45 protein-coding genes and 1 pseudogene (2 of these 46 cut by a window edge) are annotated in these 57,671 nt (G+C 49.8%); 19 read left to right on the plus strand and 27 right to left on the minus strand.

From position 1 onward, the window contains the following. Positions 1–1,021: the 3' end of a hypothetical protein gene (locus JHJ32_RS08710; protein WP_200120732.1), read on the plus strand. 1,319 nt of this gene lie to the left of the window's left edge; only the last 1,021 of its 2,340 coding nucleotides appear in the window; the start codon falls outside the window, past its left edge; its stop codon occupies positions 1,019–1,021. Here the strand turns inward: JHJ32_RS08710 and JHJ32_RS08715 are convergent. After that, a complete protein-coding gene (locus tag JHJ32_RS08715) occupies positions 1,018–1,944 on the minus strand; it encodes a phosphatase PAP2 family protein (RefSeq protein ID WP_079715192.1) in 927 nt (308 codons plus the stop codon). The genes JHJ32_RS08710 and JHJ32_RS08715 overlap by 4 nt on opposite strands. A gap of 1 nt (position 1,945) precedes the next feature. Continuing rightward, positions 1,946–3,595, minus strand: a complete 1,650-nt coding sequence (gene pgi / locus JHJ32_RS08720) for a glucose-6-phosphate isomerase (protein WP_079715193.1) — start codon at positions 3,593–3,595, stop codon at positions 1,946–1,948. A gap of 85 nt (positions 3,596–3,680) precedes the next feature. On the opposite strand from pgi, the gene prfB reads away from it, so the two are divergent. Further along, a protein-coding gene (gene prfB / locus JHJ32_RS08725) for a peptide chain release factor 2 (protein WP_200120733.1) occupies positions 3,681–4,767 on the plus strand; the annotation gives its coding sequence in 2 pieces (ribosomal slippage) (positions 3,681–3,740 and positions 3,742–4,767; 1,086 coding nt in all). Here prfB and dcd read toward each other — a convergent pair. Then, positions 4,764–5,300, minus strand: a complete 537-nt coding sequence (gene dcd / locus JHJ32_RS08730; RefSeq protein WP_079715194.1) for a dCTP deaminase — start codon at positions 5,298–5,300, stop codon at positions 4,764–4,766. The two genes, prfB and dcd, sit on opposite strands and share 4 nt — an antisense overlap. Before the next feature lie 141 nt (positions 5,301–5,441). Between dcd and JHJ32_RS08735 the strand changes: the two genes are divergently transcribed. Beyond that, positions 5,442–6,080, plus strand: coding sequence for a 4'-phosphopantetheinyl transferase superfamily protein (locus JHJ32_RS08735; protein WP_079715195.1), 639 nt, complete (start codon positions 5,442–5,444; stop codon positions 6,078–6,080). A gap of 31 nt (positions 6,081–6,111) precedes the next feature. Here JHJ32_RS08735 and bcp read toward each other — a convergent pair whose 3' ends face one another. From bcp to JHJ32_RS08750, 3 genes are read right to left on the minus strand one after another with little or no spacing between them, the layout of a single operon-like run. After that, on the minus strand, positions 6,112–6,573 hold the full coding sequence (bcp, locus tag JHJ32_RS08740; protein ID WP_200120734.1) for a thioredoxin-dependent thiol peroxidase: 462 nt from the start codon (positions 6,571–6,573) through the stop codon (positions 6,112–6,114). Positions 6,574–6,590: 17 nt separating this feature from the next. Then, positions 6,591–8,291, minus strand: a complete 1,701-nt coding sequence (locus JHJ32_RS08745) for a M23 family metallopeptidase (RefSeq protein WP_200120735.1) — start codon at positions 8,289–8,291, stop codon at positions 6,591–6,593. 8 nt (positions 8,292–8,299) lie between these two features. Beyond that, positions 8,300–8,911 carry a fumarylacetoacetate hydrolase family protein gene (locus JHJ32_RS08750; protein ID WP_079715198.1) on the minus strand — a complete coding sequence of 204 codons (612 nt, stop codon included), beginning with the start codon at positions 8,909–8,911 and terminating at the stop codon, positions 8,300–8,302. A 237-nt stretch (positions 8,912–9,148) separates the two neighbouring features. Here JHJ32_RS08750 and JHJ32_RS08755 point away from each other — a divergent pair, with 237 nt between their 5' ends. From JHJ32_RS08755 to JHJ32_RS08770, 4 genes are all read left to right on the plus strand, one after another. Further along, on the plus strand, positions 9,149–9,829 hold the full coding sequence (locus JHJ32_RS08755) for a hypothetical protein (protein ID WP_370584492.1): 681 nt from the start codon (positions 9,149–9,151) through the stop codon (positions 9,827–9,829). 418 nt (positions 9,830–10,247) lie between these two features. Then, the gene (locus tag JHJ32_RS08760) at positions 10,248–13,304 is read left to right on the plus strand and encodes a SusC/RagA family TonB-linked outer membrane protein (protein WP_233632567.1); all 3,057 of its coding nucleotides are present in this window, start codon (positions 10,248–10,250) and stop codon (positions 13,302–13,304) included. A 13-nt stretch (positions 13,305–13,317) separates the two neighbouring features. Beyond that, positions 13,318–14,946: a RagB/SusD family nutrient uptake outer membrane protein gene (locus tag JHJ32_RS08765; protein WP_200120737.1), complete on the plus strand. Its 1,629-nt coding sequence runs from the start codon at positions 13,318–13,320 to the stop codon at positions 14,944–14,946. Between the two features lie 137 nt (positions 14,947–15,083). Beyond that, positions 15,084–16,529 (plus strand): Gfo/Idh/MocA family protein, encoded by a 1,446-nt coding sequence (locus JHJ32_RS08770; RefSeq protein ID WP_079715203.1) that lies wholly within the window; start codon positions 15,084–15,086, stop codon positions 16,527–16,529. A gap of 57 nt (positions 16,530–16,586) precedes the next feature. Here the strand turns inward: JHJ32_RS08770 and nrdF are convergent, their stop codons facing one another. The 20 genes from nrdF to JHJ32_RS08870 form a co-directional block, all read right to left on the minus strand. Further along, positions 16,587–17,570: a class 1b ribonucleoside-diphosphate reductase subunit beta gene (gene nrdF / locus JHJ32_RS08775; protein ID WP_079715204.1), complete on the minus strand. Its 984-nt coding sequence runs from the start codon at positions 17,568–17,570 to the stop codon at positions 16,587–16,589. A 132-nt stretch (positions 17,571–17,702) separates the two neighbouring features. Further along, on the minus strand, positions 17,703–19,808 hold the full coding sequence (gene nrdE, locus JHJ32_RS08780) for a class 1b ribonucleoside-diphosphate reductase subunit alpha (RefSeq protein ID WP_200120738.1): 2,106 nt from the start codon (positions 19,806–19,808) through the stop codon (positions 17,703–17,705). Continuing rightward, complete coding sequence (gene nrdI, locus JHJ32_RS08785; protein WP_200120739.1) at positions 19,765–20,178, minus strand: class Ib ribonucleoside-diphosphate reductase assembly flavoprotein NrdI; 414 nt, start codon at positions 20,176–20,178, stop codon at positions 19,765–19,767. Before nrdI ends, nrdE begins: the two co-directional genes overlap by 44 nt. 97 nt (positions 20,179–20,275) lie before the next feature. Then, entirely contained in the window at positions 20,276–20,512 is a 237-nt protein-coding gene (locus JHJ32_RS08790) for a glutaredoxin family protein (protein WP_079715207.1), read from the minus strand. Between the two features lie 322 nt (positions 20,513–20,834). Further along, a complete protein-coding gene (gene ilvA, locus JHJ32_RS08795; RefSeq protein WP_079715208.1) occupies positions 20,835–22,067 on the minus strand; it encodes a threonine ammonia-lyase IlvA in 1,233 nt (410 codons plus the stop codon). Beyond that, positions 22,064–23,158 (minus strand): 3-isopropylmalate dehydrogenase, encoded by a 1,095-nt coding sequence (leuB, locus tag JHJ32_RS08800; RefSeq protein ID WP_079715399.1) that lies wholly within the window; start codon positions 23,156–23,158, stop codon positions 22,064–22,066. The genes ilvA and leuB overlap by 4 nt, the downstream gene beginning before the upstream one ends. An 82-nt stretch (positions 23,159–23,240) precedes the next feature. Beyond that, positions 23,241–24,791, minus strand: coding sequence for an alpha-isopropylmalate synthase regulatory domain-containing protein (locus tag JHJ32_RS08805; protein WP_079715209.1), 1,551 nt, complete (start codon positions 24,789–24,791; stop codon positions 23,241–23,243). Positions 24,792–24,793: 2 nt separating this feature from the next. Next, on the minus strand, positions 24,794–25,390 hold the full coding sequence (gene leuD, locus JHJ32_RS08810) for a 3-isopropylmalate dehydratase small subunit (RefSeq protein ID WP_079715210.1): 597 nt from the start codon (positions 25,388–25,390) through the stop codon (positions 24,794–24,796). 5 nt (positions 25,391–25,395) lie between these two features. Next, positions 25,396–26,793, minus strand: coding sequence for a 3-isopropylmalate dehydratase large subunit (gene leuC, locus JHJ32_RS08815; RefSeq protein ID WP_200120740.1), 1,398 nt, complete (start codon positions 26,791–26,793; stop codon positions 25,396–25,398). A gap of 97 nt (positions 26,794–26,890) precedes the next feature. Beyond that, positions 26,891–28,399 (minus strand): 2-isopropylmalate synthase, encoded by a 1,509-nt coding sequence (locus JHJ32_RS08820; protein ID WP_200120741.1) that lies wholly within the window; start codon positions 28,397–28,399, stop codon positions 26,891–26,893. Between the two features lie 68 nt (positions 28,400–28,467). Then, the gene (gene ilvC, locus JHJ32_RS08825; RefSeq protein ID WP_079715213.1) at positions 28,468–29,526 is read right to left on the minus strand and encodes a ketol-acid reductoisomerase; all 1,059 of its coding nucleotides are present in this window, start codon (positions 29,524–29,526) and stop codon (positions 28,468–28,470) included. 73 nt (positions 29,527–29,599) lie between these two features. Continuing rightward, positions 29,600–30,088 (minus strand): DinB family protein, encoded by a 489-nt coding sequence (locus tag JHJ32_RS08830; RefSeq protein WP_200120742.1) that lies wholly within the window; start codon positions 30,086–30,088, stop codon positions 29,600–29,602. 25 nt (positions 30,089–30,113) lie between these two features. Continuing rightward, complete coding sequence (ilvN, locus tag JHJ32_RS08835; RefSeq protein ID WP_079715214.1) at positions 30,114–30,704, minus strand: acetolactate synthase small subunit; 591 nt, start codon at positions 30,702–30,704, stop codon at positions 30,114–30,116. 88 nt (positions 30,705–30,792) lie between these two features. After that, positions 30,793–32,541, minus strand: coding sequence for a biosynthetic-type acetolactate synthase large subunit (gene ilvB / locus JHJ32_RS08840; RefSeq protein WP_200120743.1), 1,749 nt, complete (start codon positions 32,539–32,541; stop codon positions 30,793–30,795). An 83-nt stretch (positions 32,542–32,624) separates the two neighbouring features. Further along, the gene (gene ilvD / locus JHJ32_RS08845; protein ID WP_200120744.1) at positions 32,625–34,322 is read right to left on the minus strand and encodes a dihydroxy-acid dehydratase; all 1,698 of its coding nucleotides are present in this window, start codon (positions 34,320–34,322) and stop codon (positions 32,625–32,627) included. A gap of 2 nt (positions 34,323–34,324) precedes the next feature. Continuing rightward, positions 34,325–35,254: a branched-chain-amino-acid transaminase gene (gene ilvE, locus JHJ32_RS08850; protein WP_233632568.1), complete on the minus strand. Its 930-nt coding sequence runs from the start codon at positions 35,252–35,254 to the stop codon at positions 34,325–34,327. Between the two features lie 355 nt (positions 35,255–35,609). After that, the gene (gene atpC, locus JHJ32_RS08855; protein ID WP_079715217.1) at positions 35,610–35,858 is read right to left on the minus strand and encodes an ATP synthase F1 subunit epsilon; all 249 of its coding nucleotides are present in this window, start codon (positions 35,856–35,858) and stop codon (positions 35,610–35,612) included. Continuing rightward, positions 35,858–37,360, minus strand: a complete 1,503-nt coding sequence (gene atpD / locus JHJ32_RS08860) for a F0F1 ATP synthase subunit beta (protein ID WP_079715218.1) — start codon at positions 37,358–37,360, stop codon at positions 35,858–35,860. Before atpD ends, atpC begins: the two co-directional genes overlap by 1 nt. A gap of 615 nt (positions 37,361–37,975) precedes the next feature. Further along, positions 37,976–39,094, minus strand: coding sequence for a redoxin family protein (locus tag JHJ32_RS08865; protein ID WP_200120745.1), 1,119 nt, complete (start codon positions 39,092–39,094; stop codon positions 37,976–37,978). Between the two features lie 289 nt (positions 39,095–39,383). Next, positions 39,384–39,992 carry a hypothetical protein gene (locus JHJ32_RS08870; RefSeq protein ID WP_079715220.1) on the minus strand — a complete coding sequence of 203 codons (609 nt, stop codon included), beginning with the start codon at positions 39,990–39,992 and terminating at the stop codon, positions 39,384–39,386. Positions 39,993–40,180: 188 nt separating this feature from the next. On the opposite strand from JHJ32_RS08870, the gene rhaT reads away from it, so the two are divergent. From rhaT to JHJ32_RS08910, 8 genes and pseudogenes are all read left to right on the plus strand, one after another. After that, positions 40,181–41,263, plus strand: coding sequence for an L-rhamnose/proton symporter RhaT (rhaT, locus tag JHJ32_RS08875; RefSeq protein WP_200120746.1), 1,083 nt, complete (start codon positions 40,181–40,183; stop codon positions 41,261–41,263). A 91-nt stretch (positions 41,264–41,354) separates the two neighbouring features. Next, positions 41,355–43,481, plus strand: a complete 2,127-nt coding sequence (locus JHJ32_RS08880) for a bifunctional aldolase/short-chain dehydrogenase (RefSeq protein ID WP_079715222.1) — start codon at positions 41,355–41,357, stop codon at positions 43,479–43,481. Between the two features lie 90 nt (positions 43,482–43,571). After that, positions 43,572–44,846: a sugar isomerase gene (locus JHJ32_RS08885; RefSeq protein ID WP_079715223.1), complete on the plus strand. Its 1,275-nt coding sequence runs from the start codon at positions 43,572–43,574 to the stop codon at positions 44,844–44,846. 10 nt (positions 44,847–44,856) lie between these two features. Continuing rightward, on the plus strand, positions 44,857–46,251 hold the full coding sequence (locus JHJ32_RS08890) for an FGGY-family carbohydrate kinase (RefSeq protein WP_079715224.1): 1,395 nt from the start codon (positions 44,857–44,859) through the stop codon (positions 46,249–46,251). After that, positions 46,241–47,401, plus strand: a complete 1,161-nt coding sequence (locus JHJ32_RS08895; RefSeq protein WP_200120747.1) for an alpha-hydroxy acid oxidase — start codon at positions 46,241–46,243, stop codon at positions 47,399–47,401. Before JHJ32_RS08890 ends, JHJ32_RS08895 begins: the two co-directional genes overlap by 11 nt. A 15-nt stretch (positions 47,402–47,416) precedes the next feature. Beyond that, positions 47,417–47,641 (plus strand): annotated as a pseudogene (locus tag JHJ32_RS08900) (alpha-L-rhamnosidase C-terminal domain-containing protein); the annotation flags it as partial. Between the two features lie 34 nt (positions 47,642–47,675). Continuing rightward, positions 47,676–48,758, plus strand: coding sequence for a DNA alkylation repair protein (locus JHJ32_RS08905; RefSeq protein ID WP_176146064.1), 1,083 nt, complete (start codon positions 47,676–47,678; stop codon positions 48,756–48,758). Positions 48,759–48,817: 59 nt separating this feature from the next. Next, positions 48,818–49,933 (plus strand): NAD(P)-binding domain-containing protein, encoded by a 1,116-nt coding sequence (locus tag JHJ32_RS08910; RefSeq protein WP_079715228.1) that lies wholly within the window; start codon positions 48,818–48,820, stop codon positions 49,931–49,933. A gap of 14 nt (positions 49,934–49,947) precedes the next feature. Here JHJ32_RS08910 and JHJ32_RS08915 read toward each other — a convergent pair whose 3' ends face one another. Then, positions 49,948–50,970 (minus strand): GntR family transcriptional regulator, encoded by a 1,023-nt coding sequence (locus tag JHJ32_RS08915; RefSeq protein ID WP_079715229.1) that lies wholly within the window; start codon positions 50,968–50,970, stop codon positions 49,948–49,950. 208 nt (positions 50,971–51,178) lie between these two features. Here JHJ32_RS08915 and JHJ32_RS08920 point away from each other — a divergent pair, with 208 nt between their 5' ends. The 4 genes in view from JHJ32_RS08920 to JHJ32_RS08935 are tightly spaced (at most 33 nt apart) and all read left to right on the plus strand, a layout consistent with a single transcriptional unit that may run on beyond the window. Continuing rightward, positions 51,179–54,193, plus strand: coding sequence for a TonB-dependent receptor (locus tag JHJ32_RS08920; protein ID WP_200120748.1), 3,015 nt, complete (start codon positions 51,179–51,181; stop codon positions 54,191–54,193). 33 nt (positions 54,194–54,226) lie between these two features. Then, entirely contained in the window at positions 54,227–55,720 is a 1,494-nt protein-coding gene (locus JHJ32_RS08925; RefSeq protein ID WP_233632569.1) for a RagB/SusD family nutrient uptake outer membrane protein, read from the plus strand. Beyond that, on the plus strand, positions 55,711–56,679 hold the full coding sequence (locus tag JHJ32_RS08930) for a hypothetical protein (RefSeq protein ID WP_200120750.1): 969 nt from the start codon (positions 55,711–55,713) through the stop codon (positions 56,677–56,679). The genes JHJ32_RS08925 and JHJ32_RS08930 overlap by 10 nt, the downstream gene beginning before the upstream one ends. Beyond that, on the plus strand, positions 56,676–57,671 hold the 5' portion of the coding sequence (locus tag JHJ32_RS08935; protein ID WP_200120751.1) for an FAD-dependent oxidoreductase. Its footprint extends 804 nt past the window's final position; 996 of the gene's 1,800 nt are visible here — the first part of the coding sequence; it begins with the start codon at positions 56,676–56,678; its stop codon lies beyond the right edge, outside the window. Before JHJ32_RS08930 ends, JHJ32_RS08935 begins: the two co-directional genes overlap by 4 nt.

Here is a 57,671-nt window from a genome sequence, read left to right on the forward strand (position 1 = left end):
CGACTACGGCCCAACAAGCAGCATGCCTTTCGGCCATGTTGAGATACGTTTCAATCGTGTATATCCGATATATGGGGCAGTGGATATTCGCAACAGCACGTTGAAGCGTAATTATGCCCTTCTTGCTGACCTCATGTGGCAGATGGACGCCTTGGGGACCGCCTTACTGCGTCTGGAAGCGATTCATCCGCTTCCCCATTCGCTAATGGCAACGTTCAGCCGCTTGAAAGCCGGGCTTAACGATAGCCAACTGGATTATAGCCAGGTGGCGATATCGGATTTTCAGAACGGAGACATCAAGACGGTGTTCGACGAGCTGAAACAGAAAGATGGAAGGCTTGCCGAAATTATTTCGGACTACGAGTACCAAATGAACCCCGCTGTCGGATTAGCACATCAGCATCGGCGTGCATTTGAGGCGGCCGTAAAAACAATCAATCAGGAAATCAATCAGCACCTCGAGGCTTTCAACAACAGGCTGCAAACCATTTATCCCAGCTATTTCGAAAAATTCAGGACGGATGGCATCGAGTTCGACTGTTACATCGGCCAGTCAATCGCGCCTCATATTCCCTTTCAAGAAGAAAAATTGTCGGCGATAAAGTATTTGCAATTGGAGACGATGGCGGCCATTGCACAGGGAACTCACCGGCTGGCAGGAGCACGGCCTATAGCATTGGAAACTACCCAGCTTATCTTTATCAATAATGCAGCGATCGATATTAGTTTCCGCGAGGATGAACGCCGATTTGATGTGGAAGGAGCCTATAACATCAGGTACCATGTTGTCAAAAAACGGATTGATAAAGCATTGGTAAAGGGCACGTCCGAGCGCGTGACGCAGCCGGGGAAAATCACATTGATTTACTGGCATGAAGAATCACTGCACGACTACCTCCATCATATCGAAACATTGCAGCAAAACGGACTACTGGGCAGGACGATCGAATACTTGGAGCTCGACGAATTGCAGGGCGTCAACGGACTCCATGCAATAAGGCTGCCCGTTGTGCTTCGCTAGAGTGTGCCAACGAGTGCAAAGCCATTGAACGTGGGCGTAAAGTTCCATGTGATTTCCTTTTTCTTCCGCCTGAACATGTGATCGCCAGATTTGGTCTGTTCCATCCGTTTAAGCACGGCCTTGGCACTGAAATAAGAAATGGCTCCCCCAAAGGCAAGGTCCGAAAGCCAATGGGAGTCCGAATACATCCGGCTGATAAGTGTCACGCCGGCGGTAGAATAAAAGACGCCTTTCAGCCAGGGCTGTTCGACGCGCTCTGCTAGTACAACAGCACTGACCATCGCGATTTGGATGTGCCCTGATGGGAATGAATGATAAGCTGCTTCAGGCGACCAGGGCTTGAACGCCCATGGACCTACTTCGGTGGCCGGTCTTGCCCGCCCAAAGGCGGTTTTCATGAAGGACTGAACAGCGCCGCTGGTGAGGTATGCAGCACCCAGGACCATGGCCGTCTCCCGGGCCCACTCACTTTTGATGGCCAGCCCGGTCAGGTAGAAGCCTCCCATCAGGTAAAATGCGGCGTACGGTTTCCCGTAGTGGAAGCCCGCACGTTCGATGCCATCGAGTAGTTTGGAGTCTTGATCCAGCCAAAAGTTTCTGACAGGCTTGTCCGCCAACGTCGTTAACGCCGTACCCGCAATTACCCCGCCAACTTTCAGCCAATCGTTGCCCCTCCATTTTACCGGAGATGCCAACGTATAAAGGAATCCGTCCCCAAATCGTAAAAAATCTTGAGCGACTCCGGCGAGGAACGTGGCGGTATCACGGTGTACCGAATCCGTGCGGTGCGCGTGTCGGCCGGCAACGGGCGAAGCGTCGGCAGGTGTACTCGAAACAACCACAATCGCGGCGAGGCCAAGCCATATACGGATAGCCACTGGCCCTCGGATGCTAAGCCTCCGGATAACGGATAGTCGCCTCATGCTACGCTTTCCACTTTTTATACTGATTGATCAGTCCGTTGGTAGAAGCGTCGTGCGTAGCGATAGCGTCGGCAGTCCGCAATTCGGGAAGGATTTTTCCAGCCAATTGCTTGCCAAGTTCGACTCCCCACTGGTCGAAGCTGAAGATGTTCCAGATAACCCCTTGCACGAATATTTTATGCTCATAGAGTGCAATGAGTGATCCGAGCGTATACGGTGTGATTTTCTTGATCAGGAAGGAATTGCTTGGCCGGTTGCCTTCAAATACTTTGAAAGCCTTCAGCCGTTCAATGGCCGAGTCGGATGTGCCGGAAGCTTTCAGCTCAGCCACTACAGCTTGTTCGTCTTTTCCATTCATGAGCGCTTCAGTCTGCGCAAAGAAATTAGACAATAACAACGTGTGGTGTTCGCCGATAGGATTATGGGTTTGTGCCGGGGCGATAAAATCGCAGGGAATAAGCTTGGTTCCTTGATGGATGAGTTGATAGAATGCATGTTGGCCATTCGTGCCCGGTTCGCCCCAGATGATGGGCCCCGTTTGGTAAGCTACCGCATTTCCGTTGCGATCTACGTATTTGCCGTTGCTTTCCATGTCGCCCTGTTGAAAATAGGCAGCAAACCGGTGCAGGTATTGGTCATAGGGCAGGATGGCTTGTGTCTCCGCATCGAAGAAATTATTATACCAAATGCCGAGCAATGCCATGATGACGGGGATGTTTTCTTCCAGCGGTGTGCGGCGGAAATGTTCATCGGTGGCATAGGCGCCCCCAAGGAGCTGTTCAAAATGCTCGAAACCAATACTCAGTACGATGGACAGGCCGATAGCGCTCCACAAGGAGTAGCGCCCGCCTACCCAATCCCAAAATTCAAACATGTTTTGCGTGTCGATACCGAATGCCGCCACGGCCTGGCTGTTGGTAGACAATGCCGCGAAATGCTTGGCAATATCATCTTCAGCAGCCCCACCAGCTAAGAACCACTGCCGGGCCGTATGGGCATTGGCCATGGTTTCTTGCGTGGTAAATGTTTTGGAGGCTATCAGGAAAAGTGTCGTCTCCGGATTGAGCCGCTTGAGTGTTTCGGCAATGTGGGTACCATCGACGTTGGAGACGAAGTGGATGTTGAGGTGGTTTTTGTAAGGTTTGAGAGCCTCGGTTACCATCACGGGTCCCAGATCTGATCCCCCGATACCGATATTGACCACATCGGCAATCGGTTTCCCCGTATAGCCTTTCCACGTGCCGCTGATGATGCGTTCTGAAAACGTTTTCATCTTGGCCAATACACTTCGTACTTCAGGCATGATATCTTTCCCGTCTACCACAATGGGTGTGTCGCCCTGGTTGCGTAGTGCAGTATGCAATACCGCCCGGTTCTCGGTTTCATTAATGGCGTTGCCTGAAAACATGGCGTCAATTGCTTCGTCCAATTTGCATTCCCGGGCAAGCTGAAGCAGCAGCGCTTTGGTGGTGTCGTTTATCCTGTTTTTTGAATAGTCAAAGAGAATATCACCAAATGCAATAGAAAATTTGTCAAACCGTTTTGGGTCTTCTGCAAACAAATCGCGGAGGTGCTGTGGCGCAATATCGATGTAATGGTTGCTGAGGTATTTGTATGCGGCTGTTTCTGTAAAATTTATACGGGGTAGCATCGTTGTATTTTTTGTTGTTGCGAAGTTAAGGGTTTTTGCATTAAGTGGGGGTAATGTGATGGCATAAATTCCTTACCTTTGCGCCATGACCAAAGAACAGATTCAAGACTTGAGGGATAGAACAGCTTCCCTAAGGAGGCATCTTTGACATCGATGCGCGAAAAGAGGAAATAGAAAACGAACAAGCGATAACCCTCCAGCCCAATTTTTGGGACGATTCCAAGGCGGCCGAAAAGACGCTGCAATCCATCAAAAGCAAGAAAGTATGGACCGATCACTTCGATGAGGTAGCTGCTGCTGTTGATGACGCCGTGGTAATGTTTGAATTTTTCCAGGCGGGCGATGCCTCCGAAGCCGATCTGCGAGAACAATACGATGTGGCACTACACAAGGTGGAGGAATTGGAGTTTAAAAACATGCTCAGTGCTGAAGAGGATCAATTGGATGCCGTTTTGCAAATCACTGCCGGTGCGGGAGGTACAGAAAGCTGCGATTGGGCCGGCATGCTGATGCGGATGTATATCATGTGGGGCGAAAGCAACGGCTATAAAGTGACTGAGCAAGATTATCAAGAGGGAGACGTAGCGGGGATTAAAAGTGTGACCTTGCAGTTTTCCGGGGACTTTGCTTATGGTTACCTCAAAGGCGAAAACGGCGTGCATCGGCTGGTCCGGATATCACCTTTTGACTCCAACGCTAAGCGGCACACTTCTTTTGCCTCCGTGTATGTATATCCGTTGGTCGATGACAACATCGAAATTGAGGTGAAAGACGCCGACGTGGAGTGGGATACGTTTCGTTCAGGCGGGGCTGGCGGACAAAACGTAAACAAAGTGGAAACCGCTGTGCGCCTCCACCACAAACCCACCGGCATTATCATCAAGAATCAAGAATCACGCTCACAACTGCAGAATAAAGAAAACGCATTGCGGTTATTGAAGTCGCAGCTCTATGAAATTGAAATGCGCAAACGGCAGGAAGCAGCGGCAGCGATAGAAGGCAGCAAGAAGAAAATAGAGTGGGGTTCGCAAATCCGCAACTACGTCCTGCATCCGTATAAGCTGGTGAAGGACCTGCGGACAAACGTAGAGACGTCCAATACGCAGGCGGTGTTAGACGGCGAAATCGACGAATTCCTGAAGGCTTACCTGATGGAATTTGGGGGGAATTAAAACTCGTTCTTCCACATCATGCTTTCCACAGGGCGGGTGGTCTTGTTGTTGTACTTCGCATTCGCTTTGCTATTGTAGAAGGTCTCGATATCGCCTTCCACGGCAAAATAAATCAACTGCCCGATGGGCATGCCTACGTATATTCGTACAGGCTGCGCCACCGATATCTCGAGGGTCCATGTGTTGCAGAATCCGACATCGCCTTTGCCTGCCGTGGCATGGATATCGATGCCCAACCGGCCGGTGCTGGACTTGCCCTCAAGGAAAGGCACATGGTTGTGTGTCTCCGTATATTCGAGCGTAACCCCCAGATACAAGGTGTTGGGTTCCAATACAAAGCCTGTCTTGGGGATTTCAAAATGTACGATTTCGTTATGTTTTTTTGCATCAAGTACCCGGTCTTTGTAGGTAGCAAGGTATTTGCCCAGGTGAACGTCATACGAATTGGTGCCCAGGCACTCTCTGCGGAAAGGCTCAATAATAATGGAGCCACGTTCAATTTCTTCGAGTATACGTTTGTCAGATAAAATCATTTTCTTTTAGACATGACAGCGAAACCTCCGGCATCATACACGTTGCTTACGTATCGCCGTCGAGATAAACGCAGTGGGCAAAAATACATTAATGAATTAGAATTTTAAGGACTATCGGCAATAAATAGCTAATTTTGAATTATGGCTCTGGTATACCTGCGTGAGTTGGATAATAATGTGCGGTTTGCTATTTGGCGTATTGAAGAACCTGCTGAAGATCTTATCGGCAGGTTGCAATTGGGTGCCCGTGAAAAAGCGGTTTTAAGCCGGCTGAACAAAGGCAAGCGGACCCTGCATTGGCTGGCCACGCGTGTCTTACTGCGTAAAATGCTGGATACTCCCGGATATATCGACTGCCCATCGGACGAGAACGGCAAACCTTATCTCGCAAATTTCCCGCAGCGGATCTCGCTTACGCATTCCTTTGACTATGCTGCGGTGATGATGAGCGACAACGGGGAGGTGGGGATAGATTTGGAGCTTGTAAAGCCTAAGATCCTGCGCATAGCAGACAAATTCATGAAGCCGAATGAGCTTGAAGCCATCGGAAGAACGGGAATCGAAAAACTATATGCCTGTTGGTGTGCTAAGGAAGCCGTCTATAAGCTACAAGGCAACAAAGGCGTGTCATTCAAAGACAACATGACCATCCGCCCGTTTGATTTTCAGGATCAGGGTGTGTTGTTTCTCGACTTGGACGCACCGCATCGCCAGGAGCGGTTCAAGGTGTATTATGAAAAGTTCCAGGAGTACATGCTGGGTTATGTCACGGAAAATTAATCGTTTTCAGTCCGCTGTCTTGCAACAATTGCTAAGTTAGCAACGCCCGGACCTGTCCGGAAGCATTTTCGTTGTCTACTTTGTCAATAATATGCGTGATAATGCCTTGTTCATCTATCACGAAGGTAGTACGTAATGTGCCCATGTACGATCTTCCGAAGAGCATTTTTTCGCCCCAGACACCGTAAGCATTCACAATTTCCTGGTCGGTATCCACCAACAGGTTGAAGGGAAGGTTGAATTTGTTGGCGAAATTACGATGCGAACGTTCAGTGTTTGTGCTCACGCCGATGACTTCAAACCCTTCGGCTTGCAGGGATTGATAATTATCCCGGAAGTTGCAGGCCTCCGCGGTGCAGCCCGGTGTATTGTCTTTTGGATAAAAATATAGAATGACTTTTTTTCCTTTGAAATCATGCAGTGATATGATTTCGCCATGTTGGTTCTTTGCGGTGATTGCGGGGGCTTTATCGCCTATTTTCAGTTTTGCCATTGTCAGAATTTTCTCGGTTACCTGATAAAATTTACTTCATAGACCTGTTTGTTGTCTTTCCAGTCAACGACTTCCAACCGGAAGCGGTGTTTGCCTTTTTGTAGGTCGCTTTCCAAGGTATGCCATAGCGATCGCGATTTGGGGTCGTACTCCATCAGTACCCATTGGTCGTCGATATAGCCGTTGAATGATTGTATTCCAGAAAGGTTATCTGAAATCTTGAAGTTTATCCGGTTTGTTGCCGCCATATTTTTATTTTCACTGATGTTCTGGGGCTGTATGGTAGGCGGCAATGTGTCTACAGCGATGTAAAAACCACCAAACGAACGGGTCTTTGTGCGCACCCAACCATCCTCAAAATTACCGCCGTGTGAGTTGCCTTCGGCGTTGACGATGATGGCTTTGGGCTTGAGCGCGTCTGTCAACGTGCTATCTGGTTTGATTTTCAGTTCGTAACTTTCGCGGAGCGGAATAAAACGGTTATGAATGTGCTGCATCATGGAGTATCCGCCCTTTGGCCGCGAGCCTTGGTGATAATTGAAGTGCAAGTGGTCATACAGGGCGTTTTCCGGCATAATCACTTCTGCATGCTCAGCGGTGAAACGATTTTCGCTATCAAAACTAAACATTGCCGTGCCCGGCGCACGCTGCCGCACAGGCGTATAAGAAGGCGTATTCCTCACCTTAAACGTGTGTGTGCTGGTATTGCCATGTACATCTCGAACGCGGTAAGTGAGTGTATGTTCTTGGTTGTCGGTTAATGTGATGCTGCCATCACCTTCGAGGAAGTGGAAGATGTTGATGGGATTATTCGGATCCTTAAAACTCTTTTGTATCCTGGTCTTTTTCAGGATATAATACGGATAATCAATATATGAATGGATGGTGCCCGAAGTGGCAAAAGACAACTCTTCAAACAGCACCGTACTGACGGGCCTGCCATCGAGCAGCAGTTCAATGGAATAGACACCGTTGTTGAAAGACGTGCCGTTGTGCCGATCTACCGTATTGATGCCCACGCCGAAGCGGCCGTTGACTGGTAATACCTGCGCACTTTGCAGCGAAAGATGCCTTCTCGGCGTATGCTCACTGAACGGTTCATCAGCCAGGTCATAGACCGTGATGCCCCGGATAAGCGGTGCCAGGTTATCCGGAAATTTCAATCCAAACAACTGGGGGTTCAGCGGAGCTTCCGTTTTGGTGTCACGTATTTCAAAATGCAGGTGGGGCCCCTGGGAGCTGCCGGTATTGCCCGCCAGGCCGATCCGGTCACCTTTTCTGACAGGTACGACCGCCTCTTCAAGCGATATATCTACATCGAAACGTTGCAGTTCGTATTGCTTGGCTTTTACGATCGCAGCCAGTTGCGCATTAAACTCATGCATGTGCAAGTACACACTGGTGAAGCCGTTGGGATGATTGATGTAAACGGAGTTGCCGCCGCCGCCGATCTGTACCCGTACGCGGGCTACATAACCTTCCGCTACCGCAAAAAGTGGTAAACCCACGCGCTGCTGCGTACGGTAATCGTCGCCCGCATGGAAGTGCGTGGAGCGCAGCTCGCCAAAGGTGCCCGACGCCTGCGGCGGAATGTCCAGCGGACTTCTAAAATAGCCTTGGGGATATTCCCTGTTTTTGATGATGGGGTTTTGCGCCTTTACAGAAACATGGACAAGGAAAAATGCCAGGCAAATAACTAAGAAACGGTTAACCTTCATGTATGGTGCTATTTCACATAAAAATGAAACATTCGTTGGTCGCCGATGTATCCCTCCAGGTAGTCGCCAATGGCTACCGGACCCACGCCTGCCGGGGTACCCGTAAAGATTAGATCACCTTTGCGCAGGGTGATGTACTGGGAGACAAAGACCAAGAGGTCTTCAAATGAAAAAATCAAGTCCTTAGTGTTGCCCATTTGTACGGTTTCGCCATTTTTATCTAATCGGAACGCAATATCGTAGACGTCTCCAAAAACGGTTTTCGAAAGCAGATCGCTCACCGGTGCCGAGCCATCAAATGCCTTCGCGAGTTCCCACGGCAAGGATTTATCCTTGTGTTCCTGTTGGATGTCCCGGGCTGTAAAATCAATGCCTAAACCAATAGCATCGTAGTAGGTGTGTGCAAATTTCGCGCCGATATGTTTCCCCTCCTTGCAAACACGGAGCACAATTTCCACCTCATGGTGTATGTTTTTGGAAAATTCGGGATAATAAAAATCCCGGTTGTCCTTAAGCACGGCTGTATCCGGTTTCAGGAAAATAACCGGTTTTTCCGGTATGGGATTATGGAGTTCTTTGGCGTGTTCGGTGTAATTGCGGCCTATTGCGATGATTTTCATGGATTTCGTTTACTGTTAGTCTATCGTATGCAAAAGTAATGTTATTGTATTAAAAACCGGGATGATAGCCGTAATAATCTGAATGCCAAAGGAGCTGCCGACGATTCCGGCGCTGATTACCATCGGATTTTTTACAATTGAGTATTGGAGATGATGCTGATTTTGTGTATATTCACCATTTGTATCAAGGAGGTGACTATGCGTACGTTAAATGCCAATTGGTTCATCGAGGTTCCTATCGATTTTGAGTACAAACAATATCAGTTGCTTGCTTATTTACAACAAATCAATGCGCATTTTAATAAAACGAGGCTCTATCCGAACTTAAACGATTTGATTTTTCATTATAATAACCTAAAAAAATTTAAGCAAGACAAAACAACGCTTGAAGCGGGGTTTCCCGTGCGGCTAAGCAGTATTGATATGGCTGCCGTCAAAATTACTTACGAAAAAATCGTGAATGACGACACGATGATGCAGGAGATCGAACAGATTATCTCCTACGCCGCAAGTAAAATCAAGCCTGCAATCAAGGAAGGGCAGGAGATTTATGATTTTGTGGAGAGCCACTTGGTTATCTCCGAAGTGGGCATGCGACCGCTATATCCAAACAACGGTTATCTGCTGTTGCGCAATGGCGATGAAAAGGGAATACGCGTGTATGAGTATCAGGTAACCCTCTTTGAAAGCCAGCACGAAAAATACCGGGGAATCCATACCACATACCTGACCAAATACGAACGGCATTTTATTTACAATACGCCCGAAGCCATCCGGAAAGACCTTATTCATACCCGACGGGAACTCCCCAATCCGGCGGTTTACCAAGTGGAAAGCGACATCACATTCCCTGTTGAAAATACGTTGCTCCCCTTAGCAAAAAAAACCTTGGTCAAAACGATTTCGGCACTGAATTGATGTAGGCCGGAACCTGAAATGAACAGGTGATGTTTTTTCGGGGCGACGTATGATTTTACTTGCAAGTGAATCTTTTATTATCTACCTTAGCGCCGTAATACGACGAGGTATTGCAACAAACCAAATTAGATTAACAAATTATTCACCTGTTAAAACACACAATTATGCCGAAAACAAAACTATTTCTTGTTTAGCTAAAATGTTTTAGTTTTTTAGCTGGCCTGTGCTTAGATCTTGAGCATCGGCGAAGCAGATGTCGGCTACTAGGTAGCGGGCATCAGCATCGTTGTACTTTTCTGATGTGCCAAAATTTGCGGCGGTTTATGGGAACTACGTTTCAGTGGACCGCTTTTGTAGTCCGGGCGATAACGAAAAGTGCAACGGGATACTTTTAGGATAAACCAAAAATCAAAAACAGATGAACCAAATTTCAACACACAACAAACGTGGTTGGGTGCGAATGACACCTCTTCCGCTTGCGCTAGCAGTGGCTATGCTCCCCGGTGCAACAGACGCCAAAGGGAGTATGGGAAGTAAGCGGACGCCAGCGGCGACTTATGCGACCGCTGGGGACCTTGCCACTGTGGTCAAACAGCAGACGATTACCGGTACAGTTACCAGTGCCGCTGACGGAAGCCCATTATCGGGTGTTTCCGTTGCCGTGAAAGGAACTTCCCGAGGCACGGCTACGGATGACAATGGCAGGTACACTATTTCCGCCGCTACTGGCGAAACTCTTCTGTTTTCCTTTTTGGGCTACGCTGCCCAAGAAATAATTGTCGGCCAGAGCAATACCGTCAATGTTCAATTACAAGACGGTACCGAAAGTCTGGATGAGGTAGTGGTCGTAGGATATGGTACTCAGAAACGCAAGGAAGTTACCTCGGCAGTTACAACAATACGTGCGGAGGATTTCAATGCGGGCGGTGCGCGTTCGCCCATGGATTTGATTCAGGGTAAAGTAGCAGGTCTGCACATCACACGCACGCAAGGGAATAACCCTAATTCTGGTGTTGCGATCCAATTGAGGGGTGTCACTTCGCTCACTGGAACAAGGACTCCGCTGATTGTAATTGACGGTATACCTGGCGGCAGCCTTGACCTCTTGCAACAAGATGATATTGCATCGTTCGACGTGCTGAAGGACGGTTCCGCCGCGGCTATTTATGGTACCCGGGGTAATGCGGGCGTTATTCTGATCACGACGAAAAAGGGAAAGGAAGGAGCTGCACAGTTTGACTACCATACCTATGTTCAACGGGAGGTCATTGATCGGAAACCTGACTATATTACAGCGGCTGGCTTTAGAGATTTAATTGCGCAAGGCGTGATTAACAGCAATCAGGATTTCGGAGCATCAACAGATTTGTATGAAGAACTGATAGACCGCCAAAACACCAGCCACTATCATAACTTCGCTGCCAGCGGCGGTACCGCCAACACTAATTACCGGGCATCGCTTTATTTTAATGATGCACAGGGTATTGCTAGGCGTAACGGAAGGGAACAATTTGGTGGTCGGTTGAATATTAATCAGAAAGGCCTTCAAGAACGGCTGACGCTTTCCATGAACTTAGTTGCAAATTTCAATAAGGCGGATCTTCTTGGCGGTGGGGGCGGTGATTTCGAGCAAGCCATCCAACGGAACCCAACAGCGCCAATTTACAATGAAGACGGATCGTTCTTTGAAACACAAAACTATAACAACTATAACCCACTGGGGCGGCTAGCTCATCGAGTCAATGAGCGCAACCAACAGACAATTTCTGGGGACGCTCAATTGAGACTTGAAATCATTGAAGGGTTGTCCGCTTCGGTATTCGGGTCCTATGTTCGCGACAATTGGAATGATCGGCAGTACCGTTCGTCCTTGGACTGGGAGCAGCGGCCTGCATCGCAATGGCGTGGAATGGGATATGCATTTAAACGAAACGAGATCTCTTGGACGCAAACGCTCGAATCGACCATTGATTACAGCAAGACATTCAATGACGATCACAACGTTACTGCTCTTCTGGGCTATAGTTATCAGTATGGGACGTATGAACGGTTTGAGGTAAATAACAATGGTTTTACTACAGACGGTTTTCTCGACTGGAACTTAGGTGCTGGCAGCGCGATTCAAAATACATTACTTCCAAGACCGGGAATGGGAAGTTTCAAGGAAGATAATACGCTTATCGCTTTCTTTGGCCGCGTGAATTACGCTTTCCGAAGCAAATATATGGTGTCGGCTATTCTTCGCCGGGAAGGTTCTTCGCGCTTTGGCGCCAACCATAAATGGGGTAACTTCCCGGCGGTTTCTGCTGGATGGACAATAAGCGAAGAAGAGTTCTTACGTGACGTGTCTCAAATCAATCAATTGAAATTGCGGGTCGGTTACGGTGTAACCGGAAACCAGGGCATACCTAATTATAATTCACTGGTTACGTTAGGTACAGGAGGTGTATACCCGCAGGATGGGGTGTATTATCAAACATACGGCGCAGCTCGCAACCCCAACCCTAACCTTCGTTGGGAGCAGAAAGCTGAGTGGAATTTTGGTTTGGATTTCGGATTGTTTAATAATCGACTTACTGGAGCTTTCGATGTGTATAACCGGGAAACTAAAGATCTGTTATACAACTACAATGCACAACAGCCTGCATTTGTCCGTGATCTAATCTACACAAATGTTGGTTCGATACGTAACCATGGAGTAGAGTTGCAGCTTTCTGCTGTTGCTATGCGAAAAAATGGATTCCAATGGAACATTGATTTTGCCGGAAACTCCCAATTCAACAAGTTAACAAAACTATCCAGTGATGTGTTCCAGGCTAACTGGTTGAATTTCTATAATCTTCCATCACCGGGCAACTTAGGTCCTGCATTTCGCTTGGAAGAAGGAGGCGCTGTCGGTAATTTCTTCGGTAAGCGCTTTGCCGGCTTGACTGATGATGGTAAATGGCTATTTTATAAAGCAGACGGCACTACCGGAACAGCAACGGAAATGAACGACAATGACCTAACGATTATTGGTAATGGTGTGCCTAAATACCAAGCATCTTTGACCAATACATTCAGTTATAAGGGATTTGATTTAACCGTTTTATTAAGAGGTAAATTTGCTTTCGATATTCTGAATACCCAAGACTTGTATTTTGGTAACAAAAGATGGCTTCCCAATAACATGCTACGGAGTGCGGTAACCACCCACAATGACTTGGATGACGATCCACAATATTCGGATTACTACATCGAGCGGGGTGATTTCGTGAAGTTGGATAACTTGACCCTAGGGTATAATTTCAAGCTGAATACCTCGTATATCCGTAATATGCGTCTCTATGTAACGGGTAGAAATATTGCTACAATTACAGGTTACAGCGGCATTGATCCGGAATTGCAGGACACTGGTTTTGAGGCTGGAGTGGATGCAAGGGGCTTCTATCCCCGCACGCAGTCATGGGCTATCGGATTGAATGTTGGATTCTAAATGTGATACAAAGATGAAAAGCTATATTAAAAAAGCAATGTATGTTGCTGCTGTGGGGTTACTTGCCAGTGGCATGAATGCCTGTACAAATCTGGAAGAAACCCTGTACAGTGAACTGAACAAGGGGAACTTTTATAACAACAAGGTTGAGGTGTTGCAGGCCGCTTTGCGTCCATTCACGCATATGCAGGCATGGCTGGCCCCGACGGGGCAAAGCGGCTACTACTACCATGCGGAACTTTCCGCCGACCAGCTGGCGTGGCCTCAGAAGGGCAGGCATGGATATGATGGAGGAGACCATTTCCGCCAGCATTACCATACATGGACAGATAATGAAGGCCGGATGCGGACTGCATGGGTATTGATGTGGACCGGCGTGGGCTATGTAAACGCCGCTTTGATGGATCTGGAGCAGGTGGATTATGCGTCCTTGGGGATTTCAGATACGGAAATGGCTGCAATCCTAGCCGAGCTGAGAGTGCTACGTGCGTTTCATTATATGAAAATAATGGAATTGTGGGGCAATGCACCAATTGTCACGACGGTGGGTGAACCGCTGAACCCACCGACACAATCCCGAGCAGAAATATTCGAGTTCGTGAAAACGGAATTGGAAACATATGTACCCCAATTGCTGCCTTATTCCACTGAGCTGATCGGCCGGGTGTCTGCAGCAGCGGGTTACGCTATGCTGGCTGATCTCTACCTGAATGCCGAATATTTCGTAGGTACTCCCATGTGGGATGAATGTATCGCTGCATGTGACCGGATTATTAACGGTCAGGCTGGGGGGATAGGCGGTGCCCCTGTTCTGGCGGATAACCTGACGGAGACCTTCAGCAACACTAACCGCAATGCCCGTGAATCGCTGTTCCAATTTGCATTCAGCCGCCAAGGCGGCTTTACCTTCGACTGGGGAGGTTTTTTTATGGGATACGACAACATTCGGGAAGTGCTTAATGTAGGCTATGGCGGATGGAATGCATTCGTAGTTATCCCAACAGCTTTTGATGCATATGCTGAAAATGATCTGCGTAAACAGCAGTGGTTTTTGTTCGGCCCGCAGTATAAATACGGAACCAACGAACAGATTTTAGGTACAGAAGAATGGAATGGACAGCCTTTCGCTTACGTTAACTCCATCCGCCGCGAGAGTGAAGGAGACTTGACCAGTGAAGGCAGCATGGCGGAAGGCGAAGAAAACAGCGGAGCACGGTTCCATAAATACAAAAGCGGAACGTTGGAAGACCCGAATTATCAAGAAAATCACTATATCATTTATCGCCTCACAGAAATCTATTTCAACAAGGCGGAAGCCATTATGCGCAAAAACGGTGGAAGGGCTACGCAAGAAGCTGTTGATTTGATCAATGCTAGCCGCCAACGTGCCTTCACAACCGAAGACTGGCCTGCTGCACGCTATACCACGGCGACATTAACCATGGATGAGCTGTTGGAGGAGCGTGGGCGTGAGTTTATCTTTGAAGGTAAGCGCCGTACCGATATCATTCGCTTCGGTAAGTTTACCAATGGAAGCTGGTGGGACCATGAGCCAACCAATGATCCTACACGCGAGATTTATCCGATTCCACATACGCAGCTAGCAGCAAACCCGAATTTGGTGCAAAATCCGGGTTACTAAAAAAATGTAGCCAGCAAGTTACTTCCACTTGCTGGCTTTTTTTTATATATTAGCCCCGTACTACAATGGGGGATAAAGTATTTGTGCTAACCAACGTACTAAGGATAAACATTCATACGCTAAAACAATTTATTTAAATGGAAAAGAGTAATAAATCAAAGGCAGGTGCGACCCGTAGGGATTTCATCAAGACGGGTGCTGCAGCGGCGGCAGGTTTCATGGTGGTGCCAAGGCATGTACTGGGCGGTACTGGTTTTATTGCCCCCAGTGACAAATTGGTAGTGGCTGGTATTGGTGTGGGCGGTAAAGGTGAATCCGACTTGAGGTCATTCCACGAAAGTGGTAAGGCAGAGATTGCTTACCTCTGTGATGTGGATGACCGCCGTGCAGCAGGTTCTGTAAAACGGTTTCCCAAAGCAAAATACTACAAGGATTTCCGTGAAATGCTCGATAAAGAGCACAAACACATCGATGCGGTTTCGGTATCGGGGCCGGACCACAACCATGCTATCCATGCGCTGCCAGCGATGCAGCTGGGCAAGCACGTGTATGTACAAAAGCCACTCACGCATGATGTGTACGAAGCGCGGGTATTGACCGAGGCAGCAAAAAAATATAAGGTTGTCACCCAAATGGGCAACCAGGGAGCTTCTGGAGACGGCGTACGCATAATGCGCGAATGGTTCGATGCCGGGCTCATCGGTGATGTTCATACCATTTACACCTGGACGGATAGGCCCGTATGGCCCCAAGGCATCCAATGGCCATCGCAAAAAGCACCGGTACCGAATGAGCTTGATTGGGATCTTTGGCTGGGGACAGCGCCTTACAAAGACTATGTCGAAAAGCTGGTGCCCTTTAACTGGCGTGGATGGTGGGATTACGGTACAGGTGCCCTGGGCGACATGGGTTGCCACATCATGGAAGCCCCGTTTAGCATATTGGGGCTCCAATACGTGAAAGATGTACAAGCCAGTGTGGGTTCGGTATACGTGGATGAGTTCAAAAGGGGGTATTTCCCCGAAAGCTGCCCACCGTCAAGCTATGCGGTCATGACTTTCCCCAAAACCGACAAAACTTCAGGTGACGTAAAAATCCACTGGATGGATGGTGGCATCCAGCCGCAACGCCCCGAAGAGCTGGGACCAAACGAAGTGTTCGGCGACGGTGGAAATGGCATCCTCTTTATCGGTACAAAGGGAAAGATGATGGCTGGTTGCTATGCCGAAAATCCACGGTTACTGCCTACTTCATTGACCGAGCAGCATAAGCTTCCTGTAAAATACGAACGTGTACCGGGTGGGGCTGCCGGCCATTATGCGCAATGGGTGGAAGCCGCTATCGCAGGGTATGGCAATAAAGAAGTGAGCTCTCCGTTCGAAATTGCCGGTCCGCTCACCGAAGCATTGTTGATGTCCAACCTGGCCATCCGCGGCTCGGATTTACGGATTGATAATAAGTACCCTGGCAGGAATTTAAAACTGATTTGGGATAACGACAACATGAAGGTGACCAACTTTGATGAGGTCAACCAATTCGTAAAGCGGCAATACCGCCAAGGCTGGGAGCTATCAGCCGTTTAGTATAATCAATCCTTGAACTTCATAAAAAAAGGGGCGCAGGCCCCTTTTTTTATGAAGTTAGATAGCAATGGATGTATCCATTGCGAAGTCCTCATCCCTGAGGTGTACGATCTCCGTCGCCTTCTCGTAGTTGGTTGATTTCTTGGAAAAGAAATCATGTTGTGTCGTTTCGACATTAAGCCCGTTTAAAACAATGGGGTTTACGCGTTTGACTTCAAAGGTGGGTTCAAATCCCAGGTTCATGAGCGCCTTATTGGCATTATAGCGTACATACTCTTTTACCTCCGCAGTAAGCCCTACATCCGTATAGATTTCTTCCGTATACTTCAACTCGTTTTCATACAGATCATTGAGCAGCACGATGAGCTTTTCCTTTGCACGCTCCGGATTGGGCAGTTTTTTATAAACATCCTGGGCCAATAACCCTACGAATACGCCATGTATGGACTCGTCTGCAATGATTTTTTTGATGATGTCCGCACTGGCTACCATATGGCCTTGTCCGCATAACCACAATGGAATAAAAAAGCCACTATAAAACAGGAAAGATTCCAGCAGGACGGAGGCACATAATCCCATAAAGAGATCCTCTTTACTGATATCCGTCTCAGCCAGCTTGCGATAGTATTTGTCTATCGTGGAAGCCTTAAACTGCAGGTACTTGTTGTTTTGAACCCAGTTGAAGATGTCTTCAATATCCTGTGAAGTAGCTACGGTGGTAAAGATAGTGGAATAGGATTTGGCGTGGATGGCTTCCATCATGCACATGTATGCCAATACCGATTTATTTTGCAACGAATCAATGTGATCCATGATTTTGGGCATTCCGGTATGGCTTTGCAACGTATCAAGAAGCGTGAGGCCTCCCAGGGCCTTTTTATAACATTCCCGCATTTCCGGCGAGAGCGCTTTCCAGCTGTCTATATCCTTCGATGGGATATACTCTGTGTCAATCCAGAATTGCTTGATATTCTGCTCCCAAAACATCAGCGCGTAGTCATTTTCGGGATCGTTCCAGTTGACGGCTTTATATTGTTTCATGTCAGATTCGTTTTTTCGTGTTTTGTTTTTGGTGTTTCGTATTGTTTATGGCGTGCAGTGCATTGCGTATAGCGTATTGTGATTGTCCGAAAAATCTCAATACGCTATACGCGGCAATATTCGTCGCTTGTCTTATGCCGAGCACGATACGCACTCATCGATAGTGGATTTGCGTGTACGTGTATAATACAACGACTTCAATCCTACCTTGTGCGCATAGATGTAGTAACGGGCCAAGTCACGCGTAGTGTCGCGGGAGTTGGTATGCAGGATGGTGGAGATACCCTGATCGACGTGCCGTTGGATAACGGAAACAAGCCGCAGCACTTTCATCTGATCCATATCATAGGCCGATTTATAATAGAAATAATTTTCATTGGTCAGGTATGGCATGGGATAATAGGTGGTGCTATCGCCATATTCGCGTACCTCAATGGTGTCAACTATCGGCATCACCGAAGCAGTGGCATTCATAATGTATGAAGTCGACTGGTTCGGCGCGATGGCAATGCGGTAGGCATGGTAGACGCCGTGCTCCTGTACTTGTTGCTTGAGCGCTTTCCAGTCTTCCTTAGTTGGGATGTCTATGCCTGCAAACAATTCACTTACTTTAATCGTGGTCGGGAAATAATCCTGATTAACGTATTTGTCAAAGTAGCTGCCGTCGGCATAAGCCGTTTTTTCGAATCCGGTAAACGTGGTTTTCCGTTCGCGGGCAATTTCCATAGACGCTTGCAGGGAATAATAATTGACCATCATGAAGAATACATTGGCAAAATCCAGTGCTTCTTCGCTTTCATACATGATGAAGTTCTTGGCCAGGTATCCATGCAGGTTCATTGCGCCTAAGCCCACGCTATGCAGTTCACGGTTGGCTTTTTGTATAGAAGGCACCATGGCAATATCCGTCACGTCTGATACCATCGTAAGCGCACGCATCGCAGTTTTCACGGCTTGCTCTATCCGTTTGTTATCCATCACGGTGGCGATATTGAGCGAGCCCAAGTTGCAGGAGATACCGTAGCGGATGGTGTCTTCTTGTCCGTATATGTTGATGTCAGACACTTCGGAAATCTGCATAATTTCCGTGCAGAGGTTCGAAAACTTGACTTTTCCAATCCCGTTCAGTGCATGCTGGCGATTAGCGTTTTCCTTGAAAAAGATGTAAGGGTAGCCACTTTCTTTTTGCGTTTGGGCGATTTTAACCAGTAGGTGACGGGCATTTATTTTCTTTTTCTTGATTTTTGGATTAGTGATGAGCTCGTCATACATCTCGTCCATGTCCAATTCATCGAGGTACTTGCCATATTCCTGCATGACCGTATGGGGATGTATCAGATAACATGGTTCATCCTTGGCTGCTAATTCCATGAATTTATCCGGAATAATCACGCCGATGGAAAGCGATTTGATGCGGACCTTCTCATCCACATTGATTTTCTTACAATCGAGAAACTCTTCGATGTCCGAATGGAAGATATTGAGGTATACGGCCCCCGCTCCCGGGCGTTGGCCGAGCTGATTGGCGTACGAAAAGGTATCCTCAAGGATCTTCATGATGGGTAGTACGCCGCCGGCACGTCCTTCTACACCCTTGATAGCTTCACCACGTGCACGGATTTTTGAAATGTTGAACGACACGCCACCGCCGATAGACGATAGTTTCATGGCTGAATCTACGGCGTAGCCAATGCCGTTGAGATTATCGCCGATTTCGTCAAGGAAGCAAGACACCAGTTCTCCCGAACGTTTTTTGCCCGCATTGAGGAACGTAGGCGTAGCCGGCTGGTATTCTTGATTGATGAGCAGCTCAGCATATTGCAAGGCGCGGTCCACGCCTTCATGACGCGCAAGAAACAAGGAAACGGCAGCAACACGATCTTCATAGCGTTCCAGGAATTTTTCGCCGGAGTCATCGCGCAGCGCATAGCTCTGGAAAAACTTGAAGGCGCTCATGAACGACGGAAATCGGAACTTCTTGGCATTTATGAAGTTGTACACCTGCTCCATCTCCTCAAAGGTAAACCACTCATAGAAATTGATGTAGTAATTGTTTTCGATGAGGTAGTCTATCTTTTCCTTTAAGGTATAAAAGAAAACGGTGTTTTTGTTTACATACTCCAGAAAGTAGGCGCGTACGGCTTCCTTATCCTTATGCAGGCTAAACTCGTCATCATGTTTGATCATGATTTCGTTATTGAGCAAAATCCAGCTCTTTGCTACGTCGTTTGTTACCATAGTGTTTCCTTGCTTTAATAATAGCGATAAATTCATTAACGTCTTCGTTGGTTCCCGATAGCTCAAATTTTAATGCCAACGGTATACCATATTCGGTTGCAATTTTGTCTCCGGCCACGGCGAAGTTCCGTCCCCAGTTTCGATTTCCACTCGAAGATACAGAAAGCAGGTATGGGCTTGCATACTGCAGGAAGTTTTTTGTCGTCTCCGGTATTTCCCCGAATCGGGTGGTAAACGTTACCAAATGCCCTTCCTGTCCCACTTCCATGTCCGGTTGGATTTTTTGAGTGGTCCATCCGGTTAATTCAGCCACCTTCTGCATAAACCGTTCCACATTCCCCGTTTTGCTATCATAATATATCCTCTCCATTTGCAGACCTTTTTAGATGGTAAACCCCCACATTATCGAGGGGGTCCTAATGTTTTGCCTTATAGCTCGTTTCAGTACTTCGATTTCGGTCTCCCTACTATTGTACAGTCAATGCCGATAGTTCCTCGGGTTTGAATCCGATGATGCGTTGCGTCTCTTGGTCGTGATTCAACACAATAACCGTAGGCACCGTGCGTACTTTATATTGAATGGCCAATTCCGGTTTGTCAAACGGATTTACTTTTTCATAAGTAATACCCTTGCGGTCGAGAAATTCCGACACTTGGTTGCAAGGCGCACAGTCATTTTTTTCGAATTTAATAATCCGTGTCATAGCAATACGATTTTTAATGTTCAAAACTGCCGGATCTGAAATGGTAGATTCCGATAATTACTGTTGTGACGGTTGGTAAGTTGTAGCCTTAGAACAAATATCAGCTATTTCGATTCAGTTAGGTAGCAATTGTTATCAACAGATGTTGAATTATTCACATTGTGGATAATCGATGTGGGTTTCGTTTTTTGCAAAAATCTGTCAGTCAATATTTTTGATTAATTCAATGAGCTATTTCGCTTGTGGGTGTGGATAATCCACACCTGACTTCGGTATGCTTCTTGATAAACAGTCAGCTTTGGCCAGTCTGGCCTACTGTGCGCTAGATGAGGTATTCAAAGAGCGTCGGATCCCTGTTGACTTCTTTAAAATCAAAGCGGTGGTCGCGCATGCGCTCGATTAACGCCGCATAGTCGGCCGCTTTTTGCAATTCGATACCCACTAAGGCCGGTCCCCGTTCGCGCTGCGTTTTTTTGATGAACTCAAAGCGGGTGATATCATCATGCGGCCCCAGCACTTCGTTGACAAACAGCTTAAGCGCTCCGGGACGTTGCGGGAAACGGACGATAAAATAATGCTTCAATCCTTCGTACAACAACGAGAGCTCTTTGATTTCGCCCATTCGGTCGATATCGTTGTTGCCGCCACTCAAGATGCATACCACCTTTTTGCCCCGGATTTTAGGTTGGTAAAAATCAAGCGCCGCTATGGCCAGCGCACCGGCCGGTTCGGCAACGATAGCATCTTTATTATACAATTCCAAAATGGTTGTGCATATCTTCCCTTCGGGGATGGGCTGCACATCATCGAGCAATTGGCTACAGTATTGATAGGTAAGGTTCCCGATACGCTTTACCGCGGCGCCGTCTACAAAACGGTTGATTTCGTTGAGCATCACGGGGGCACCGTGCGCCAATGCCGCCTTCATGGAGGCGGCACCTTGGGGTTCCACACCGTATAGTTGGATGCCGGGCACGGTTTCCCGCAGATAGGCCGCGACGCCCGCCGCCAGCCCGCCACCGCCGATGGGTAGGATGACGACGTCGGTATCCGGTTGGTCACTTACGATTTCCGTGCCTACGGTACCTTGGCCCTCAATGATATCCGGATCGTCAAACGGATGAATGAATGTCATGCCCTGTTCGGCACAGTAGGTCAGGGCCACCTGCTGGCAATCGTCGAAGGTATCGCCGGTCAGTACAATTTCGATATAGCCGTCGCCGAACATTTCGGTCTGGCTGATTTTTTGCCTAGGCGTAGGGCCGGGCATGAAAATGATTCCCTTTATTCCCAGTTTTTTGCAGGAATACGCCACGCCTTGCGCATGGTTGCCCGCGCTGGCGCAAACCACTCCTTTGATACGCTCGGCTTCCGTGAGCTTGCTGATTTTATTGAAGGCCCCACGGAGTTTATAGGAGCGCACGATTTGTAGATCTTCCCGTTTGAGGTATATCGACGCGTTATATTTTTCCGACAGCCGCTGGTTGTATTGCAAGGGAGTGCGGTTTACCACTCCCTTGAAACGTTCAGCAGCAGCATCAATTGCCTGTTTCATTGCGCAGGTGTTGCCGTGATCCCTTCGGGAAGCTTGACCTGAGCAGCCAGCCAATCACCGACTTCACTGGTTTTATAGGCTTTATTATTGGCGGCAAGATCTTCGGTGACGATGCCTTCGGCCAACGATTTGTTTACTACCGCCCGGATGAGTTCAGCCTCTTCCTTCAGGCCGAAAGCATCTTCAAATAGCATAGCCGCCGAAAGTACGGTAGCTAATGGATTGGCAATGTCTTTTCCGGCAGCTTGCGGATAGGAGCCATGTATCGGTTCGAAAAGGGAAGTATGTACACCGATGGAAGCTGATGGCATTAATCCCATGGATCCGGAGATGACGGAAGCCTCGTCGGTGAGGATATCGCCGAATAGGTTTTCTGTGATCAGCACATCGTATGACGATGGCCACTGTACCAGGCGCATCGCCACGGCATCCACAAACTCATAGCTGACTTCTACTTCAGGAAAATCTTTCTCCATGTCCTGTACGGTCTCCCGCCAAAGCCGCGAACTTTCCAGTACGTTGGCTTTATCCACGCAGCATAGTTTCTTTCGTCGGTTCATCGCCATCTCGAAGCCCAGCTTGGCCAGCCGTTTCACCTCGTCACGTGTATAGGTGCATGTATCAAAGGCCGTTTCGCCATTGTCTTTCCTGCCACGTTCGCCAAAATAGATGCCACCGGTGAGTTCGCGCAGGATAATTAAATCGGTTCCCTCGATACGTTCACGCTTCAGCGGCGAATTATCGATGAGGGAAGGAAAGGTAAATGTCGGGCGTACATTGGCAAAAAGACCGAGCTGCTTGCGCATTTTCAGCAGCCCTTGCTCAGGGCGTACCGGTGCTTTGGGGTCATTGTCATAACGAGGGTGACCAATAGCGCCGAACAGTACCGCGTCAGCAGCCAAGCAGATTTCATGGGTCGATTCCGGGTAGGGATCGCCCACTGCATCGATGGCCGCAGCACCGGTTAGTCCAAAGGTCCAATTTACGCGATGGCCAAATTTTTCAGCCACTGCATCCACAACTTTTACAGCCTGGCCAACCACTTCAGGACCGATGCCATCGCCGGGTAAAAGCGCAATATTCAATTCCATATTCATTCAATTAAAGTCGGTAATCCCCAGCCGGAAGCTCGGAGTCCGAAGCATAGAAAATTAAAGTACAAAAATATAAAACTTACGTAGGTATCACTTCGATTTGATCCACATTCAACACGATATTTAGCATTTTTTGCGTGGCCTTGATAGCCGATACGGTTTGGTCGGAATCCAACCCGCGCGTCGAGAAGGTGCGGTCGCCCGATTCCCAGGTAATTGTCGTCTCGCAGAGGGCATCCGAGCTGCTCCCCGGGGCAATGCGCACGTTATAATCAACCAGATTGGGCAAGTGAATGTCGTTCTTTGCATATGCCATGGTCAACGCATTCATAAACGCATCGAATTGGCCGTCGCCCTGCGCGTGTTCTTCAAATAGCTGGCCATTGATACGCACGGCAATCGTTGCCGATGGGCGCAGGCCTTTGGCGTGGGTCAACACGTAGGATTCCACGAGGATACGCTCCTCGTGAGCCTTGGTCGCCAGCACATCGGAAATGATGTAAGGCAGGTCTTCGGTAGTTACAGTCTCCTTCTTGTCGCCCAGTTCGATCACCCGTTGTGTTACCTTTTTTAAGTCTTCCTCATTCAGTTTCAGACCGAGCTCCTGCAGGTTTTTTTCGATGTTGGCTTTGCCGGATGTTTTTCCCAAGGCATACTTCCGTTTTCTGCCGAAGCGTTCGGGGAGTAAATCGTTGAAATAAAGGTTGTTTTTATTGTCGCCATCGGCGTGTATGCCGGCCGTCTGGGTGAAGACGTTGTCGCCGACGATTGGTTTATTTGCTGGTATCCGCACGCCGGAAAAATTTTCGACCAGCTTGCTCACGGTAAAAATGGCAGACTCGTTGATGCCGATTTCGACGTCAGCAAGAAAGTCATTAATGACAGCTACGGCGCTGGCAAGCGGAGCGTTGCCGGCACGTTCGCCCATTCCGTTTACGGTCAGGTGCAGTCCGTCGATGCCCGCTTTCACTGCTTCGAGGACGTTGGCTGTACCCAGGTCATAATCATTGTGGGCATGGAAATCCAAATGCGCCTGCGGAAAGCGGGCCCGTAATGCCGCGATATATTGATGAGTTTCGCCGGGGGTAAGCACGCCGAGGGTATCGGGCAGCATTATCCGGTTGACGGGCTGCGCGGTAAGGAAATCCAGGTATTGCAGCACATATTGTGGCGAGTGGCGCATGCCGTTGCTCCAATCTTCCAGATACACGTTGGTGGCAATTCCCGCTTGCGCGGCCCGGATGATGGCATCGGCAATTTCGTCGAAGTGCTGCTGTGGTGTTTTTCGCAATTGGTGGGTGAGGTGGTTCAGCGAACCTTTGGTCAGCAGATTTTGCACCTTCACGCCAGCCCGTTGCATCCAGGCCAGTGAAATCCCATTATCGACGAAAGTAAGTACCTCAACACTACCCAGGTATCCATTTTTGGAAGCCCAATTTGCGATGGCCTCCACCGCTTCAAATTCCCCTTGGGAAACCCGCGCAGAAGCTACTTCTACCCGATCTACCCGAAGTTCCTCCAGCAGCAGCTGCGCAATGGTAAGTTTTTCTGAAACCGAGAACGACACCCCCGAGGTTTGCTCCCCATCGCGGAGTGTCGTGTCCATGATTTCTAGTTTCCTGCTTTCCATGGCTATAACGGAAGGGTCTTTGCAAACGCTTGGATATCCGATTTGATATTGAGTAAGTAATCGATGTCATCGAAGCCGTTCATCATGTTACTTTTCTTGTAACTGTTAATTTCGAACGATTCATGCTCGCCGGTCGCCAATAGCGTGATGGTCTGTTCGGGGAGGCTTACTTCGAGCTCGGTATCCGGGTCGGCATAGACCACTGCGAAAATCCGTTCCAGGAACCCGGCACTGACTTGCACGGGCAACACACCGATGTTGAGGCAATTGTTTCGGAAAATATCAGCAAAAAAGCTAGATACTACACATCTGAATCCATAATCATAGATGGCCCATGCAGCGTGTTCGCGCGACGATCCCGAACCGAAGTTCTTACCCCCTATGAGGATTTTTCCCTTGTATGTAGGGTCGTTGAGCACAAAATCGGCCTTGGGCGTATTATCCGGGTTATAGCGCCAATCGCGGAACAGGTTGTCGCCAAAACCTACCCGCTCAGTAGCCTTCAAAAACCGGGCGGGGATGATTTGGTCGGTATCCACATTCTCAATGGGGAGCGGCACTGCTGTGCTTTTCAATATGTTAAAACTATCGTATGCCATGATGCTTATTGTAAAAAGGTTCTCGGATCGGTTACTTTACCGGTAATGGCCGCTGCGGCCGCTACTAATGGACTGGCGAGCAAGGTGCGCGCACCCGGACCTTGGCGGCCTTCGAAATTCCGGTTGGAGGTGCTTACCGCATATTTGCCGGCCGGAATTTTGTCTTCGTTCATGGCCAGGCAGGCTGAACATCCCGGTTGGCGTAGCGAAAAACCTGCTTCTGTAAGGATGTCGAGGATACCTTCCTGCTTTATCTGTTCTTCCACCACGTGCGAACCGGGGACCAGCCATACCGTTACGTCGTCTGCCTTACGTTTGCCCTTTACCAGGGATGCAAAGGCCCGGAAGTCCTCAATACGGCCATTGGTGCAGCTACCCACAAAGACATAGTCCACTTTCTTGCCCTGCATAGGTTCGCCTTCGTGGAAACCCATGTATCCGAGTGATTTCTCAAAGGTTGCCCTTGCTTCCTCCACTTGGGTTGCATTAGGAATTTCCTTCGTGATACCGATGCCCATGCCGGGGTTCGTGCCATAGGTAATCATCGGTTCGATTTCTGAACCATCGAATACCAATTCTTTATCAAAGACGGCACCTTCATCTGTTTTCAGGGTTTCCCAGTACGCCATTGCTTTGTCCCAGTCGGATCCTTTGGGACTGAACTCACGGCCCTTGATGTAATCAAACGTCGTCTGGTCTGGCGCAATCATTCCGCCACGAGCACCCATCTCGATACTCAGGTTACAGACCGTCATCCGGCCTTCCATGGTCATCTGTTCGAATACACTTCCGGCATATTCCACGAAGTGTCCTGTAGCGCCCGAGGTGGTAAGCTTGGAAATGATAAACAGGGCAACGTCCTTGGGCAGCACGCCTTTACCCAGTGTACCGTTGATGGTGATGCGCATTTTTTTCGGTTTCGGCTGCATGATACACTGGGAGGAAAGTACCATTTCCACCTCCGAAGTGCCGATGCCGAAAGCAATAGCGCCAAAAGCACCATGCGTAGATGTGTGGGAGTCACCGCAGACGATGGTCGCACCCGGTTGTGTAATGCCGTTTTCCGGCCCAATTACGTGTACAATGCCATTCTTGTAATGCCCCAAACCCCAGTGTCGGATACCGTATTCTTTGGTGTTTTCCTCCAACGCCTTTAACTGGTTGGCTGACAAGGGGTCTTGTACGGGGAGGTGTTGGTTGATGGTCGGCGTGTTGTGGTCAGCGGTAGCGAATGTCCGCTCGGGATATAATACGCGGATGCCACGTTTTCTAAGTCCCAGGAATGCCACGGGGCTGGTTACTTCGTGGATTAAGTGCCGATCAATAAATAACACATCGGGCCCCCCTTCAATCTTACGCACCACATGCGCATCCCATACCTTGTCAAATAATGTCTTACTCATTTCTTATATAGTTGTCGTTTTGTTTCTGCTTTTTAGCGCGCGGCTTCGGGCATTAAGCCTACCATTTATGGCTTACCGCCAAGCCTAAAGCCCACGCCTAAATAAACTTATTCAATGCATCCAGGTAAGCGTTTGCCGATGCCCGCACGATGTCCGTGCTAAAGCCGTATCCCATGTACGATTTATCGTCATAAACGACACGCATATCTACCTTGCTGACGTCGTCGCTGCCGCCATGGATAGAGTGGATGTTGAACTCTTTGATTTCTACGTGTTTGCCGATGATCTCCTCAATCGCCTTAATCGTCGCACTCACCGGGCCGTTGCCAACGGCCGTAGCAGCATGCTCCACACCATTGTAGTTTAGTCGGATAGTAGCCACAGGGGACTCTTGGTCACCGGTCTTAACCTTTAATGTATTGATGGCTAAGCCATTTTTGAAATTTTCTTCTATTTTGGCGCCCATCAGTTGCAGGAGGTCGTCGTCCTTCAGCTCTTTCTTTATATCGGCCAGTTCCAAAAAGCGCTGGTATACCTGATTCAAGTCAATCCGATCGATGGTATATCCCAGTCGTTCGAGGTGGTGCTTCAGCGCATGTCTGCCGCTGCGGGCAGTCAATATGATTTCAGATTGATCAATCCCGACATCTTCCGGGTTCATGATCTCATAATTCTCACGGTGCTTAAGCACGCCATCCTGGTGGATACCCGAGCTATGTGCGAAAGCGTTACGTCCTACGATAGCCTTATTGGGCTGTACGGGCATGCGCATCATGCGGCTTACCATCCCGCTTATCGGATAGAGTTGTTTCGTGTTGATGTGCGTGTGCAGACCGACGGAGGCGTGCGTTTTCAAGATCATGACCACCTCTTCCAATGATGTGTTGCCAGCGCGTTCGCCGATGCCATTAATGGTGCATTCGACCTGCCTTGCGCCATTTTGCAAACCGGCAATACTATTGGCTGTCGCCAATCCGAGGTCATTATGGCAGTGCACCGAAATAATGGCTTTATCAATATTTTTAACGTTTTCTTTGAGAAACCGGATTTTTGCCCCGTACTGCTCAGGAAGGCAATAACCGTTGGTATCGGGGATATTCACTACCGTTGCGCCGGCAGCAATCACTGCCTCAATCATCCGGGCCAGGTATTCATTGTCGGCCCTTCCGGCGTCTTCCGCATAAAATTCAATATCTTCAACAAATGTCTTGGCATACTTCACGGCTTCCACGGCCCGTTCCAGGATCGCCTCGCGCGTACTGTTGAATTTATATTTGATGTGCGTATCGGATGAACCGATGCCGGTATGGATACGGGGTCTTTTGGCATGCTTCAATGCTTCCGCCGCACAATCGATGTCGCCTTTATTTGCACGTGTAAGTGCGCAGATAACGGGCTCGCGGACCAATTTCGAAAGTTCCACGACGCTGGTGAAATCTCCCGGACTGGATATCGGAAAGCCTGCCTCGATGACGTCCACGCCCAAGGATTCCAGCGCTTCGCCGATGATAAGCTTTTCGGGGGTCGTCAATTGAGAGCCGGGCACCTGTTCGCCGTCGCGAAGGGTGGTATCAAAAATGTATATGCGGTTTGGATCGTGTAACATGGTTTTCCAATGTTTTTAAGGAGCGGCGCTTTCTTGAAAGCGCCGCTATAAAATGGTATTTAGCACTATTAAACTTCCGTAGGCTGGTTTTCAGGGCGCAGGCTGCGTACTGCGGCTCCTGCCTGCCACATCTCACTTTCCCGTAGCTCTTTCAGCTCCTCTTCCAATTTTTCCCGGTAATCCGGTTGGCTATTGCTATCGATGGAACGTTGTGATTCCTTGCCCGAAGCGACGCTTTCATAAAGTTCCTTAAAAACGGGAGCCGTAGCATCACGGAATTTCTTCCACCAATCGAGTGCACCACGCTGTGCTGTGGTGGAACAGTTGGCATACATCCAATCCATACCATTTTCGGCCACAAGCGGCATCAACGATTGTGTAAGCTCTTCGACGGTCTCATTGAATGCTTCGGAAGGGGAGTGTCCCTTGTCGCGCAATACTTGGTATTGTGCGGCAAAAATACCTTGGATGGCACCCATTAATGTGCCGCGTTCGCCGGTGAGGTCAGAATACACTTCTTTTTTGAAGTCGGTCTCGAATAAATAACCGCTTCCGACCGCAATGCCGAGTGCAATGACCCGATCGCGGGCTTTGCCTGTAGCATCCTGATAGATGGCGAAGCTCGAATTGAGGCCACGCCCTTCGAGGAACATCCGGCGCAACGAAGTGCCTGATCCTTTGGGGGCTACGAGGAATACGTCCACGTCTGGGGGCGGAATAATGCCCGTCTGCTCATTGAATGTGATGCCGAAGCCGTGTGAAAAATACAACGCTTTGCCTGCAGTGAGGTGTTTCTTTACCGTAGGCCACAATGCAATCTGTGCGGCGTCGCTCAATAGGTAGCAAATAATGGTTCCTTTTTCAAGGGCCTCTTCAATTTCAAATAGCGTTTCGCCAGGTACCCAGCCGTCAGCAACGGCTTTATCCCATGTTTTTGAGTCCTTCCGCTGGCCTACGATGACGTGAATACCGTTGTCTTTTTGGTTCAATGCTTGTCCAGGGCCTTGTACGCCATAGCCGATGACTGCTACAGTTTCATTCTTCAGTACTTCCTGAGCTTTCTCCAAAGGAAATTCTTCGCGGGTTACCACGTCTTCCACGACTCCCCCAAAATTGATCTTTGCCATTTTCTGCTTTTTGTTTTTACTTATTTAACTAGTTGATTTATAATCGCAGCACTTTTGGAAATGCAATGCTAAATTACGATTTTTTTTGTTTTTCCCCTTCCAATGTTCGCCGAATAGCCATGGCATATCCATAGTGGAGATTGTCATGCGCCAATGCGGCGGAAAGGACTTCCTCGATGGTGTTCATTTCAAGACCGTAAGTGGATGTAGCAAAGGGGCTGATGGTAGCGAATACCCCCTTGTTGTAGTCCGCTTCAATCTGCTGGATAGATGAAATAAGCTGCCCTTTCAGGGAATCCAACTCTTCGGCGCTAATCCACCTTTCGGGCTTAGTGCCCTTACCGTAATCGCTTGAATAAGGAATTTCGTAATCCGGGCTCACCTGCGTACGCCGGTAGCAAAGCCCAGGTGTACTGACCGCGATGTGGCCGAAATTCCATCCGATATTGTTCTTGAAACCGTCTGGAATTTCGTTGATTTCCTCGAGGGTCAGTTGTTCCAATAATTGGGCAAACACGGCCCTGGTCTGCCTGATGTATTTAAAAATGATTTGCTGATTCATGTAATCACGTAATCTTCTTCCGACTTTACATCGTAAACACCTTATCTTGCTTATCAAGGTACCTGTTTTCCACCACTTCCGCAGCGGGTTCAGCTTCCTCAAATTCTTTGAGCTTTTTGTGGAACCCTTCGCTGTCTTTGATGATGGCAATCCGGGCACTGCGCACAAACTCAATGAGGTTGTACTCGGCCAGCGCGTCAGTCAGCGCATCGATTTCTTCGCGGTGGCCCGCGGTCTCAAAGACGGTGTAATCATTGCGTATGACCACCGCACTGGCACCGTATTGGCGCAAGAGCCGTTCTACCGGTGCCTTTTCGGTTACGATTTCCGTTGGCACCTTATACAGTGCTTGTTCCTGCCAAATAACCTCGTCATTGGTGTTGTAGTACGCCTTAAGCACCTCTACTTGTTTTTCAATCTGCCGACAGAGTTTGCGTACCACGTCCTCCGTTTCTTCAATCACGATGGTAAAGCGGTGGATGCCCTCCGCTTCGGAAGGCGAGGTGTTCAGGCTTTCGATGTTGATCTTACGCCGTGAAAAGATAGCGGAGATGCGGCCAATCATGCCGATGCTATTCTCCGTATAGAGGGTGATGGTGTATTCCTGCTTTTCCATGACTTTAATTTGCTATCGTTGAAACTTTTGTTGCCCGTATGCGGAGCCGTTTATAATCCGCATACCACTTTTTCGCCCCCTTGTCTGCCTATTTCAATCGTATTTCAGATACGCTGCTGCCCTGCGGCACCATCGGGAATACGTTGTTTTCCTTGCCGACCATCACTTCCAGCAAATAAGCGCCGTCGTGATTGATCATGTCCTGTAAGGCTTGCTTGAGGTCCTTGCGTTCGTTCACGCTATGGCCGGCAATCCCATAGCCCTTAGCCACCGTCACAAAATCAGGGCTGGTGATGTTGACGAAGGAGTACCGCTTATCGTGAAAGAGTTGCTGCCATTGGCGCACCATCCCTAAAAAGGAATTGTTGAGGATAAGAATCTTCACTTTGGCACCGAACTGCATGATGGTGCCCAGTTCCTGGATGGTCATCTGAATGCCTCCATCGCCGATGATGGCCACGACGGTCCGGTCCGGCGTGCCGTGCCAGGCACCTATGGCGGCGGGCAGTCCGAAGCCCATCGTGCCGAGCCCCCCCGAGGTGACATTGCTTTTTGAACGATTGAACTTTGCATAGCGGCAGGCGACCATCTGGTGTTGCCCCACGTCTGTAACAATGACTGCGTCGCCGCCGGTGAGGTCGTTTAATATGTTGATAACTTCACCCATGGTCATGACATCCGTTTTGGGGTTCAGCTCCTCGCGGATGACTTCGTCGATCTCTTCCTGTTCCAGTTGGCGGAAGCGGCCGACCCAGTCGAGGTGCTTCCGTGCTTCCACCAGTTGGGTAAGTAAAGGGAGTGTTTCCTTGCAGTCTCCCCAAACCGGCACGGTGGTTTTTACATTCTTGTCGATTTCGGCGGGGTCGATGTCGAGATGGATAACCTTGGCCTGTTTGGCATATTTATCCAATCGGCCCGTTACCCGGTCATCGAAGCGCATGCCAATGGCAATGAGCACGTCACATTCGTTGGTAAGTACGTTTGGCGCATAATTACCATGCATGCCCAGCATGCCTACGTGTAGCGGGTGGTCCGTTTCCAGGGCACTGAGGCCCATTACCGTAGCGGCTGCGGGGATTCCTGTTTTTTCTATAAATGCCTTGAATTCAGCCTCCGATTTGCCCAAGATGATGCCTTGTCCGAAAAGTACAAATGGCCGTTCTGCTGCGTTGATGAGCGCCGCCGCCTGTTCAAGATATTCCCTGCGCACAATCGGTTTCGGCCGGTAGCTGCGGATATGGTTACAGACCTTGTATCCTTCGTATGCAAATAATTGCAGCTGTGCATTTTTCGTGATATCTATCAAGACCGGCCCCGGCCTGCCTGTACGGGCAATATGAAAGGCTTTTGCCAACGCCGTGGGGATTTCACAAGCGTCGGTCACCTGGTAATTCCATTTGGTCACAGGCGTGGTGATGTTGATAACATCCGTTTCTTGGAAAGCATCGGTACCCAATAAATGAGCGAATACTTGGCCCGTTATGCAAACGATGGGATTGCTATCAATCTGTGCATCAGCTAATCCGGTTACCAAATTGGTTGCGCCCGGGCCGCTGGTTGCAAATACCACGCCTACACGCCCCGACGTGCGCGCATACCCTTGCGCTGCATGGATGCCTCCTTGTTCATGCCGTACCAGGATATGTTTGAGCCTGTCGTTGTAATCATACAACGCATCGTATATCGGCATGATGGCTCCGCCCGGATAACCGAATATGGTATCCACGCCTTCTGCCAGCAATGCTTCAAGCACCGCTTGCGAACCGCTTAATTGTATCGATGCCTTTCCTTCCTGATGAGATGGTGTGGTGTTTTTCGTAATTTCCAGCGTGTTCATATTACGTTCTTTTTGCTAATTTGCTATGGCTACAGGCCGACGTTCAATGATGTATTGCTCACAGCCTACAGCGGATTGAAGATTCAACACTCGTCCGTCACGCAGCCGGCGGCCGCATCGGCTACCGTCTTTGCGTATTTATAGAGTACCCCCCTGGTTGCCTTGAGTGCCGGTTTTTGCCATTTTGCGCGGCGTTCGGCAATAATGTCATCAGGCACCTGAAGGGTGATGGTATTGTTTACAGCATCGATGACGATCGGATCGTCGTCTTCCACCAAGCCGATAAGCCCACCATCATAGGCTTCCGGTGTGATATGCCCAACCACGAAACCATGCGTTCCACCACTGAAGCGACCGTCGGTAATAAGGGCCACGCTTTTGCCCAATCCAGCGCCGATGATGGCGGAGGTGGGTTTCAGCATCTCCGGCATGCCGGGTGCGCCTTTGGGGCCTTCGTTTTTGATCACAACCACATCGCCACGCTTTACGCGACCGGATGCGAGTCCGGCAATCAGTTCTTTTTCCCCATCAAATACACGGGCCGGTCCTTCAAAACGTTCGCCTTCTTTGCCGGAGATCTTAGCCACGCTGCCCTTTTCGGCCAAGTTGCCATACAGGATTTGCAGGTGTCCTGTTGGCTTAATGGGGTTATCCAATGTTTGCACAATGGGTTGGTCAATTTCATCGATTGGAGTAACATCGGCCAGATTTTCGGCCAACGTTTGCCCTGTCACGGTAAGGCAGTTGCCGTGCAACAGGCCTTCGTTAAGCAGGTATTTCATCACAGCAGGTACACCGCCATATTGGTGCAGGTCTTGCATGAGGTATTTACCACTTGGCTTGAAGTCGGCCAGCACCGGCGTGGTATCGCTCATCCGCTGGAAATCATCTTGCGTGATGTCTACCCCCACACTTTTGCCGATGGCAATAAAATGCAGCACAGCGTTGGTGCTTCCACCCAATACGATGATTACCCGCAATGCATTTTCGAATGCTTCCCGCGTCATGATATCGGAGGGTTTGATGTCTCGTTCAAGCAGGATGCGTATGTATTTCCCCGCTTCCAGGCATTCTTTACGCTTTTCTTCGCTCATCGCGGGGTTGGAAGATGAATAGGGAAGGCTCATGCCCAGCGCTTCGATGGCAGCAGCCATGGTGTTTGCCGTATACATCCCCCCGCAGGCGCCTGCACCGGGGCAACTATTTTTGACAATGCCGATAAAATCTTCTTCAGATAAGTTTCCCGCAATCTTCTGGCCGAGTGCTTCGAAGGAGGAAATAATATTGAGATCCTGACCTTTATAATGGCCGGGTGCGATAGTGCCCCCGTATACCATGATCGAAGGGCGGTTAAGGCGTCCCATAGCCATGACGGATCCGGGCATGTTTTTGTCGCAACCGGGGATGGCGATGAGTCCGTCATAGTATTGGCCCCCGCAAATTGCCTCAATGCTATCGGCAATAATATCGCGGCTGACCAACGAATATCGCATGCCATCAGTGCCATTACTCATCCCGTCACTGACGCCAATTGTGTTGAAGATCAGGCCTACCAAGTTGTTGCCCCACGCGCCCTCTTTCACTACTTTAGCCAGATCATTAAGGTGCATGTTGCAGGTGTTGCCGTCGTAGCCCATGCTAGCGATACCCACCTGGGCTTTTTGCATGTCGTCATCCGTCAACCCGATGCCATAAAGCATGGCTTGAGCCGCGGGCTGGGTTTTGTCTTGTGTAAGTACTTTACTGTATTTGTTCAGTTCTGTTGTTTGTTTGGTTAGCATCGTTATATAATCACTTGATAATTTTCTTTTTCCAATGTCAGGTTTTTATAGGCCCGTTGTATTGTGGCACCAAGCGTATCCGTCCAATTTTCGGGAAAGCTTGCATCATCAATTCCAGCGATGCCTACGATACCGGTGGCTGTTCCGGTAAGAAAAGCGCTGTCGGCGGCCCGCAGCTCTTCCAGAGACAACGGCTTTTCCACCATGTCAATGTTGAGCGCCTTGCCAAGTTCCAAAACGGTTTGCCGCGTGATGCCCGGAAAAATATGGCCGGTGGGAGGGGTGTACAAGACCCCGTCCTTTTCGATAAACAGGTTGTTGCTCGAAGCTTGCGCGACATAGCCGTTGCTATCCAATAGAATAGCCTCGTCAAATCCCCGCTTGGTGGCTTCCGTCGTGGCTACGATAGAGGCTACATACTGACCAGCGATTTTAGCATCCGGCGGCATCGAATGAGGGTTTGGCCGTTGATGGGGCGACAACGATACCCGGATAAGCCCCGTGCCCAGAAAAGGCCCCCATTCCCATGCTGAAATAACGATACTTGAGTCGGTGGCCGGGGTCAAATACATGTTGTGCCCGGTGGTAACCAGCGGCCTGACATATGCGCTCCTCAGGTTGTTTTTGTCCAGAAGCTTATATGTTTTATCGACGAGGTAATCAATTTTCCAGGGAAACGCGATTCCCACAAGTTCGCAGGAGCGGCGGAGGCGATCATAGTGCTGCTCGGCTTTGAATAAACGTGTACCGTTATGCGTGTTGTAGGCCCTTATGCCCTCGATGGCCGAATAGCCATAGTGTAGCGATTGGCTGAAGAAATCCACTTTCGTGTCATCAGCTTTAACAAACTCGCCGTTCAAATAGGCCCATGTATCGTTGCCAAAATATCGCATATTCCGTTGACCTGAACTTGCCCAATTATGCTTTGCCATACCACTTGGATTTCTCCCTCAAATCCGCGATAGGTTCCTGTCCTTTTTTGACTTTATCAAGGTAGGATCTTTATTCTTATCAAGCAATAGCCGTCATTCATTTTTTTGAATAATAATATAATTCTATATATCGGTATTGTGTAGAATATTATTTCTTCAATATTGTTTTGTTCAGAATAATGTTTTTTTATTGATATACTAAAATCAGTTTCGGTATTCGGTTCACTTTTACGTTAGCACGTTAAATCTTGGTAAATTCTGCGTAAAATGGGGTTTGCCGTCCAAAAAGTTGCCAAAAAGAAAGCCCTCCGGCAGTGTTTACCGGAGGGCTTTCTTTTGTTGTTTTTATTGAATTTTATGTCGTTGTTATCCCTTCGGCAAGCACGGTGACGTTGTTGTGGATGACTTCCACAACGCCGCCGATAATGTTGATAATTTCTTCGCTTTTACCGGTACGGATAATGACTTTCCCATCTTCCAGCGTAGACACGATTGGTGCGTGATTTTCGAGCACTTCAAAGGAGCCGGCGGTGCCCGGTACGGTCACCGATGTCACTTCACCCTCGAAAACAGGTTTGTCCGGAGTAATAATTGTAAGTTTCATTAGACAGCCTCCGCCAACAGTTTCTTGCCTTTTTCAATGGCGTCTTCAATCGTACCGACCAGGTTGAAGGCTGCTTCAGGATACTCGTCTACTTCGCCATCGATAATCATGTTGAATCCTTTGATGGTATCCTTGATGTCTACCAGCACGCCTTTGAGCCCGGTGAACTGTTCGGCCACATGGAACGGCTGCGACAGGAAGCGCTGTACACGGCGCGCGCGGGCAACAACCAATTTATCTTCTTCCGAGAGTTCATCCATCCCGAGGATGGCGATGATATCCTGCAGTTCTTTGTAGCGTTGCAAGATTTCTTTCACCCGCTGTGCGGTGTTGTAGTGCTCTTCACCCAAAACCGCAGGACTCAATATCCGTGAAGTAGAGTCTAGCGGATCCACGGCCGGATAGATACCCAACTCGGCAATTTTACGGGAAAGCACCGTCGTAGCATCCAAGTGGGCAAAGGTGGTGGCCGGTGCAGGGTCCGTCAAGTCGTCTGCCGGTACGTATACCGCTTGGACAGACGTGATGGAGCCACGCTTCGTTGAGGTAATGCGTTCCTGCATAAGCCCCATTTCGGTGGCTAATGTCGGTTGGTACCCTACGGCTGACGGCATCCGGCCCAACAGGGCGGATACTTCCGATCCCGCTTGCGTGAAGCGGAAAATGTTGTCAATGAAGAAGAGGATATCCCGGCCGGCACCTTCGCCGTCACCATCGCGGAAATATTCGGCGATGGTCAACCCCGAAAGGGCCACTCGGGCACGTGCACCGGGAGGCTCATTCATCTGTCCGAAGACGAATGTGGCTTTGGAGTCCTTCAGTTCCTCGGCGTTCACTTTTTCCAGAGGCCATTCACCTTTTTCCATGCCCTCCATAAATTCTTCGCCATATTTGATAATCCCCGATTCCAGCATCTCACGGAGCAGGTCGTTACCCTCACGGGTTCTTTCGCCTACGCCTGCAAATACCGAAAGCCCGGAGTAGGCTTTTGCAATATTGTTGATGAGTTCCTGAATCAACACGGTTTTTCCTACGCCTGCGCCGCCGAACAAACCGATTTTACCACCTTTGGCATAAGGCTCTAACAGGTCGATTACTTTAATGCCGGTAAAAAGTACTTCGGTTTCGGTGGAAAGGTCTTCAAATTTCGGGGGGGTGCTGTGAATGCTGCGCCCGTCAGTTTTGTCAAGCTCTTGAATGCCGTCGATGGCGTCTCCCACTACGTTGAATACACGCCCTTTGATGCCTTCACCCACCGGCATTTTGATAGGAGCACCCGTATCGACAACCTTCATGCCGCGGGTCAAGCCTTCGGTGCCGTCCATCGCGATGGTGCGGACGCGCTCTTCACCCAGATGCCGCTGAACCTCCAGCACAATACGTTGACCGTTTTCTTTCTCGATTTCCAACGCATCATAAATCTTCGGAAGTTTGGCGTTTTCAGAGAAACTTACATCGACCACAGGGCCGATAATTTGGGCTATTTTTCCAATATTGGACATATTATCAGGGACTAAAATTTTATAAACCAATGTAATAAAGGCAAAATACGGACCTTAATTTTGGACTGCAAAAATACGCTTTAAAGAATTAAAAGCAAATTTAAATGCAAAGAATTATCGGCCGATAACAGTGGGGGTACGCGTGGCGCGGCAAAAAGGCTATCAGCGTCATTTGCTGAATGTTTCCGGGTGCGGCAGCGGGTCAGAAAGCGTGCGGACAAGTGACACCGGATGCCTCGATTAAGGAACATGCGGTATCAGTCCGCTTGCCGATCCGCACCCTGCCCGGCCAGCATCCAACCGGGGCATTCTGGAACGAGCTTACTCACGATTTTCTTGGCGCTTGGGGAAGCGTACCGATGGCGGTCCACATGCCCTTTCCCCCGAAAGTCATCGGGCTAAGGCAAAGCTCGGAGACTTTCAAGCCCGTTTTCCTAACAATTTGTACTTCATGTTTCAACGATTTGTTTTGATAATTGAATAAACGCAAGCTTTCGCCATAAAGATAGGTTTAGCAGGTTTCTTGTTGGGCAACGATATAGGCCGCTGTTTGTTTGCAACTATACGCGCCCTGTCGTCCAATAGCATTAAGTAAGCGTAAGCGCGAAATTTTGGTTAGGGATAGTATCGTCCAAGCTGTTCCACGATGGCTTTTCTTAGCGCCAAGGGCTCAATGATGCCGGCTTGCCGGTAAACGATTTCGCCTTCCGGTGAAACAAGTATGGTATAGGGGAGAGCGCCCTGCCATTCTTCGTCCACCGCCTCAATGAGGTCGTATTTGTTTTCGTCGCCAAATAAGAAATTGCGGTTACTGGCATATTTTTGCCGCAAGAATGTGTGCACTTTGTCGGCCGATTTTTTGGCGTCAAGCGAAATCGTGACAAAGTCGAAGTCGCGGTGGCGGTACATTTTGTCGGTTTCCACAAGTGCCGAAAACTCAGCCACGCAGGGCCCACACCACGTTGCCCAGAAATTGATCAAGCGGTATTTTCCTGAATTGTTTTGAAGTACAGCTTTCAGTGTATCCATATTGGCTGCTACCAAGGTCACTGGTTCTTTTTTCCATTCTTCTGCCTCGCGGGTTTTCCAGTCTGTTTTAGATTTCCACTTTACGGAGCACCCGAATGTCCTGGTGGTGGCCGTTGTCACCGGTTTTTCGGCGAGCAGCTCATCCACCGCATTTCGCAAATCGAATGTTTTGGCCCTGCCGATGTGTTCATCATCATCAATGCGCCCCGCATAGCGCAGGATACGTTCTTCGTCAAATACAAAGGCATGTGGCGTGGTGGCGGGTCCATATTGAACCGATGCTTGTTGGTCTTCGCCGTCATAGAGGTACGGAAAATTATAGCCTTTCTCTTTATGGCGTATTTTCATCTCTTCGAAACTGTCGCTCAGGTCGGTATAACCCAGTTCATCCAGCCGGATGGCGGCATCCGAATTGGGGCTGATGGCGACCACCTGCACGTCTTTGGGTTTGTAAGCCGCCGTAAACTCGATAATGCGATCTTCGTACGCCTGGGCTGTAGGGCAATGGTTGCACGTGAAAATAATGACCAGCAACCTGGCATTCTTAAAACTCGCCAGCGTATAGGTTTTATCGTCCACGCCCTTCAAACTGAAGTCCGGAGCTTTGACACCGATCGGGAGCGGCTTGGGATCGTCTGCAAAGGCCATCGAAGTCGATGCCGCAACTAAGGCCAATAAAAAAACAATGTTCTTGGATGGCTTCATAACTGGAAAGGATTATAATATATACAAATTTAGGTAAAATTGGTTTACGATCTGCCAGAATGCCTACAAAACTTGCTGTCTGGTCGAACGGAATTTACCCTTAGCCAGCCCTTACGCTAACTATACCCTAAATATCCTACCAATATCCCCATGCCATAACATGGAGTTTAGCCGGTGTTTACTCGGATTCATCCGAACAAAACCCGACTGAATCCGAATAAACTCCAAGGAATACCGAGCGCTAAGCCGACTATAGCGCAGTAAAGTACACGAAGTAGGGGGAGGGGGACTAGCCCAACCGTTTGTTGAGCTCGTCCTGTAGCTGCCGCTTGAGTTTCTGTTCCTTTTCCAGCGCTTTCTTGCGGTGCTGATCAAATTCCGCTTGGAGTTCTTCGATAGCCTTCTGGATATCGCGCATCACCACATGACTTTGGTTATATCGGTAAACGTAAAAAATCAGTGCGATAGCCAATAAGAGGACAATTCCCCACATGATTAGGCTGTATGTGTCTTTCTGAAGCGACAGACCAAGAAAGGAAAAGCTATCTTTTTGCTGCTGGGCATCACGTAGCTCATTTTTGACTTGCGTGAGTGAGTCAGCCATCGCGTCTACTTGCGCCTGCTGATCACCGTCTTTTGCCTTTAAATCAGCAATTTCCTTACTTAACGCTTTGATGGTGTCGGCAACATTTTGCCGTATCCGCTCCAAGTTCGCTTGGCGAACATGCTCAATACCATCCTGTGTCTTCGAAATCGCATAGAGATAGATAAATTGGCTGTCTATTGTTCCACTTGTGAGCGATCCTTTAGGGGGTTCCCTCCGCGTTGGTGTTTGACCAAATACATCTCCTACCGAAATTAAAGCAACCAGCACGGTCAGCAATGCAATGTTTTTCATGTTCGTTAGCTCTTGTTAAATTATGTTTCCAACTATAAGAACACGATATTACGGTAATTATTGTTAAATTGGAAATCGAACCGCATAAAATTGATCAACGTTTGGTGTAAACATGACAGCACATAACAGTTCATTTTTCCATCTTTTCTAACTTGCGCCATCATTAATGACCAATTAACCATATCGTTATGCAAGCATTAGCGGGGGTAATTTTTCACTTCATCGGAGGATTTGCATCGGGAAGTTTTTATGTGCCCTATAAAAAAGTAAAGGGGTGGGCATGGGAAAGTTTCTGGATCGTCGGTGGATTATTTTCGTGGCTTATTGTTCCGCCGTTGGCCGCATACCTCACCATTCCGGATTTCGCGAGCATCATCCGGCAGGCCGATAACAGCACAATCGGCTATGCCTATCTTTTTGGTCTGCTTTGGGGTATCGGTGGTCTTACGTATGGGTTGGGAGTCAGGTATTTGGGAGTGTCGCTTGGCAGCAGTATTATTCTCGGATTAACGATGGTGTTCGGTTCGTTAGTTCCATCGATATTTTATTACGTCAATGGCAGTGAAGGCAAAGAAACCATCGATCTGTTTTTTTCCACGGCATCGGGCCGGACGGTTCTGCTCGGCTTGGCTGTCTGTGTGCTGGGCATCTACCTATGCGGCAGGGCAGGCGTGCTGAAGGAAAGGGAACTAACGGGTGCGCTGGCAGACGCCAGCGGGAACAAAGATTACCAGTTCGGCACGGGATTGTTGGTGGCCATTGTTTCGGGGGTTTTGAGTGCATGTTTCAATTTTGGGTTAGAAGCGGGAAAACCCATGGCACATGTGGCCAACGATCTGTGGAAGGCGGATCATCCTGCGCAAGGTGAGTTTTTATTTCAGAACAATGTGACGTATGTGGTCGTACTTTGGGGTGGACTTACGACTAATTTTTTGTGGTGCATGTTTCTCAATGTAAAGAATAGAACCTTTGGCGATTATGTAAACCCGCGTGTGCCTATCGGTCGAAATATCTTGTTCTGTGCCTTGGCAGGCACGACATGGTACCTGCAGTTTTTCTTTTATGGCATGGGAGAAAGCCGATTAGGAAACGGGGCGAGCTCCTGGATACTGCATATGGCATTCATCATTCTCATTGCTAATGCCTGGGGGGTAGTTTTAAAGGAGTGGAAAGGAGTAAGCAAGCGGACCTACGCCACCATCATCGGGGGAATCGCCGTGATCATCCTGTCCATTCTGTTGGTCGGGTTTGCAAGGACGCTGGAACCGTAGTTGGGCGCCGGGCGCATGGAACCGATGGGCGAATGTCGGCAGCCAAAGAGAATACAAACGAAGTAAATTAACGAAAACAATATAAAAGCGTATGTCTGGAATTATCGGAAAAGAATCATTCAAGCATGTTAGTTATTTGTGGGATGATGCCAAAGCAGCTGAACTGGAAGGCGATGAAGTAGCACTGTTGCTTTATCGCTCCAATTTATTGGGGGCTGATTTAAGGCTTACCAACTATGGAGGCGGGAACACGTCCTGTAAAGCCATGGCTAAAGATCCACTGACAGGGCTCGATACGGAGGTGATGTGGATTAAGGGCTCCGGTGGCGACATCGGCACCCTTACACGCAGTGGGCTTGCCGCCCTTTATGTAGATCGGCTGAGAAGCCTTGAGCACGTTTACCGCGGACTTGAGCATGAGGATGAAATGGTTGAACTGTTTAACCACTGCATCTATGACCTCGCGTCCAAGGCGCCGTCGATTGATACCCCCTTGCATGGATTTCTACCGTTCAAACATATCGACCATTTGCATCCTGACGCCGCAATAGCCATTGCCGCAGCCAAAGATGGCCAGCGCATTACACAGGAGCTTTTCAACGGCGAAATCGGTTGGGTAGGGTGGCAGCGGCCGGGTTTTGACCTCGGTTTGAAGCTGAGGCAGTGTCTGGATGAAAACCCAGGTATCCGCGGCATCATGCTGGGTTCGCATGGCCTATTCACCTGGGGCAATACGGCCTACGAAAGTTATGTAAACACGCTGACGGTTATTGAACGCTGCGCGGAATACCTGGAGGCAAACTATGGTAAAAAACGGCCGGTTTTCGGCGGAACAAAAATCGCCGCTATTCCGGAGGGCGACCGAAAGAAGCAAGCGGCAGCACTGGCGCCGGTACTCCGCGGATTCTGCTCCTCTGAACGTCATATGGTGGGGCATTTTACGGACGATGAACGGGTGCTGGAGTTCATCAACTCCAACGATCTTGACCGACTGGCTCCCATGGGCACCAGTTGCCCGGATCATTTCTTGCGCACAAAAATCAGCCCATTGGTGCTGGATTTGGCACCGGATGCTGATCTGACCGACGTAGCGGCACTGAAAGCCCGGTTAGCGCCTGCTTTTGACGTTTACCGGTCCATGTATAAAGAATATTATGAAGCCTGCAGGCATCCCAATAGCCCGGCAATGCGCGATCCCAACCCTGTCATTATTCTCTATCCGGGTATCGGTATGTTTTCGTTCTCCAAAGACAAACAGACCACCCGCGTGGCCGCTGAATTTTACGTCAACGCCATCAACGTGATGAAAGGGGCGGAGGCCATATCGGAATATACCGCATTGCCACGGCAAGAGGCATTTAATATCGAATATTGGTTGCTTGAAGAGGCTAAGTTACAGCGCATGCCCAAACCTAAGCCATTGTCAGGCCGAATAGCCTTGATCACGGGCAGTGCGGGGGGCATTGGCAAGGCTATTGCCCGTAAATTTGTTCAGGAAGGCGCGGTGGTGGTCCTCAACGACCTGAATGCGGAGCGGCTGGAGGGTGCAGGCGAGGAGTTCAACGCCGCATTTGGGAAGGATGCCTATACAACCGCATTACTGGATGTTACCAAGGAAGGTCAAATCCGGCAGGCCTTTGATGCAGCGGCGCTGGCCTTCGGGGGAGTGGATATCGTAGTGAACAATGCCGGATTGTCCATCTCCAAGTCCATTGAAGAACATACGCAAGCGGATTGGGATTTACTTTATGACGTCTTGGTCAAGGGTCAGTTTTTAGTCACCCAAGCTGCCGTACGGGTGCTCAAAAAGCAGGCTATCGGTGGCGATATCATTAACATCGTAAGCAAAAATGCGTTGGTAAGCGGGCCCAACAATGCCGGGTATGGCTCGGCGAAGGCAGCGCAGCTGCACCTCAGCCGGTTAAACGCAGCGGAGTTGGGGCCCGATAAAATCCGTGTAAACGTGGTCAACCCCGATGCAGTCATCAGTGACAGCAACATTTGGGCCGGCGGTTGGGCGGAGGGACGCGCAAAAGCATATGGTATCTCTGTGGAGGAATTACCGGCCTATTATGCAAAGCGGACCCTGCTGAATGAGGTCATTCTGCCTGATGATATCGCAAATGCCTGTTTTGTCCTGGTCGGGGGGCTGATGACTAAGTCCACGGGCAATGTGCTCAATGTGGATGGCGGTGTAGCCATGTCGTTTGTACGTTAGATTATCTTTTTTTAACAGAATTGTCAACTAAATCATCGTAAAGGGTGCGCGTTGCTAATTCTGTTTTACCTTTGATAAAGTAAGCCTTTTATGCATATCGATAAACATCAGATCACGCAGCATAATGAACAATTGGAGGTGTCCCATCGGCGCAGATTCATGCGACTGGCCGATGAGTTGCCCAATGCCGAACAGGTTATAGGGCGATTGGTTGATTTTGAGGTCGCTATACCGAGCTGGGCACTGGGCACCGGCGGGACACGCTTTGGCCGGTTCTCCGGAGGGGGCGAACCACGCAACCTGGAAGAAAAAATAGCGGATATTGGGGTACTGCACGCACTTAACCGCTCCAGCGGCGCGATATCGCTGCATATTCCCTGGGATATTCCGGAAGACTATGCAGCTATCCGCAGCTTGGCCCAGCAAAACGGGTTGGTGTTTGATGCTATGAATTCCAATACCTTTCAAGACCAGCCGGGGCAGACGCTTAGCTACAAATTCGGCTCCATGCAGCATGTGGATAAAGCCGTCCGCAAGCAGGCCGTTGAACACAATATCGAAGTCATCAAGCACGGCATCGAACTGGGGTCGAAGTCGCTGACCGTCTGGTTGGCTGACGGGTCGAGCTTCCCGGGGCAGTTGAATTTCCGTAAGGCCTTCCAGAATACGCTGGAAAGCTTGCAGGAGGTCTACGAAGCATTGCCCGGTGATTGGAAGATGTTTGTCGAATATAAAGCATTCGAGCCCAACTTTTATTCCACTACGGTCGGGGACTGGGGGCAGTCGTTGCTGTATTCCAATAAACTGGGCGATAAAGCTTATACGTTGGTTGATTTGGGACATCACCTGCCCAATGCGAATATCGAACAGATTGTCGCGTTGTTACTGATGGAAGGCAAGCTTGGTGGTTTCCATTTCAATGATTCCAAGTACGGCGATGACGACCTGACTACCGGAAGTGTCAAACCTTATCAACTGTTTCTGATATTCAATGAGCTGGTCGAAGGAATGGACAACCGTGGAATGGATCACACGAACGATCTGGGTTGGATGATTGATGCCTCACACAACCTTAAAGACCCGCTTGAAGACCTGCTGCAGTCCGTAGAAGCGATACTCATCGCCTATGCGCAAGCGCTGTTGGTCGATCGCGTGGCATTGGTTGAAGCCCAGGCTGCCAATGACGTTGTGCGGGCACAAGAGCTATTACAGCAGGCGTTCCGTACTGATGTGCGTCCCCTGGTTGCCGAGGCGAGGCTGCGCGCGGGGGGCGCTTTGAACCCCTTGCAGCTATTTAGGGAGCTGGATGTGCGAGGCCAACTGATTAGCGAACGGGGAACGAAAACCACGGCCACCGGATTATAAGGATTGAACGATGAAAACACCAGTCATAGCCGTATTCGATGTAGGCAAAACCAATAAGAAACTGTTTCTGTTCAACGAACAGTATAAGATAGTCTTTGAGCGTTCGGCCCGGTTCACCGAGACGGTGGATGAGGATGGCGACCCTTGCGAGAACCTCGAAAGCTTGCGCCTGTCGGTATTCGATTCGTTACATGAAGTGTTTAGAAAACCCGAATTTGAAGTGCGGGCGATCAACTTTGCCGCTTACGGGGCAAGCTTGGTGTATGTCGATGAGGACGGCAAGCCATTGGCACCGCTGTATAATTACCTGAAACCTTATCCGGAGGAATTGCAACGCAAGTTTTATGAGACTTACGGGGGAATGGAAACCGTAGCGTTCACCACGGCCTCCCCCGTGTTGGGTAGCCTCAATTCGGGCATGCAACTATACCGGTTGAAGTATGAGCGCCCGGCGCTCTTTGAACGTATCCATTTTGCTTTGCACCTACCCCAGTACCTGAGTTTCCTTGTTTCGGGTCGGATGTACTCCGATATGACAAGCATTGGTTGTCACACCCATCTTTGGGACTTTACCAAGCGTGATTATCACGAATGGGTATACCGGGAAGGGATCATCGATAAGTTGGCGCCGCTGGCACGGGCGGATGAGGTCTATCCGGCGTCCTTCCCCGGAAACGGCTATGGAGTGGGCACTGGGTTGCATGACAGCTCGGCTGCATTGATTCCTTATTTGGTTAGCTTCCATGAGCCGTTCGTACTTATTTCCACGGGCACCTGGTGTATAAGCCTCAACCCATTTAATCACACACCGCTTACGAAAGCGGAATTGGAGGCCGACTGCCTATGTTACCTGCATTACAAAGGCACGCCGGTGAAGGCTTCCCGCTTATTTGCGGGGTATGAACACGAACACCAGGTGAAGCGGATCGCCGAACATTTTGGACAGCCATCCAGCCGGTACCGCAATATGACCTATGACCGGAGCATCGTTTCTAAGTTGCAGCAAGAAAAAGGAGGGCCCATGCCCATCGGAGGCAAGGTGTCGGCTTTTGCGCAGCGCAACCTGTCGGACTTTGTGTCCTATGAAGAGGCTTATCACCGCTTGATTATGGATTTGATAGCATTGCAGCAGCTATCTACCCAGCTGGTGATTAAAGGGTCAGCGGTGAAACGTATTTTTGTGGATGGTGGGTTTAGCAAAAATACCATTTACATGAATCTGTTGGCAAAGGCATTTCCGGATATGGAAGTCTTTGCGGCATCGATGGCGCAAGCCACGGCGGTAGGTGCCGCACTGGCCATCCACGAGGCCTGGAACAGTAGGCCTATGCCGAACGATCTCATTGAATTGCGGTTTTATGCACAGGCGGAAAAAAAAGAAAAAACAGAAAAAAATGAACCCTGATTTACTCAAGTACAACCCTCAGTATCCTTCTGTCAGCGATTTGAAGCGAAAAGCCAAACGCCGTATTCCGAAATTCGCTTTCGATTACCTCGAAGGTGGGTGCAATGAAGAGATAAACCTTTGGCGCAATGAAGCCGATTTCCGCGATGTCCAGCTGATCCCGAGATACCTCAAAAAACACTTTGGGGTCGATATGCGTACCGAATTATTCGGTCATGTGTACGATGCCCCTTTTGGTATATCGCCCATCGGATTACAAGGACTGATGTGGCCCAACGCGCCGGAAATATTGGCCAAAGCGGCCCTGAAACACAATATACCGTACACATTGAGTACAGTCTCCACAAGCAGTATCGAGCGCATAGCGGAGGTGACCGAGTCGCAATTTTGGTTCCAGCTGTACCACCCCACGGAAAACAAGCTGCGGGATGATATCCTTAGAAGGCTTGAAGCGGTGCAATGCCCGGTGCTCGTGGTCTTGGTGGATGTCCCCTCTTTTGGACTTCGTTACCGGGAGATCAAAGCGGGGCTTTCCATGCCGCCCAAGATGACGATTAACAATTTTTTGCAGGCTGCGGCGCGTCCGGCCTGGGCGTTTGAGACCTTACGGGTCGGTATCCCTGAGTTTGCAACATTGAAGCCCTATATGGGCAAAGATCTCAACCTGAGCCAGCTGGGTAAATTTATGAACGCTACGTTTACCGGCCGCGTAGACGCGGATAAGGTGAAAGCCCTCCGGGACCTGTGGAAAGGCAAACTTGTTATCAAGGGCGTAGTGTGTGAGGAGGATATGGAGGCGAGCATCCGCATTGGCGCAGACGGGATTATTGTATCCAACCATGGCGGAAGACAAATTGATGCTGGTGAATCGACCATCAAACCGCTGAAGGGACTGGCGGATAAATATGGCGATAGGATAAAAATCATGATCGACAGCGGGTTGCGGTCCGGCCCGGATATCGGACGGTCGCTGGCTTGCGGAGCACATTTTACGTTCATGGGACGTCCGTTTATGTATGGTGTAGCGGCACTGGGCCGAGAAGGAGGTGACCACACCATTGCCATGCTAAAAGCACAACTCAAACAGGTGATGGAACAGGTGTGCTGCGAGAAAATTGAAGATTTTCCGGCGACTTTGGTCTCCAAATGAGAACACCAACCGGGGTTCAAACACGTGGTGATTGAGTCTCACTTCGTGGAAGGGCTGGATCATTTCGAAGCGACGTTTGAGGGGGCCTACGGGGCGATTAAGAGCGGCTGGAAAAAGAGGGGTACGCGGGTAGACCTGGATATCGTCATCCTGCCAATAGCAGCTACCTTGATATTGTCCGGCGATGAGTGTCGTGTATTGTCTGCGGGTAGTCATCGCATCAGGTTTCCGAATGACTGAAAGCTATCGCGATTGTTTTTTCTATTTTTACGCCATGGAACCGCTTAAAGAAATGTTCAACCGTGCGTTCTATGTGAATTTTGCGCAGGCCTTTGGCAACGTCGACAAACACTTTCATGTAGAAGCATTCATCGATGATGTCACCCGTGGCATTGATAGGCTTTCGCTAAACGGCCGGCTGCGCAACACGTCTATTATGCTTCATCGACACCTGCCGGACGATTTCAACAAGGCTGTAGCGATCCTGTATGCTGCGGCTCCCTTATTGCCTGCAGGCTACACGGCATTGGTTTTGCCTGATTATGTGGCATTATATGGAAAGCAGCATTTTGATCAGTCTATGGAGGCACTTCAGTATTTTACCACGTTAGGCTCGGCAGAATTTGCCATCCGCGAGTTTCTCAAGACGGATTTGGTAAAAACACTGGATGTCATGCATAAATGGGCCGATGATAAAAACGTTCATGTCAGACGGCTAGCTTCAGAAGGCAGCCGTCCGCGGCTTCCTTGGTCTTTTAAGTTGGCGGAAATTATTAAACAACCGGCACTTACTCAAGGTATTCTGGAGAAACTGAGTGCAGACGAAGCGCTTTACGTGCGGAAATCCGTTGCCAATCACCTGAATGATCACTCCAAGGACAATGCCTCCTATATGTTGAACTTGGTCAGTGGCTGGGACAAGACGAACAAACACACTTCCTGGATCATCAAACATGCTATTCGGACGCTTGTCAAGCGTGGCGACAGAGAGGCGCTGAAGATCTTCGGCTTTGAGGGCGAAGTGTCTGTGGTATTGGAAAACTTATATACGGATAAAATTTCGCTCCGCTTAGGCGACACCCTGTCTTTCGGTTTCGGGCTAAAAAGCGAAAGCGAGCAGCAGCAAAAACTGGTCGTTGATTATGCCATTCATTACGTAAAGGCTTCCGGTGTGCGTATGAAAAAGGTATACAAGCTAAGGGAAGTGCTGCTTTTACCCGGGCAAGCGGTACAATTCAGCAAAAGGCAACCCTTCCTGGATTTGACCACCCGCAAGCATTACGCGGGGGAGCACCTTCTGGAGATCCTTGTCAATGGAAACACGTTGGGCAAAGTGCGGTTTGTGTTGCATATATAAATAAGTAAGTTAATCGGCAAAACTGTTTGCCGTCAGCGTACGCTTTCCTATCTTTGGAAATGGATACGCCAACTTTGCAATCGGCTTCAAGGCTGGTGTACAAAACGGGCATTGCCGTTATCGGCGCCGGCCAAGCAGGCTTGTCCGCCGCGTACCACCTCAAAAAGCAAGGGCTTGAAATCGGCCGGGGTTTTGTCGTGTTAGACCAATCTTCCCATCCAGGGGGTGCTTGGCAATACCGATGGCCATCACTCACCTTGCGCACCGTCAACCGTATCCATGACCTGCCGGGGCTTCCCTTTTCAGACACGGTAGCCGGTAATCAACCGGAGGTGCAGGCTAACCTTGCCGTACCACACTATTTCGAGGTGTACGAAAAGACATTCGGTCTCACCGTTTATCGGCCGGTAAAGGTAAAGGTTGTTTGTGAGCGCGACAGCCGGTTTCGTGTGGAGACCGATCGCGGTTTTTTTTCGTCGCAGGGTATCATCAATGCTACGGGCACCTGGGAGACCCCCTATGTTCCTGTTTATCCGGGCGCAGGGTTGTTTGAGGGCGTCCAGCTGCATACCCGGGATTATCAGACAGCTGACGCGTTCGTGGGCAAGCATGTCGTCATTGTGGGCGGGGGGATATCGGCCATCCAACTGCTCGACGAAATTTCGCGTGTGACGACCACGACATGGGTGACTAGAAAGGAGCCGATTTTTCGTAGCGGCCCATTTGGCGAGAAAGCGGGCCGCGATGCCGTAGCCATCGTGGAGGCCCGTGTGCGTAAGGGGTTGCCGCCCGGTTCTGTGGTGTCCGTCACCGGATTGCCATGGAGCCCCGCAATCGATGCCATGCGCAAGCGAGGTGTGTTGGATAGGCAGCCGATGTTCAGCGAAATCACGGCGCATGGTGTACGGTGGCCCGATGGCCGTGAAGTGATGGCCGATGTCATTCTGTGGTGTACCGGCTTCCGTAGTTCGTTGGATCACCTGATGCCTTTGATGCTAAAGGAGGAGCACGGAGGCATCGTCATGGGAGGGCGGCTGGCTACCATGGTAGCAAAAAATCCGCGCATCCACTTGGTCGGTTACGGCCCTTCGGCGTCTACCATCGGAGCCAACCGCGCCGGAAGGGCTGCGGCGACCGAGCTCATGGATTACCTGGGGTTGACTCATGCGCGTTGAAATGCTGGCGATATTCAAAGCGAATTGCGGACAATGACATGGGTCGGGTTACGTATCGACACCGTTTCACGATGGAGGATCGCGTTACTGACCGCCCTGCCCATCGCCTCAAAATCCGTGGAAATCACCGTAATGCCATCTTCAAGAACTTCCTTCACGGCGGTGTCGTTATAGGAAATCAACCCAATATCCTTGCCGAGTTTGTAGCCTTTGCCCCGGGCGAGTTTGATGAGGGCTACATCGTCCGTGTCGTATCGGCTAAACGTGATGTACGCATTTCCTTTCTTGAAATTACCGGCTTCCACTTCATGCTGGATGGCGTAAGGAATGTGATGTTCGAGGCAAAATTTCAGGAAACCATCGACGACATGGCGGGCATGTGTGGCTTCCGTCGGCGCGATGAGCAAAAGTTTCTTATAGGTGGTAATCCGTTGTTTAAGTTGTGTGAGCCCGCTGTAAATGTCGTGTTCAAAATCCTGGAATACGCAGGAGTAATCGCCGTCTAACCCCGGTTGGTCGTAATCAATGATGATGCGTTTTTGTGGCGGGATAAGGTTCAGCGTATCAGAAGGGTCGTCTTTCAAAAAAGTGGCGACGACAAAGTGCGTGTAATTATTCAGGTTTTCGCGGATGAGGTTCTCGAATACCTTAAGGTTGTGGTGGTGGAAGTATACGTCTACATCGGCGACATCTTTCAACTGATCGAATAAGGTGTGGTAAAATCGATCACGCATGATGTTCATTTTGTCCAACAACAAAAACACGCGGTAGGTATGGTCTACCGATTTTTTCTTGACGTAGTACCCTTTTCTGTAGACCGATTCGATAATACCCTTCTCAAGGAGGTGATTCAACCCTTTCAACAACGTCTCTTTACTCATCCCCAGTTCCTTTTCGAATTGCTTCAAGGACGGCAACCGGTCGCCGATATGGAGTTTATCAGATTCGATTAATTGATTGATATGATCGACCAGCTGCATGTATTTCATGCGTTGGTTAGCAGGAGCTGCAAGGCTATCAATGGCGGTTGTCTGCATAGTAGGATACAAAAGTAAAGAAATACCAGTGCAAACCAAACCATATATGATGTGCCATTGACTGTTTCGGACATTACTGATTGATAAAGCCGTTTTTCCAAAAATATTTGGAGATATGAAACCAAATGTAGTATACTTGCAATGTGGTTTAAAATACCAGACCACACCAGACCAGTTATGAGGGAAAGTAACCAATTATGAGTAAGCCATGGATAAATCTTTTTACATTATTCTTTGTTTTTGCTGTTGGGTAGCAACGGCAACTGCACAGCAGACCGTGACCGGGACGGTTACCAACCGTACCGACGGTAAACCTTTACAACATGTGACCGTTGTTATTCCGGAGACCGGTCAAAAAACGCAGACCGACGCCGAAGGCCGGTATCGGATCACGCTGATGGACGCGGCCAAGCGGATCACGTTTTCGCTTCTTGGCTTTGCTGCTTCAGCGCAGGAAATCGGCGGCCGGGCCGTAATCGACGTTGCGCTTGAGAGCGAGGCTATGGGGCTTGACGAGGTGGTCGTGGTTGGCTACGGTACGCAGCGGAAAATCGAGACCACAGGTTCGATTGCTTCCGTCCGGTCCGAGGAGCTTACCCAGATGCCGGTGACAAACGTGGCACAGGGCCTGCAGGCGCGGGTAGCGGGCGTGCAGATAAACCAAAACTCGGGGTCGCCCGGAGGTAACATCAGCATGCGGATCCGGGGAACGAACTCGATTAACGGAAGCTCGGAGCCATTATACGTGATTGACGGTATCCAGGTTTCGAACGGTGGGGGGGTAAACGACGTCAGTCCGTTGTCTACCATCAATCCCAATGACATCGAATCTGTAGAGGTGCTCAAGGATGCCTCGGCGGCGGCCATCTACGGTGCCCGGGCTGCAAACGGTGTTGTCCTGATCACGACAAAAAGGGGCAAGGCCGGGGCCACAAGGGTAGACGTTGAGAGCTATTATGGTGTCCAGCAGGTTGCCAAAACCCTCGACGTGCTCAACGCAGCGGAATTTGCGCAACTGGAAAATGAGGTGTTCAAAGACAACTTTTATCCGGATCCTGCGGCCATGGGTGAAGGGATTAACTGGCAGGACCTGATCTTTCAGGATGCACCCATGCAAAATCACCAGTTGACGGTCAACGGGGGCAACGAAAAGACGCAGCTGGCACTTTCCTTCAATTATTTTGACCAGGAGGGAATTATCATTAATTCAGGCTTTGAGCGTTACTCCGTCCGATTGAACATGGATCACCGCATCAATGAACGGCTGAGGATTGGAAGCAGTATATTGGGTAGCTATTCGGTCAACCATGGCATTAGTGCCGGCTCTACCGATCTGGGAAATGCGGGTGTAGTCACTGGTAGCGTGCTGGGTGCGGCGTTGGGTGCGCCGCCTACCCTGGAACCTTACCGCGAAGACGGCAGTCTCTTTCCGTTTGCCGAACAGCGCGGCGGGCGGTACCGCGAGGTCGTGAATCCGTTGAATTTTACCGAGATTCTGCAACAGCGGACGCTCAAAAGAACATTGGGCAATTTTTACGGCGAGTATACCCTGATCCCGGGGTTGACCTATCGTGCGTCATTCAACATTGACGTGGATGACCGGTTATACGATACGTATTCGCCGCTGTCGATTATCGCCCAGCAGGATATCAATGAAAATTCCGGCTCGGGATCCAAGGATAACCGTGATTTCCTCAACCTGTTGCATGAGAGCTTGATTACCTACTCAACACAGATTGCCGATGACCACTCCTTGAAGTTTACGGGATTGTTTGCTACCCAGTCGGAAAGTTATAAGCGCAACCTGCTGTCGGCTACGGGCTTTCCCAACGATGCCACAAAAAACGAAGCATTGCAACTGGCGCTGAACCGTACGGTGTCCAGCGAACGGACAAGACAGCGGTTGGATTCTTACATGGCGCGTGTGAATTACGGATTCCGGGATAAATTCTTTCTGGACGTTACGGCGCGTGTGGACGGTTCCAGTAAATTCGGTGCCAACAACAAATATGGGTTCTTCCCGGCGGTATCGGCTGCATGGCGGATTATCGAAGAGCCCTTTCTCCAAAATTTTAAACAATTGACCGACCTGAAATTGCGGGCGAGTTATGGTACCACGGGAAATGCCGGCGGCATATCGCCATACCAGTCTTTGGCGATGGTGGCCGCAAGCGGCGGCTATAATTTCAACCACGGATGGGAAACGGGCATTGCCCCAACGGGAATCGCCAATCCTGACCTGCGCTGGGAGAAGTCCACGCAGACGAATGTGGGACTTGACATCAGCTTATTCAACAACAGGTGGTCCATCGTGGCCGACTACTACCAGAAGCGCACGGAAGACCTCCTGTTTGTGAAGGCGTTGCCCTTGTCTTCGGGCTATGGGGAAATAACGGGCAACTATGCTTCGCTGGAAAACCGGGGGTTCGAACTGGCAACTAATGCTGTGCTTGTTGATTCCGATTTCCGCTGGTCCGTATCGGCCAACATTACCGCAAACCGGAATAAAGTGCTGGACCTGGATGGTGGCACAACCGATGAGCGGTTTATCACCAATTATACCCTTTTAAAGGTCGGCGAGCCGCTGGGTGTCTTTAAGACCTATGTGTTTGATGGCATCAACCAAACCGGGGAGACCATCATTCCCGGGTATGATGGGCGCCTGGGCGGCCATAAGGTGCGTGACATCGACGGCGATGGCGACATCGATACCGATGATCAGGTGATTACGGGAGACCCGAATCCGAATTTTATCTTCGGCTTCTCGACCAACTTCAACTACAAAAACTTTGATCTGAGTGTGCTGCTTTCCGGAACGTACGGAAACGACATCTATAACATCAGCCGGCTCTCGTTTGAAAATCCGCTGGGCCAACGCAACTTGCTGAAAAGCATGGTAAACCGGTGGACACCGGAGAATCCCAGCAACCAATATGTGAGTCCGTTTGTGGCGGGCCGGCTGCCGATATCCGATTATGCGATGGAAGATGGTTCATACCTGCGGATAAGGAACATCAACTTAGGTTACACCTTCCAGGGCCTAGGTAAAATCAGCAGGATCCGGCTATACGTGAGTGCGAATAATCTCTTTACGTTCACGGACTATTCCGGCTTTGATCCGGAAGTAAATACCTATGCAGGATCGAACACGACGATAGGTATCGACAACTTGGTTTATCCGCAGGCCAAGTCGTTTCTTGGAGGTGTCCAGGTGAGTTTCTAACCAGGTTTGACCGTTATTAAAATACAACAGGCAATGAAATCGCTTAACAAATTATACAAAACCATGCTGTTCCTGGCTATTGGCTCGGGAATGTCAGCGTGCAAGCTTGACGAAACGATTTATTCGTCAATTTTTACCGAATCTTACTACCAGACCGCTTCAGACGCCGAAAAGGCGTTGGTTGCTGCCTATGGGGCACTGGGTGGGCTATATGGCGGGCCGGCGGCTTTGCTGGTGCCTGACTTCAGCGATGACCAGACGTATCCACGTGCGGTGGTGGGCCGCAATACGCTGACGTTGTTTACCGTGGAGCCTACCTATACCACGCAGCGGAGCCAGGGTAGGCTGAATGAGTCACCCCAGCAGATATGGACGTCCTGCTACCAGGGGATTGAACGGGCGAACTGGATCATCGCCAAGGTGCCCGGGACCCAAATGAGCGAGACGCGGAAGCAGGAGATCATGGGGGAAGCGCATTTTCTACGGGCATTTTACCACTGGATGCTGGCCAAAAACTTCGGGGAGATTCCCGTCAAAATAGTGCCGAGCACCACAGAAGCCGAGGCTTACACGCCGAAAAGCCCGCTCAATGAGGTTTATGCGCAGATCTATGCCGATCTGGACATGGCTCACAATGCCGGATTGCCTTCGTTTCCGGCAGTCGAGCCCGGCAGGCCTTCACGGGAGGCCGTCCAGGCGCTGCATGCAAAGGCCGCATTGTATAACGAAGATTGGGAGATTGCCCTGCAAAAAGCAGAGGCGATATTAGGGACGCAGACGTATTCGCTTATTGATGATGTGGTACAGCTTTTCCATCATGCAAATGAGGAAGAGGCGCGCAGGGAAATGATATGGGCCTTTGAAGTAGATGCCATCTCCCCGGGCAACGGTCACCAGATGGTGGGGCTGACGGGGCCTTCCGGCAGCGGGGGCGTTGAATATGCCCGTACTTCCTACGGTTCCATGTTTGCCTATATGGATTTCTTCAACTCCTTTGATCCGGCTGATGAAAGGAGACTGCTGCTGGATACCACTTATCTGGACCGGTCAGGGAGGTGGGTGCCCCAACGGGAGATCACCCCGATTACGCCGGAAGGTGTATTGATAAAAAAATACCAGGATCCGGTCTCCACGACCAGTTCCACACGTAACCTGCCCATTTTCAGGCTTGCAGACATCTACCTGATTGCGGCAGAGGCGGAGGCGCGTCTTCATGGCCCCACCGCCAAGGCGTATGACTATGTGAATGCCATCAGGACCAGGGCTGGCCTGGGTGAGCTGCCGGCAGGGCTGAGCCAAGGTGATTTCATTGATGCCGTCATCCAGGAGCGGGCCTGGGAGTTTTTTGCCGAGGGCGACCGCTGGTATGACCTGACGCGTACGGGGAAATTCCTTGAAGTGATCCCCAACGCGGTAAATGACGTGTATCCGGTGAGGAACGTGCAGCCCAGAAACAGGTATTTCCCCATACCGCAGGATGAAATCAATGCCAATCCGGAACTGACCCAAAACCCTGATTGGAACTGATCGCTATGTGCAGACTGGTGTTGTTCATATCGATTGCTGCTGCCGCCAATGTAAATGCTGCGTACGCGCGGACGCCCCATGCGGCCGATTCTCTGGCTTATCTCGTAAACGAGTATAACGGGATAAGCTATGAGGTCCGGCTGGTGTGTGATAGTGCCGGCGTGCCCGGATATTACCATGCGCGTATCTTTACGCCGGTCTGTGACGACGATGTATGCAAGCCCGTGTATATAGACCTCTATTGGGACCTGCTGGGCAGCTATCTGCGGTATACGGTTCCGCTCAACGAGCCGCTAACCAAGATGGACCACGAGGAGTTCAAGCGGGAGGAATATGCGAAGCTGCACGAGATATTGGCGGACTCCAACTCGCTGCTGAAAGACTACGAAATGGAGGAGCTTGTGGAGTCGGCCACCAAGACCTCGCCGGGCGAGGTCGACGCGGTGACCGGGGCCACGGCAAAGTCCCTGCAGGCGGTGGTCATACCGGGAGCCCTGTATACGTGCTATACGCTTTGGCATATCGCTCATGGCCGCGTGGTGGATACCATTGCCAAGATCACCGATAGCTTGGTGGACCCACCCTTGCTGCTGCATTTTCTGGAAAGCCGTAACCACCGGTATCAGTATTTTGCGTTGGATAAGGTGATGGACAACCAGGGGAATGTGGAGCCCGACTACCGGGAACTGGTGATCAACCTGATCCGCAGCCCTAATGTTTTCCTGGCCGCCCATGTGCTGAAGCGGCTTTCCCCAACCTATTTTTCCGGTGAGGAACGGCAGAATTGGCTGTGGGAAACGTTCCTGGGCGGAAGCTACCGGCTGAAGCTGGGCATCCTGGACAAAATGGAGCAATTGCCGCTGACCAACGCGCTGAGAACCCGCCTGGCGACGGATAAAGGTAATTTCAACGAAGTTATTGCAGAACGAATAGAACATTTACTAAACAGACAATCATGAAGATACCACTGAATTTTATAGCCCGTTACTGCCTGCTGGCCTTACTGGGGGCACTGTCAGTGCACGTAAAAGCGCAGACCCAGGTTCTGGTGGAAGCCGAATCATTTGATGATCCGGGGGGATGGGTGATCGACCAGCAGTCGTTCCCGGTTATCCAATCGTCGTACCTCATGGCGCATGGCATGGGAAGGCCCGTGGCGGATGCCACGACGACCGTCCGGTTTGAGCAACCCGGCACGTATCACCTGTGGGTGCGGACAAAAGACTGGGCACCGTTCCCGAAAGGACCGGGTAAATTTCAGGTGTGGGTGAACGGCAAGCCGGCAGGGGGTGTGTTCGGCGAAAGCGGTTCAGTAGACTGGAAATGGTATTACGGCGGTGAGGTGAAGGTTGATGAGGCTGACGCTGAAATACGGCTGAAGGACCTGACCGGTTTCAACGGGCGCTGTGATGCATTGCTTTTCAGCACCTCCGGCAGTGAACCGCCGCAGGACTCTGCAGGGATGTCCGGTCTGCGGCACGAGCTACTCAGCCTGGACCAGACCCGGAAAGAAGCCGGGCACTTTGATCTGGTGGTTGTGGGTGGCGGCATTGCGGGTACATGTGCTGCTGTAGTGGCGGCGCGGCTGGGACTGAAGGTTGCGCTCATCCAGGATCGCCCGGTCCTGGGTGGCAATAACAGCTCTGAAGTGCGGGTGCACCTACGCGGCGATATTGACAAGAACCATCACCCCAAACTGGGCAGGGTGGTGCGCGAGCTGGATAACGGCGATCCGGGAAACGGAAATCCAAGTGGAAGCGACTATGGCGACAAACGGAAACTGGACGTGGTCAGTTATGAAAAGAATATAGACCTGTACCTGAATACGCATGTTTACCAGGTGGAGATGGAGGGGGGACGGATTTCAGCGGTTATTGGCCGGAACATCAAGACCAACAGGGAAGTCCGGTTTACGGGTACTTATTTTTCCGATTGCACGGGCGATGGCACC

This window comes from Parapedobacter sp. ISTM3, assembly GCF_016533505.1.
Taxonomy (GTDB): domain Bacteria; phylum Bacteroidota; class Bacteroidia; order Sphingobacteriales; family Sphingobacteriaceae; genus Parapedobacter; species Parapedobacter luteus.

Bases quoted from the DNA above. Each gene is read 5' to 3' on its own strand.
- JHJ32_RS08715 (WP_079715192.1), bottom strand. From the start codon at position 1,944: ATGAGGCGACTATCCGTTATCCGGAGGCTTAGCATCCGAGGGCCAGTG.
- pgi (WP_079715193.1), bottom strand. From the start codon at position 3,595: ATGCTACCCCGTATAAATTTTACAGAAACAGCCGCATACAAATACCTC.
- dcd (WP_079715194.1), bottom strand. From the start codon at position 5,300: ATGATTTTATCTGACAAACGTATACTCGAAGAAATTGAACGTGGCTCC.
- JHJ32_RS08735 (WP_079715195.1), top strand. From the start codon at position 5,442: ATGGCTCTGGTATACCTGCGTGAGTTGGATAATAATGTGCGGTTTGCT.
- bcp (WP_200120734.1), bottom strand. From the start codon at position 6,573: ATGGCAAAACTGAAAATAGGCGATAAAGCCCCCGCAATCACCGCAAAG.
- JHJ32_RS08745 (WP_200120735.1), bottom strand. From the start codon at position 8,291: ATGAAGGTTAACCGTTTCTTAGTTATTTGCCTGGCATTTTTCCTTGTC.
- JHJ32_RS08750 (WP_079715198.1), bottom strand. From the start codon at position 8,911: ATGAAAATCATCGCAATAGGCCGCAATTACACCGAACACGCCAAAGAA.
- JHJ32_RS08760 (WP_233632567.1), top strand. From the start codon at position 10,248: ATGAACCAAATTTCAACACACAACAAACGTGGTTGGGTGCGAATGACA.
- JHJ32_RS08765 (WP_200120737.1), top strand. From the start codon at position 13,318: ATGAAAAGCTATATTAAAAAAGCAATGTATGTTGCTGCTGTGGGGTTA.
- JHJ32_RS08770 (WP_079715203.1), top strand. From the start codon at position 15,084: ATGGAAAAGAGTAATAAATCAAAGGCAGGTGCGACCCGTAGGGATTTC.
- nrdF (WP_079715204.1), bottom strand. From the start codon at position 17,570: ATGAAACAATATAAAGCCGTCAACTGGAACGATCCCGAAAATGACTAC.
- nrdE (WP_200120738.1), bottom strand. From the start codon at position 19,808: ATGGTAACAAACGACGTAGCAAAGAGCTGGATTTTGCTCAATAACGAA.
- nrdI (WP_200120739.1), bottom strand. From the start codon at position 20,178: ATGGAGAGGATATATTATGATAGCAAAACGGGGAATGTGGAACGGTTT.
- JHJ32_RS08790 (WP_079715207.1), bottom strand. From the start codon at position 20,512: ATGACACGGATTATTAAATTCGAAAAAAATGACTGTGCGCCTTGCAAC.
- ilvA (WP_079715208.1), bottom strand. From the start codon at position 22,067: ATGAAACAGGCAATTGATGCTGCTGCTGAACGTTTCAAGGGAGTGGTA.
- leuB (WP_079715399.1), bottom strand. From the start codon at position 23,158: ATGGAATTGAATATTGCGCTTTTACCCGGCGATGGCATCGGTCCTGAA.
- JHJ32_RS08805 (WP_079715209.1), bottom strand. From the start codon at position 24,791: ATGGAAAGCAGGAAACTAGAAATCATGGACACGACACTCCGCGATGGG.
- leuD (WP_079715210.1), bottom strand. From the start codon at position 25,390: ATGGCATACGATAGTTTTAACATATTGAAAAGCACAGCAGTGCCGCTC.
- leuC (WP_200120740.1), bottom strand. From the start codon at position 26,793: ATGAGTAAGACATTATTTGACAAGGTATGGGATGCGCATGTGGTGCGT.
- JHJ32_RS08820 (WP_200120741.1), bottom strand. From the start codon at position 28,399: ATGTTACACGATCCAAACCGCATATACATTTTTGATACCACCCTTCGC.
- ilvC (WP_079715213.1), bottom strand. From the start codon at position 29,526: ATGGCAAAGATCAATTTTGGGGGAGTCGTGGAAGACGTGGTAACCCGC.
- JHJ32_RS08830 (WP_200120742.1), bottom strand. From the start codon at position 30,088: ATGAATCAGCAAATCATTTTTAAATACATCAGGCAGACCAGGGCCGTG.
- ilvN (WP_079715214.1), bottom strand. From the start codon at position 30,704: ATGGAAAAGCAGGAATACACCATCACCCTCTATACGGAGAATAGCATC.
- ilvB (WP_200120743.1), bottom strand. From the start codon at position 32,541: ATGAACACGCTGGAAATTACGAAAAACACCACACCATCTCATCAGGAA.
- ilvD (WP_200120744.1), bottom strand. From the start codon at position 34,322: ATGCTAACCAAACAAACAACAGAACTGAACAAATACAGTAAAGTACTT.
- ilvE (WP_233632568.1), bottom strand. From the start codon at position 35,254: ATGGCAAAGCATAATTGGGCAAGTTCAGGTCAACGGAATATGCGATAT.
- atpC (WP_079715217.1), bottom strand. From the start codon at position 35,858: ATGAAACTTACAATTATTACTCCGGACAAACCTGTTTTCGAGGGTGAA.
- atpD (WP_079715218.1), bottom strand. From the start codon at position 37,360: ATGTCCAATATTGGAAAAATAGCCCAAATTATCGGCCCTGTGGTCGAT.
- JHJ32_RS08865 (WP_200120745.1), bottom strand. From the start codon at position 39,094: ATGAAGCCATCCAAGAACATTGTTTTTTTATTGGCCTTAGTTGCGGCA.
- JHJ32_RS08870 (WP_079715220.1), bottom strand. From the start codon at position 39,992: ATGAAAAACATTGCATTGCTGACCGTGCTGGTTGCTTTAATTTCGGTA.
- rhaT (WP_200120746.1), top strand. From the start codon at position 40,181: ATGCAAGCATTAGCGGGGGTAATTTTTCACTTCATCGGAGGATTTGCA.
- JHJ32_RS08880 (WP_079715222.1), top strand. From the start codon at position 41,355: ATGTCTGGAATTATCGGAAAAGAATCATTCAAGCATGTTAGTTATTTG.
- JHJ32_RS08885 (WP_079715223.1), top strand. From the start codon at position 43,572: ATGCATATCGATAAACATCAGATCACGCAGCATAATGAACAATTGGAG.
- JHJ32_RS08890 (WP_079715224.1), top strand. From the start codon at position 44,857: ATGAAAACACCAGTCATAGCCGTATTCGATGTAGGCAAAACCAATAAG.
- JHJ32_RS08895 (WP_200120747.1), top strand. From the start codon at position 46,241: ATGAACCCTGATTTACTCAAGTACAACCCTCAGTATCCTTCTGTCAGC.
- JHJ32_RS08905 (WP_176146064.1), top strand. From the start codon at position 47,676: ATGGAACCGCTTAAAGAAATGTTCAACCGTGCGTTCTATGTGAATTTT.
- JHJ32_RS08910 (WP_079715228.1), top strand. From the start codon at position 48,818: ATGGATACGCCAACTTTGCAATCGGCTTCAAGGCTGGTGTACAAAACG.
- JHJ32_RS08915 (WP_079715229.1), bottom strand. From the start codon at position 50,970: ATGCAGACAACCGCCATTGATAGCCTTGCAGCTCCTGCTAACCAACGC.
- JHJ32_RS08920 (WP_200120748.1), top strand. From the start codon at position 51,179: ATGGATAAATCTTTTTACATTATTCTTTGTTTTTGCTGTTGGGTAGCA.
- JHJ32_RS08925 (WP_233632569.1), top strand. From the start codon at position 54,227: ATGAAATCGCTTAACAAATTATACAAAACCATGCTGTTCCTGGCTATT.